Raw genomic sequence first — 57671 nt, forward strand, 5'->3', positions numbered from 1 at the left:
TTAAGCTTTTTAGAGAAGCACGACTTAGAGCCTAAAATTTTTCAGATTCAAACAACAGCGAGATCAACAACCTTGAAAAATTTAGAAATCAAACATATTTTAGAAACGGAAGACATTGACAGCTTATTCTGTACGGATGATCTAACGGCTATACTGGCATATAATCAGTGCCAGCAGTTGAAGATAAACGTACCTGAACAAATCAAGATCATTGGGTATGATGGGACAAAATTCGTTCAGAATTATTTCCCACAGCTTTCAACGATTGCTCAACCAATGGCTGACTATGCAGAAATTTTGGTGGACTTGTTACTACAAAGAATTCAGAATCCAGAAAAAAAACTTGAAAAAAATTATTTATTACCGGTAAAACTAATTCAAGGTCAAACAACATAAGCTTTATAAGGAGTGGAAAATATGATATACGGTGCGATTGAGGCTGGGGGCACAAAATTTGTTTGTGCAGTGGGCAATGAAAACTTGGAAATACTTGAGCGTGTCTCCTTTCCTACAGAAACACCTGAAAAAACGATGCGTTCGGTCGTTGATTTTTTCAAAAAATTTGATGCACTCACGACAATCGGAGTCGGATCATTTGGTCCGATCGATGTTAAACGAGAGTCTGAAACGTATGGTTATATTACCTCTACCCCCAAGCTTGCGTGGAAGAATTTTGATTTTGTCGGATATTTAAAAGAACAATTAGCCAACATTTCTGTTGCTTGGACAACAGACGTAAATGCGGCTTGTTATGGGGAATATATTGCGGGATGTGGTAAAGGGTTATCAAGTGTAGTGTATTACACTATCGGAACAGGCGTTGGTGGTGGAGCTTTGTTAGATGGGCAATTCGTTGAAGGATTTAGTCATCCCGAAATGGGCCATGCTATAGTTCGACGCCATCCTGAAGATACATTTGCCGGTAATTGTCCATACCACAATGACTGCTTGGAAGGGTTAGCTGCAGGACCTGCCATCGAGAATAGAACGGGGATCAAAGGGCAGGATTTACCTCCAGATGATGCATCCTGGGATATCGTAGCTTACTACATTGCACAATGTGCGTACAATACGACCTTGCTTTTTTCTCCACAAATCATTATTTTTGGCGGCGGTGTGATGAAGCAAGAACAATTAAGAAAAAAAGTCCAAGAACAATTTGCCAAGCTAATCAATGAGTATGTGAAATATCCGGATTTAGCGACATACATCGTTACCCCTCAATTAGAGGACAATGCTGGTGTGATTGGTTGTCTAGCTTTAGCCAAGGATTTATATGTGCAAGCTTGATTAAAGGATAGGAACAATAAGCGAGGACAAAATAATACAGATTATTTTTCGAAGACCAGACAATTTAATCGGTGTTTGGTCTTTTTTTAGTGATGAGAGTTCAGAGTAAAAAACAGCTGATCAACCCTACTGATATCTTTAAGAAAATATCAGTAAGGCTGGTTAGAATGCTATCTTAAGAATAGAAAATGAAGAGGAGAAATGTATCTATCATCATGAGATACATTTCCTTTTTTAGGGAATATGATAATTTTCTGGTTATTCAACTGGATTTGTTAGAAACTTATATTGGCGTTTGTAACTATCTCCCATGTAAAACACAGGATTCAGCTGCTGGCTAATTAAGTGCTGATCATGGATTAGCTGTTCTTCCACCAACCGTCTTTTTATAGTGGCAAAAATATGACTGATCCCTTTTGTTTTAACCACTTGATTTACTTGAAACTCTAAGGTGAGACAACATTCTGAAATGACAGGAGCCTCGATTATTTCAGATATTTCAAAAGTGAATGACTCAGAATAGTTAAATTTATCGGTACCGCTGTTAAAGCCGCCAATTATGATTTGTTTCATTTGTTCTTCAGTTGGAATATTTAAAGTAAAATATTCCATTTTTACTACTTTGTTTTGCAGTGTTTGATTGGTTGGAAATGCCAATATTTAATTGATTGCCTAATGTATAAGAGAGTGTAGTTGTACCTCCATTGAGGTAAATAGGCACCTTCTTTTTCCAATCTGCTTTTAAGTTTGAAGAAGGAAAATCGTATATCAGCTTTACTGATAGTTTAAGCGGTAAAAAAAGTATTGAAAAGGACAAATCACAAATGAAGCTAGGAGGAATATGTAGTTTACGGATGTACAGATATGAAGAGCGATGATAAAAATAACGTAAATCAGAAAAAATAATCGCAAAATAAGGAAAATTGAAAAATGAAATTGACAAGGGAATCATTTTAAACTATAATTGAATTGAAAAAAAGTGGATAGAGTGTCACTGATTCGATCAGGCATAACCGAAATCAAGTACTAAGAAGAGTACGTTGTTTTTGGTTATTTTTTTTGAAAGAAAGTGGGTGAGAATATGAGAGTTGTGAAATCTTTAAATAACAATATTATCTTAGCAGAGGACGCTAAGGGAAATGAAGTCGTGCTGTTTGGAACAGGTATTGGTTTTAAAAAAAAGAAAGGGGAAGAAATTCCCAGCCAAGCAATTCAAAAGAAATTCACCATTGAAAAAGAAAATCGATTATCCAAGATACTAAATACTATCTCCTCACAAACAATTGATATTACAGAAGATATTTTGACAATAGCGAATGATAAACTAGATAAAAAAATAAATGACATTGCAATTATTAGTATATCGGATCATATTCGGTATGCGATTGAACGAACAAAGCAAGGGATAGAAATAAAAAATCCTTTACAATGGGAAATTCCACATTTATATCCTAAAGAGCATGAAGTAGGAAAATTAGCTGTAGAATGGATTAGAGAACAATATGGCATCTCTTTGTTTGACTCTGAAGCTTCCTTTATTACCATGCACATTATCAATGCACAATACGAGAATAGTGATATGGATTATACGATGCGCTTAACAGAAACTATTAGTAAAATCATCAATATTGTCAATTATCACTATCATATTTCTATTAATGAGTTAGGGATTAATTATTCTCGATTTGTTACTCATTTACGATATTTTGTCATTCGGCAAAAAGAAAAAATAGATTCTGATGAAATACTAAATCAGGAATTATACCAAACTATCGTTACGAAACATAAAAAAAGCTTTGCCTGTGCTAAAAAAATAGCAGAATATTTATCTGATATATATAGCTGGCATGTTAGTGAAACAGAAATCATCTATTTAGTGTTACATATAGAACGATTAATTCAAGAAAGTAAATAGCTCTCTTTTAACGAGGAGTGTCACTGATTCGATCAGGCACCACCCGAATATTTGGAGGAACAACGGCCGTGTTCCTCCAAATGTTTAGGTGGTTTTTTTGATAAATTTTGAAAGAAGGAGTGAAATGTATGGATCAGAAAAAGGTAGCTTTAGATGTTCTAAAGAACCTTGGCGGGAAAGAAAATATTGTAGAAGCATGGCATTGTATTACACGGTTGCGTTTTCAAGTAAAAGATAAGACTAAGGTGAATGTTTCTGCTATTAAGAAAATTGATGGGGCGATTGATGCTCAATTTGCAGGAGAGCAATTCCAAATTGTTATTGGCAATCAAGTGATTAAAGTTTACGATGCTTTGATGGAAGAAATAGGTGGAGCGGTAAAAGGAAACCCGACAAATAAAATGAAACAAAAGCCTTTAGAAAGCTTAATGGATGCTATCGCAGGTATTTTTACACCGATTTTACCAGCAATTATTGGAGCGGGTTTAATTAAGGGGATCATGGCGGCGTTAACAGCATTTAGCTGGATTGATGTAACTGGAAATGAATATTTTATCTTAAATATGATTTCTGATGCGGCCTTTTATTTTCTGCCATTTTTAGTAGCGAATTCAGCAGCTAAGAAGTTTAAGGTTAATGAATATTTATCCCTGGCGTTAGCTGGTGTCCTACTATATCCAGCATTTATAGAGCTAGTAGGAGAAGTAACATCGCTTTCCTTTTTAGGAATTCCTGTTCAGGTATTAAATTATAGTTCTTCAGTAATACCAATCATTTTAAGTGTTTGGCTGATGAGCTATGTCTACAAATTAGTGGATCGTTTTATCCCTGCTGTTGTAAAAATTATCTTTACACCGTTACTAGTGCTCCTTATTATGGCGCCTATATCATTAATTGCAATAGCTCCACTTGGCAATATGGTGGGTGTTTTATTAGAAAGATTCTTTGCAATGCTATTTGAAACGGTAGGACCATTAGCAGGCGTATTGATGGGAGGGTTGTTATCCGTTATTGTTATCACAGGTATGCAGCATACCTTTACACCTTCTACATTATCAAATTTGGGAAGTGTAGGCTATGATACGGTTCTATTGCCGATGAGCTTAGTGTCTAATTTAGGACAATGTGGTGCCACCCTAGCTGTTGCAATCAAAGCAAAAAATGCTAAAACAAAATCAGTCGCTTATTCTGCTGCTATTTCTGCTGTTTTTGGAATTACAGAGCCAGCCATTTATGGTGTCACCTTACGCTATAAAAAACCGTTTTATGCAGCGCTTGTCGGCGGGGCCGTCGGTGGGGGAATATTTGGGTTGTTTACTGTAAAGGCTTTTGCTTTTGGGATTCCTGGAATCACAGCTATTCCTTCCTATATTGAACAAGGAACAAGTAATTTTATGTGGGCAATCATTGGTATGGTTGCTAGCTTTGTCGTTAGCTTTGTAGGAACAATGTTATTAAAATGGGATGAGGAAGAAGAGGTTGAGGAAGAAATATCAACTGCTGAGTCTGTGTCGAGCGGTGTTGTTATAACTTCGCCTTTAAAAGGCACAGTAATTCCCTTATCAGAAGTAGAAGACGATATATTTGCGAAAGAAGTAGTTGGTAAAGGGGTGGCTATTATTCCTGAAAGCAATCAGGTTATTGCTCCTTTTAATGGGGTCGTAACGATGGTGACACCAACAAATCATGCGATTGGTATTACGTCTAATGAAGGAGTCGAGCTGCTTGTTCATATCGGATTAGAAACAGTGTCTTTGGAAGGTGAAGGCTTCACTTTACATGTAAAAAAAGGACAACAAATCAAATCTGGAGAAATAATATTAACCTTTGACAAAGAAACTATTTTAAAGAAAGGAATTTCAATGATTACACCAATTGTTGTAACAAATGCGGCTAAAGATAATCAAACGCTTGTTACAAAAAAAGAAACGGTTTTAGTTGGTGACTATTTATTTGAAATTGAGTAGGTGAAGTATGAAGGGATCAGTATTTACAAAAGACTTTTTATGGGGTGGAGCGATTGCTGCCAACCAATATGAAGGCGGTTATTTAGAAGGGAAAAAAGGACTTGGCCCAATCGATTATTTACCAACAATTCAGGATGGTAGAATGGATGCGATGTATCATCCCGATATAACGAAAAAATTTCACTATTACCCTAGTCATAAAGCTGTAGAAGGATACTATCGCTATAAAGAAGATATCAAATTATTTGCTGAAATGGGTTTTAAATGTTTACGAATGTCTATTAGCTGGCCGCGTATTTTTCCTACAGGAGAAGAAGAGACACCGAATGAAGAAGGCTTACAATTTTATGATGCGGTTTTTACTGAATGTAAAAAGTACGACATTGAACCAGTGGTTACGTTGAATCATTTTGACACACCGATGGCCTTATATGAAAAATATAATGGGTGGGCTGATCGAAAATTGATTGATTTATTTGTAAAATATGCTGAAACGGTATTTACAAGATATAAGGATGTTGTCCGCTATTGGATGACGTTTAATGAGATAAATATTATGATGGTACTTCCTTTCATGGGAGGGAGTATGAAGATTGATGATGCTGAAAATCCATTACAATTACAATATCAAGCAGCGCACCACCAACTGGTAGCTTCAGCTAAAGCAACGAAAGTCGCACATGAAATCAATTCGAATAATCAGGTGGGGTGTATGTTAGCTGCGGGTGAAGCTTATCCAAATACGTGTAATCCTGAGGATATTTGGGAAGCAAAAATGACGGATAGAGAAGGCTTCTTCTTTATTGATGTTCAAGCACGAGGTAAATACCCCTCTTATAGCAAACGAGTATTTGAAGAGAATAACATCACATTGAATATTACTGCTGAGGATACCGAGATATTAAAGAATACAGTTGATTTTATTGGTTTCAGCTACTATTCTACAAAAGTGGTAACAGGGAATAAGGAATTAGATGCAGATACGACAGATGGGAATATTTTTGCAAGCTTAAGTAACCCATATTTACCTAAAACAGAATGGGGCTGGATTATTGATCCACTTGGCTTGCGCGTGACTATGAATACTATTTATGATCGTTATCAGCTTCCTCTGTTTGTTGTGGAAAACGGTTTGGGAGCTGTCGATCAGGTGGAAGAAGACCAAAGTATTCATGATCTGTATCGAATAGAGTATTTAAAAGAACACATTTTGGCAGTGGAGGAAGCCTTAAAGGATGGCGTAGAAGTTATGGGCTATACACCTTGGGGTTGTATTGATTTAATTAGTGCTGGTACTGGACAGATGAAAAAACGTTATGGATTCATCTATGTAGATTTAGATGATGAAGGAAAAGGAACGAGAAATCGGTTAAAAAAAGATTCTTTTTATTGGTATCAAGAGGTTATTAAATCCAATGGTGTAAGTTTGAAAGAATAAAGTTATACCAGGTAGAGTATAAATGAACGGCTTTATTATGTAATGAAAGTTTAAGGTGCAAAACTTTAAATGAAAAGGGAAATTACTTACTTCAATTATGTTTGATATAAAGAACTAGATAACTCCCTTTTTATTTTTGGGGTATGAGGTACTAGCTATACAATCAACAAAATGATCGACTGGTGCAAAGAAAATAATTCTCCGGAAATCAAGCAGTTAAGTACTGGGTATTTTGACGTACTAAAAAATCTTTTGATTTTGACGAATAAAGATGAGACGAAGAAAATTAAAACGGCTATTGAGGATTATGTGCTAACGGTGGACGAATGGTCAAATCAGATTCCGCTGCTGATTTTTCCAAAACAGGACTATCTTTTGCTAGACTATTTTATGGTTGACCTGAATATCAGTAAGAATACAGTAATGCCTATCCAAATTTTCCTAAGTAACAAGAAAATTGAAAGCACTATATTTTTTAAACTTGACCCCGAAATTCAAATGTGCAATAATGACTGGGAATTGAAAAAATGACAAAAGATTTGTTCGCCGGAACAAACTTATTGAAGTCAGAGAAACTAACCGTAGGCTTTTGTGGTTAGTTTGTCTGGCTTCTTTTGTTTTAGGAGGTAGGCGTATGTTAAACGAACAAGTAGAGAAGGAACAAGGACTCACCAATGAAGAAGTTAAGCTAAGATTAGAGAAGTTTGGGTACAATACAATCGAAAATCCCACTGGGAAAAGCTTTGTTGATTATTTGAAAGAATCCATGAAAGATATAACGGTTCTAATTTTAATTGTTGCAACATTTTTGTCCATTTATGTAGCGGTTCAAACGCACCCAGATGATTTTACCGAGCCGATCGTCATATTTTCCATAGTAGTTCTCAATGTCTATTTATCGATTCGGCAACAAAAAAATGCCGAAAAATCGATGAGTGAATTAAAAAAATTAAGCATACCAATAAGCAAAGTTTTTAGGAATGGAAAACTGCAAGAGATTGAAAGCTCTCAAATCGTTCCGGGAGATAGTATTCAACTGGAATTAGGAGATAGAATCCCAGCAGATGCCAAGCTTTTAACGAGTAGTAATTTTTTTGTCGATGAGTCATTTCTAACAGGTGAAAGTGAGCCAAGTGAAAAAAATCCGGACTATATTTCCACACCCGAAGATTCTTTAGGCGATCGAAAAGAGTTCGTTTTTTCCGGATCCCTGGTGGTTGCAGGAAAAGCAAAAGCTCAAGTCGAAAAAACAGGAAGCCATACAGAAATCGGTAAAATCTCTGCTATGTTAACTAGCGAAGTCCCTCATGTCGCGCCCTTACAAATAAAAATGCAAAAGCTTGGGAAAGTACTCGGGTTTATAGCGATTCTAGCGGGAATATTAGCAATTGTAATAGGTATTGTTAAAGGTTTGTCATTAGAGGTGAGTATTATGACGGCAATCTCAATGGCAGTTGCGGCCATTCCAGAAGTATTGCCAGTTGTAGTAACTATTTCTTTGGCTGTGGGTATGAGTAATATGGCTCTGAAAAAGACAATTGTTAGAACTCCTTCGACGGTTGAGACGGTTGGTAGTGTCTCAATCATTTGTTCGGACAAAACAGGAACGATCACAGAAAATAAAATGACCGTCAAAAAAATCAATGCTGTAAACGACCTATCTGAGACTGTTTTAGGAGTGACAAATGATCAGGAGAAAAATTTGCTATTCTTATTTTATCTTGCAAGTGCTATTGAAGAAGACTCAGTTGTTACAGCGAATCCAACAGAATTAGCAATCAAGAAGGCTATAGATTCTTCTTTTACAAAGGAAGAGCTGGCAGGATATACGGCAGAATTTGAACAAGTATGTGAAATCCCTTTCGATTCAAAAAGAAAAAGAATGACCGTTTTATACAGATTCAAGAATCGATATGTCTCTGTGACGAAAGGGGTATTTGATCGTTTACCTCTGAGCAACTCAAATCCGGAGTATTTAAAAAAGCATGACGAACTGGCTAATCAAGCCTATCGTGTATTAGGTGTCGCTTATAAATTATTTGATGCTGAACCGATTCGTTTTATAGAGGAGATCCTTGAGAATGAATTGGTGTTTGCCGGTTTTATCGGGCTTATTGATCCTGCTCGACCAGAAAGCCATCATGCCGTTTCTGTAGCAAAGCAAGCTGGGATCGAAACAGTCATGATCACAGGCGACCACTTGTTAACAGCCAAAAAAATTGCAGCAGATGTAGGGATTCTTTTCGAGGGGAAGAAAGCGATGACTGGTGCGGAATTAAGCCAATTGAGTGATCAGGACTTAGTGGATATGATCGACGACTATCGAGTATTTGCTCGAACTTCACCTGAAGATAAAATCAGGATTGTAAAAGCTTTCCAAAAAAATGATGAAATTGTCGCTATGACGGGTGATGGAGTGAACGATGCACCAGCTCTTAAAGCAGCAGATGTGGGGATTGCTATGGGTGGAGGAACAGAAGTAGCAAAAGAAGCAGCAGATATGGTTTTGGTGGACGATAACTTTGCGACCATTGTTCAAGCTATTGAAGAAGGACGACGTGTCTATAGTAATATTAGAAAATCATTGTACGCAATGCTGGGTTGTAATATTTCTGCACTGACCATTGTGCTGATTTCTTTAATTATCGGTTGGGGAGCTCCGGTTACCGCTATTCAATTGTTGATCATCAAGGTTGTTGCTGATGGCATACCAGGGATGAGCTTGAGCGTGGAACCTGTTGATAAAGATGTGATGAAACAGGCTCCTATTCATAAACATACGAGTATCTTTTCTCATGGTTTACTATACAAAATAATAGAAATCTCGGTTGTCTTTACGCTGGTTACTTTAGCCGCAATTTTGATTGGACGTATGCAGTCCGTTGAACTATCACGGACAATGACGTTTATAGTGCTGGGATTATCGACAATTATTCACATGTATAATTGTCGAAGTAAGGTCTCCATTTTTAAAATACGTTTCCGAAGTAATCCCCTATTAGTAGCAACAACTTTTATAGGAGCATTGCTGATCATTCTCTTAGTTACCATCCCAGTTACGCAAACTATTTTTGGTTTTGTAAGTATTGGATTCGCTGAGTGGCTGTGGGTGCTAGGACTATCTTTCATCCCATTAGTGTATATTGAGGTAAAAAAATATTTTCACCTGTTTTAAGTAAAAACGTTTATTCTACAGTTGGTATGAGTGTCATTTTTTATTTTTTCTATTGGGATCAATTGGTTAATTTGCTACTATACTAGAGGTTGCTTGAAGCTGCTGATGGAACAACGTTTATCCGGTTTTAAAGGGCTGAGGCATATTAATGTCACAGCCCTCTGTTTTTTCTCTTAGATAAAACGAGCTTTCGGTGGATTTTTTATCAGCTATCATGAAAGCAATACCAAAGAAGCGTTGACACAACATAAATGTCAGTATACAATACTTACATACCAAGAGAATGTAAGTAGGAGGATATGATGGCAAGAAACAAATATCCGGAAGTGACCGTGGATAAGATATTAGAAGTATCTGAACGACTATTTCTTGAGAAAGGGTATGACAACACGACGATCCAAGATATCGTTAATGGGTTGGAGGGGCTAACTAAGGGCGCTGTTTATCATCATTTCAAGTCGAAAGAGGAAATTATCGATGCTTTGGGTGATAAAATGTTCTTTGATAATAATCCTTTTGAACTAGTAAAAAAGCGTACTGACTTGAATGGGTTAGAGAAAATGCAATTGGCTATCAAGTTGAATCAATCCAATGAAAATCAAGTAGAAATAACGAATCAAGCTATCCCGATTTTGAAAAATCCTCATGTCTTAGCAAAAATGATCGATTCAAACCGTCGCATCTTGTATCCGTTCTGGATGGAATTAATTGAAGAGGGACAAAAAGATGGTTCTATTCAAACCAAGTACACAAAGGAATTAGCCGATTTTTTGACGTTTATAGATATGTGGTTTGTTCTGTCTTTGCCAACAGACAGTGCCGAGGATTTTCAGCGTAAATATCAATTTGTAGCAGAGATACTAGAGAAAATGGGCGTACCACTATATGATAAAGAGATGGAAAGCTTAATAAAATCGTTGCCTTATTTTTCTTAAACAGCATCAATTAAATTGTCTTTTACTAGACAATTTTTTATTCACTATATACATTCATTTGGTATGTATGTAAAAAAGAAGCCATTGAACAACAAGTATTTAGAACGAATAAATTAAAGGAGGAATCAACATGTCAAAACTCGATGATGCGATTTTTGTCTCAGGACTAAAGAAAAGCTATAAAAATAAGGAGGTATTGAAAGATGTCAGTTTTACTGTCCTGAGTGGAACGATATACGCTTTATTAGGCTCTAATGGTGCAGGAAAAACGACGATTGTTAAAATTCTTTCGACGTTGTTGAAACCAGACGATGGGAAAGTTGCGGTCAACGGTTTTGATCTCATCAAGCAAGCAGATAAGGTACGTGAGAGTATCAGTTTAACTGGCCAATTTGCGGCAGTTGATGAAGTGTTGACCGGGCGTGAAAATCTCAATCTGATAGGGCAACTAAGATATCTGCCAGACATGAAAAAGAAAACAGAGGAGTGGTTATCTCTTTTTAGCTTAGAGGATGCATCTGATGCCAAAGTATCGACCTATTCAGGAGGTATGCGCCGCAGATTGGATATAGCAATGAGTCTCGTAGGTAATCCCCAGGTCCTTTTCCTTGATGAACCTACCACAGGCCTGGACCCTCAAAATCGTATAGCGATGTGGGATTTAGTTAAAGAACTATCTGAAAGAGGAACGACCATATTTCTCACGACGCAATATCTGGAAGAAGCAGAATACCTTGCCGATACTGTTGCGATTCTTCATAAAGGGGAGATACTTGTAGAGGGCACGCCGCAATATTTGAAAGAAATAATGCCTAGTCGGGGAACGAAACTACATTTTAATAGTGAAGAGCATGCGCTAAAAGCAGTAAAAATTTTAAGTGAGAACGGTATTGATAGCGGAGATGTTGAACAAAACCTGCCTTCATTAGAAGATGTTTTCTTGGCCCTGATCACTGAAACAGAGGAGGAAATTCATGGATAAGTCAAAAAGAAATCTATTGTTCGATTCAATGATTATGTTTAAACGTTGCTTGCTCATCTCTCTGAGAAATCCTGAAACCATTTTAGTAGCAATACTAGTACCATTCATATTAATGCTGTTATTTGGCACTGTGTTCGGGAGCATAGCCAATATAGGGGGCTTTAACTACATCGATTTTATTGTGCCCGGCATTATTCTACAGAGTATTGGTCAATCTTCGCAATATTCCGCAATGAATGTTGCGGCAGATATGACAACAGGGATAAATGACCGCTTTCGTACAATGTCCATTTCAAAATCTGCTGTACTTATAGGGCATACAGGAGCTGGTGTTGTAAGGAATACAATCTCAACGATAATAATCATAGGTACTGCGTTTATTCTGGGCTTTAGACCACAAGCAAATGTTGGCAATTGGGCTGCCGTTATAGGACTTCTCATTTTAGTGAATATTACAGTTTCCTTGATTGGGGTATTATGCGGCTTGCTTTCGAAGTCGGTAGAAGGTGCCAGTAGTTTGATGTTGCCGCTCTTCATTTTACCTTTTATAAGTTCCGGCTTTGCGCCTGTCGATACGTTAAGCAGTAGTATTCGCTGGCTCGCAAAAATTCAACCCATGACACCGATTATTAATAGTATTAGATCTTTAACTTTGGATTTACCCTTAGAGAATAACCTAGTGTTGGCCTTTACTTGGTGTGTCGGTATTATCATCGCTGCATATTTTACTTCATTGCACCTTTATAAAAGCAAGGTGTCGTAGATAACTATAAAAGAATCTTTCCAGCACACCTTTAAAATAACCATATATTCTAAGCACGAAGAGGTTGGGACAGAAGCGGTTAGCTTCAAGCAATAAGACGGAATTCACGAAAATTGTTCCACAAATTTTTGCTGAATTTTGGCTTATTGTCGAAGAAGTTGCTTCTGACCCACCGTTTATTCGGATTTAGGCATGCTAAAAGTCCGGGAATTTATTTATGTTCCGGACTCATTTTTTATGTCATAAGAGGAATAAAAGATATTCAATAGGCTAGAAAGCTTAATTATTCAGGTATTTTATAGTTATCGATCGATTGCACTTGTTTCCGATAAGCGGCTGGAGAGGCATGAAACTCCTTTTTAAATGCGCGGTAAAAGCTAGTATAGTCTGAAAACCCATAGCTAGAAGCAAGTTCAAGCAAAGGAATCTTCGAGGGCAGACCTTCTTTGATTTTTTGCAGTCTCTTTTTAAGGATATATTGATGGACACTGAGCCCCATTTCATCATTGAAATGATGGGCGATATGGTATTTACTGACGTAAAAGACAGAGGCCAAGCGATCCAAAGAGAGGTTTTCCGATAGATGGACATCAATAAAATCACAGATACGCAAATACAAAGGTTTCTCTGTAGGGCTGGTTTCTTTCGAAAAAAGAAGCCGATTGATAAAGCTTAAAAAGTCCGCTATTTTGATTTGACGGGTCGTTTCTGAAAAAGCATGCTGATTATGTATTTCTTCCAATAATCCCAGCAGCTTCCAGTGAATTTCTTGAGAGACGATGTAATCCTCCCTGAAATGGCAGCATTGCTGCCTCGTTGCTAGTTGAAAACAGTAGTCTAAATCGGGATAGATATGAACCAGTTGTTTCATCAGCGGGCTACTAAGCCAAAAGACGATTCGTCGATAAGGGCGGTCAGTGGAGCGAGCAACTGACCAATGTTCGATTCCGGGTGGGATCAAGAGGAAATCCCCACTTTTCAGCAGAATTTTTTCTTCTTCAACCATGTACTCGATATCTCCTTCTAAGAAGAAATAACATTCATAGTAATTATGTTTGTGGGGCGAGACATACTTAAGGTCTGTATCGTTGTAATAGAAAATTTCGTATCGTTCATCCTCCATATATTGTCTGTGGGAAAATTCAGTAGAAAGATCTTTTTTCATGGAATCCCTCCTTGAGGAACTGGTTAGGTCGTATTTGACCGCTCCAATAGCCAATAGTTTCAGTCAGTCTCTATTTGTATGATAAACACAAAGCGCAACTTTTGCAATGTTTGAAACAATATTGGCTATTCGTTTTTGAAAAGGCTTTCTTATAATGAGAGTATAACGAGGTTAAAAAATGAACAGGAGGAGACAGATGGAAGAGATATTCAGCTTTTATGATAGCTCAAGCAAGTCACCGGAGGTACATATTCCTACAGCAGATAAAAAACAGCTCGTCAAAAACACACAGGAAGCACCTGTATGGATCCACTTTGGAGGTGGGAATCTCTATCGGGGCTTTCATGGAAAAATTGCGCAGGATCTGATTGAAGCCGGAGAGCTGACAAGCGGAGTGATCGTCTGTGAAACCTTTGATGAAGGGATCGTTGATGATTGCTATCAGCCTTATAATAATGATTTTGCTCAAGTGATCATGCATGAAAGTGGCGATCTGGATGTCAATCTTATCAATGCGACAGCGGCGAGCTACTATTGCCACCCGAATCGTTCGGAAAGCTTTGCCAAAGTCCTACAGATTTTTCAACAGCCGAGCGTGCAGTTTGTGACACTGACGATCACGGAGAAAGGCTATAACATCCGAGATAGTGCTGGAAACTATGCGCCGATCGTTCAGCAGGATCTGGCAAATGGTCCGGAGAACCCTCAACATACAGTCAGTATTTTGACAGCTTTGCTGTATGCACGATTCAAACAGGGCAAGCTGCCGATCGCAATGGTTTCTACAGATAATTTTTCTCAAAATGGTCAAAAATTCCAAACGAGTGTTTTGGCGATCGCCGAAGGTTGGCAACAAGCTGGGTGGGTGGAAGCAGGATTTATTGATTATCTATCAAATGATCAGCTCGTTAGCTTTCCTTGGACAATGATCGATCGCATAACTCCGAACCCTTCAGAAGCAGTAAAGGAGAAGCTGGAGGCTATCGGTTTCAGTGAAGTAGACCTTATCCAAACAGCTAAGCATACCAATATTGCCCTGTTTGCCAATACTGAGGCAACCCATTACCTTGTTATTGAGGATGCCTTTCCTAATGGACGTCCTGCGCTTGAAAAAGCTGGGGTGATTCTCACGGATCGAGAAACGGTCGACAAGGTGGATACGATGAAAGTCACAGCCTGTCTAAATCCATTGCACACAGCGCTGGCTATTTTTGGGTGTTTGTTAGGTAAAATGTCGATTGCAGAAGAAATGAGGGATAAAGCGCTAGTTAAGCTGATTGAAGGAATCGGCTACAGAGAAGGACTACCAGTCGTTGCAGACCCAGGTATTATTGATCCAAAGCAGTTCATCGATGAGGTGATTCATACACGGTTGGTCAATCCGATGATTCCCGATACACCGCAACGTATCGCTGCTGACACTTCTCAGAAGATAGGGATTCGCTATGGTGAAACAATCAAGAAATACGTTGCTTTGCCGGATAAGAGTGTCGAAGAACTGCACTATATCCCGTTGACGATTGCAGGCTGGTTGCGCTATTTGCTAGCTGTGGATGATCGAGGAGAGGCATTTACACCAAGTCCGGACCCATTGCTGGACGAATTACAGGAACAGCTAGCCAGAGTTACTATCGGTTTTACCGGAGATGTTAGACCTGCCGTTAGGCCGATTCTTCGCAACACACAAATCTTTGGCAGTGATTTATATGAAATCGGTTTGGGAGAAAAGGTGGAGCAATACTTTAAGGAAATGCTTCAGGGGCCTGGCGCAGTTCGAGCAACAGTAGAAAAATATGTCTGAAGAATGAACAAAAAAAGAAAAGTGGAGGCGGAAATAAATGGAAATGACTTTTAGATGGTATGGTAAAGAGTTTGATAAAATCCCGTTGGAGCATGTGCGTCAAATTCCGGGAATGAAGGGGATCGTAGGGACATTGTTCGATATCCCAGCTGGCGAGGTTTGGCCAAAGGCGCAAATCAAAGCGTTGAAAGAGGAAATCGAAGCGGCTGGTTTGACGTTAAAAGTGATTGAAAGTGTCAATATTCATGACGATATCAAAATCGGATTACCGAGTCGTGACCGTTATATTGAAAATTATAAGGAGACGATTCGCAATTTAGCAGAATATGGGATCGAAGTGATTTGCTATAATTTCATGCCAATATTTGACTGGATCAAAACAGATTTACACTATGTTCTGCCCGATGGGTCGGTCACTATGAGCTTTGAACGAGCAGGAATCGATAAGGCCCCGCAGGAAATCGTGAAAGAGGTCGAAGAAAGCAGCAGCGGATATGTTCTGCCGGGCTGGGAACCGGAACGTTTAGCCCAAGTAAAGGAATTATTCGAAGCGTATAAGGATGTCGATGATGAGAAGCTGAGAGAAAATCTGGCTTATTTCTTAAAGGCAATCATTCCAGTATGCGAAGAAGTGGGGATAAAAATGGCGATCCATCCCGATGATCCTCCGTATTCCATTTTTAATTTGCCGAGAATCGTTAAGAATCGAGATGATTTAGATTGGATCTGTACGGTGGCAGACAGCCCTTCTAACGGAATCACGCTGTGTACAGGAAGTATTGCAGAGGACCCAGAAAATAATGTCTATGATATTTTGGCAGAATTCACGAAGCGAGGTCGGATTCCTTTTGCTCATATCCGCAACATCAAATATATCAAAGATAAGGATTTTTACGAGTCGCCACATCTATCTTCCGAGGGTTCTCTTGATATGCATAAAGTATTGAAGGCGATGCATGATAATGGGTTTGACGGGTACATTCGTCCGGATCATGGACGGATGATTTGGGGTGAAACTGGGCGTCCCGGCTATGGGCTGTATGATCGAGCAATCGGTGCTTCCTACTTGCTTGGATTATGGGAGGCGCTAGAGAAAGAGTGAATAGGAACAGGATAGGGAATGAAGAGAAGAACATAGCAAGTTGAGAGGAGCAAGACTAGAGATGTTTTTAGACAAAAATTTCTTGGTTCCCGGAAAATGGGGGCAAAAACTATTTCATACCTATGCGAAGCAACAGCCAATCGTTGATTATCACTGCCATCTCGAAGCACAAACAATCTATGAGAACAAGCAGTATGAGAATTTGACTCAGCTATGGCTGAATGATCAAGGTGTAGGAGACCACTACAAATGGCGATTGATGCGAACCAATGGCGTTGTGGAAGAGCTGGTCAGTGGTAAGGGTGATGATTATCAGAAGTATCTTGCTTTTGTAGGAACGATGGAAAAAGCGATTGGTAACCCGATTTACGAATGGTCTCATTTAGAGTTGCGTCGCTATTTTGATATTGAGCTGACTATTAATCAGGAAAATGCACCTATGATTTGGGCGTTGGCAAATAAAAAAATTCGAACGAACGACTATCGTCCTCAGGAACTGATCAGGCTGATGAAGGTAAAAGCAATCTGTACGACAGATGATCCAGCTGATTCCTTAGAATATCATCGTAAATTAGCGAGTGAAGTCACTGATTTTAAAGTCTTACCGACGTTTCGACCGGACAAGATTTGGTCGATCGATCAGGTGGACTATCAGGAGTATCTTAAAAAGTTGGAACAGCTGACGGGGAGCCGATTGCATGATTTTGATTCGTTGAAGCGACTTTTGACGGAGCGCATCGATTATTTTGCGCAAGCAGGTTGTAGGTTAGCGGATCATGGGTTGAATCATTTTGTTTATGAAGCGGCCACCACTGAGGAGTTAGATGATATCCTACAGAAAGCACAACAAGGTTTTTGTGCATTTTCTCAGTTGGAAAAAAATCAATTTATTACAGCAATTCAGCTTCACTTGATGCGAGTCTATCTGGAACAAGGTTGGACGATGCAGATGCATTTGAACGCCTTTCGTGATGACTCAAGAAGACTAAAAGCTGAAATTGGTGCAAATGTTGGCGGAGACTCAATGGGCGATCAGCCGGCTTTAACAGCGAATGTGGTCAAACTGCTGGCAGTTGCGGAAGAAGGAAGCGGTGTGCCTAAGTTGATTTTGTATTCCCTAAATCCCAATGACTGGCTACCGCTGATTACTGCCGCACAAAGCTTTCAAGGAGGCGGTATGCAGCAGCGCATCCAGTTGGGGTGCGCGTGGTGGTTCAATGATACGTGTGAAGGAATGCGGGAACAATTGACAACAGTAGCGCAGCAAAGCTTGCTGGCGAACTTTACGGGAATGCTGACAGATTCCCGCAGCTTTTTAAGCTATCCAAGGCATGAGTACTTCAGAAGAGTTCTTTGTCAGTTGGTGGGAGAATGGGTGGAACAGGGCCGTTTACCAGAAGATGAGGCTTATCTCGGACAGATCATTGAAGATATTTGCTACAACAATGCAAAAAACTATTTTGGATTTTTCGACGAGTAGCATAAATAGGTGGAATAGTAACGACGAGCGTAGGATGTAACTTAAGTCCTACGCTCTATCTATGCAGAAACCTGCATAAACATTTCTGTTCCAACCTATTGCTTAAATGAAATCGGAAAGCAATTCGGCTTTTGCAGTTCTATTGTTACGAAATCTTTGAAGTATACGAAAAAGAACCACTGTTTGGTCGTGTTTAGCGTGTGACCAAATGTTCATTTGGCTATTGTCACATACTGTGCTTATTCACTGGATTTTAGAACCTTGAGTGAAAAAATCAGGAAACGTCTGAATAATTTTATCCTGCTCTTCGATGATCATATGGAGATGCATTGAGCTCAGAAAGCTGACCTCATTCAGCTTCTGTTTCATGATTGCCTGTAGCAGCTGCTCATGCTCTTCGATAATCCGCTCCCAACGAAGCTCGCTGACGTTCAAACGCAACCAGCGAAAACGATCCAGATGTGTAGAGAAGCTTTCCAACCACTCCCAAACTTCTGCTTTTCCGGCAATATCAAAGCAAGTTTTATGAAAGACATTATCTAAATGAAAGAATTTTCGTAAGTCCCTATTTTCAGCAGCAATCCGTGTGTCCTCGATGACATTCTCTAAAACCTGCCCCGCTTTTTCTGTCATACGAGCACTACATTCTACCAATACGGCTTTTTCTAATAACTTTCGACTGAAAGAAGCATGGGAAGCTGTTTCGATGTCTATTTTTGAGACGTAGGTCCCTGATTGCGGAACGGTATAGACTAGCTCTTGATTCCTTAATTGGATCAGCGCTTCACGAATAGGCGTTCGTCCAATATGAAGAGCATCCTCCAAGGCTTTTTCAGATATCTTACTTCCGGGCTCGATTTCAGCATAGATGATCTGTTTTCGAATGGCCTGAAAAGCTTGTTGCTGTAAATTACTGCTCATCTTACTGAATCCCCCTTTGATTGGTTAATAATGAAAAGTGCTATATCAATTCTTTATTTTATCCGATGAAACCCAAAAAATCAAAAGCATGTTTTATTGAAAAGTTGATAAAACAAGTATCTGAGCATTTCATTTTTTTATGCATAAACTGGTATATCAAAATAACAGTACTAATATATCATTGAATATGCTTTATTAGCAATGAAATCGGTAATTTTAAAAGAATATGAAGAACAAAAAACAGAATGTAGTAGATAAAAAATTGTTTAAAAGAATCTAATTCTACCTTTTCTTCTGAATTAAAAAGTTACTTGTCTATTTTTTTAGTAGAAAACCAGGTGGTTTTGGTCCAACTGATATGTAAGATTTCTTAATTAGTTTTTTCGATTTTATGGGAATTATTTCTCATTTGGAAATAAATAAAAGGGAATGAAAACCTTAATTATATTGGGTTATTTAAGAATGTTGATTTGTAGAGGGGGTATAAATTTTTTCATTAAAAACAAAAAAATAGGTTGAAAGTTATGATTGTAAGCGCTATAATTGACGAAACTAGTATATTAGTATATCAAAAAAGAGGCATTCTTCTGTTTCTAGGAGGTGAAAACTAGAAGAGGTATCATCATTATATTCTGGGAGGAAAAATCATGAGTGAAATTATTATTGGCTTTTTGTTGATTGCTTCATTCTTTTTTATGGTCTGGTATTGTGTTAAGGGATTCAATCTGATGATTGGCTTTATTATTATGGCAACATTGTGGACAGCCTTAGGTATTATAGGAAATTCTATTTCACCGAATCCCGCAATGGAGGGGATGCAGTTGGTAGACATCTTGACCTATGTCTTTGCGACGGGTCCGGCAGAATATGCGAAATCGATTTTAGTCAATGTATTCTTCGGAGCGTTCTTCGGACGGGTATTAGTGGAAACTGGTATTGCAGCTACGTTGATTCGGAAAGTAGTAGAGCTAGGTGGGGATAAACCAAGAATAACGATGGGGCTTTTATGTGTTGTTACGGCAATTATTTTTATGACAATGACTGGCATTGGTCCGGTTATCTCCATCGCGGTGATCGTTTTACCGATCATGCTTTCTCTGGGTATTCCTGCACCGGTAGCAATGTTCAGCTTTATGGGATCGATCATGGCGGGGATTTTCGCTAACATTGTCAATTTTCAACAGTACCAAACGATTTATGCGGGTTTCAATGAAGCCGCTGCTAGCTACACCTATAATGATTATTTCCAAATCGGAATCATTGGAATGGTCGTATCTCTAGTCGTTGTATTGGTGATTGCTAATCTTTCAATGAACAAGAAAAAAGCCTATTCCTGGGCTGCACAAAACAGTAATGAAGCAAAAGAAGATGCACCAGCTATTTCATGGCTGGCAGTAGTTTTGCCGGTTGTCGGCGTAGTTGCACTCCAACTGCCGATCATTCTAGGGTTTATTCTTTCAGCAATTTATGCAATGCTGACGACTGGTCAGCTGCGAGGCGGTTATTCAGAAATCTGTCGTAAATTTGCAAAATTGTTCACGGATGGTGCTATTGACGTAGCACCAATGGTTGGGTTCTTACTTTCATTAGCAATGTTCAATAATGCGGCAACTTTTGCTGCACCGTACTTTACAGCAATCATTGGAAATCTGATTCCGACTTCTGCTATAGTGCTGGCGCTGGCATTTGGTCTTTTAACGCCACTTGGATTTTTCCGTGGTCCGATGAATTTGGTTGGTTCCGGATCAGCGATTCTGGCCGTTGTTTTGGCTGCGAATCCAACGATGCCTGTTGCATTCCTGTATCCTTTGTTTGCGATTACTACAGTTGCACCACAGCATTTGGATATTACCCAATCTTGGGTAGCGTGGGGATTTGGTTATACAAAAGTTTCTTCAGGAGATTTTATGAAAAAATCAATTCCTGCAGGGTGGATTATCGGAATCATTATGTGTGCAATTGTCTATATACTTTATGGAAGCTTCGTTTAAACCAAAAAAGAAAACAAAGGGGATTTTTGTATGACACGTTCAGTAAGAATGGGCATCGACGTTGGCGGTACCCACACAAAAGCAGTTGCAATCGACAATGCAACCCATGAGATCATTGGAAAGTCATCTGTAAAGACAACCCATGATGACCAACGTGGGGTTGCAAAAGGTGTTGTCCAATCGTTTCAAAATTGCTTAACTGAAAATAATATCAGTCCGGATGATGTCGTTTTCGTTGCTCATTCCACCACTCAGGCGACCAATGCTTTGATCGAAGGCGATGTAGCCAAAGTAGGGGTGATCGGTATGTCTAAAGGAGGTCTGGAAGGTTTTCTGGCAAAACGACAAACGAAGCTGGACGATATTGATCTAGGTAATAACAAAAAAATAAAGATCGTAAACTCTTATATTCCTTTGAAACAATTGAGCGTTCCTAAAGTGGAGGAGACGATTCTGCAGTTGGAAAGCGATGGTGCTAAGGTGCTGGTTTCTTCAATGGCTTTTGGCGTAGACAATGGGGAGCCGGAAAAAATCGTTCACGAAGCAGCGGAAGAAAAAAAGATTCCGACTACGATGGCTTCGGACATTACCAAGCTTTATGGTCTGACTCGGCGAACAAGGACCGCAGCAATCAATGCATCGATCCTACCTAAGATGCTGGACACAGCAACCTCTACAGAAGGTTCGGTTAGAGAAGCAGGAGTCAATGTTCCGCTGATGATCATGCGGGGCGATGGTGGTGTAATGGAAATTACCGAAATGAAGAAGCGACCTGTGTTGACGATGCTTTCCGGACCAGCGGCTTCTGTCATGGGTTCCCTGATGTATTTACGAGCATCCAATGGTGTGTATTTTGAAGTAGGAGGAACAACAACCAATATTGGGGTTATCAAAAATGGCCGTCCGGCTATCGATTACTCAATAGTTGGTGGTCATCCTACCTATATTTCTTCTTTGGATGTGCGTGTTTTAGGGTGTGCTGGTGGCTCGATGGTTCGTGCAGACAAAAGCGGTGTAATTGACGTAGGTCCTCGTTCTGCCCATATTGCTGGATTGGACTATGCAGTCTTTACGGATGAAGAAAAAATGAAGAGCCCTCGAGTGGAATTCTTCTCACCGAAAGAAGGCGATCCGGCAGATTATGTGAAGGTCATCATGGAAGATGGTAGTGAAGTGACAATTACCAACTCATGTGCGGCGAATGTTCTTGGATTAGTCCAAGAAGAACATTTCTCTTATGGAAATGTTGAATCTGCCCGCAAAGCGTTACAGGCATTAGGTGATTATTGCGGAACAACGGCAGAGGAGATTGCTAAGCAGATTATGGAGCGGGCTTATGCAAAAATTGAACCGGTCATTCTAGAATTGGCTGAAAAATACAAGCTGGAAAAAGACCAGATCTCTTTGGTAGGAGTTGGTGGCGGTGCTGCATCGCTGATTATCTACTTTTCAGAAAAAATGGGCGTAAAGTATTCGATTCCGGAAAATGCCGAAGTTATTTCTTCTATCGGCGTTGCACTGGCAATGGTTCGAGATGTAGTAGAACGGATCATTCCCTCCCCAAGCACAGAAGACATTCGTTCCATTAAAAATGAAGCAATGAATAAAGCCGTAGAATCTGGGGCTACACCTGAATCAGTAGAAATCCACATAGAGATCGATCCGCAGACGTCCAAGGTTACGGCGATCGCTACTGGCTCAACGGAAGTTAAGGCGACGGATTTGACCAAAGAAGCAACAGCGGAAGAAGCGCTTGAACTAGCGGCAGAGGATATGCGTCTTGCGCTTGATCAAGTAGAGCTGCTGGCGAAAAATAAGTATTTTTATGTTATTGGCGAGAAGGGCTGCCAAAATACGTCCGGAGCAGTTCGGATCGTTGATAAAAAAGGTTTCATCAAAGTTCAACGAGGTCGGGGAATGTCTTCTGTTGTTCGGGCCGGGGAGTATCTGGAGGCGATGGCCGGTCTTTGGGATAGTATGGCGGTGTATCAGACAGAATTGATTGCCAGACCGGATTTCTACATGTGTGTGGGCGCTAGAGTCATCGACTTTTCCGCGACGGACTTTGACCAGTTGCAGCTTCTAACTGATTTAGAAGTTGGCACTCTTGATCCGGATGAAGAGGTGATCGTTGTTGCCGCCAATATCAAGCAAACCTAAATTATCAGAAATGATAGAAATATTGCGGGAGATTCCTGAAACGGTTTGGGGGAAGTTGCTGTTTCAACGGGATATTTTGTATCACAAGCTTTCGGAAGCGGAACAACTGGAAATGATTGTAGACTCTATCGCATGTGGGCGGCAGACAGCGGTCAAGCTTCGAAAGAAATATGGGCTGATTTCTCTTGAGGAAATTTTTATCAATGAGCAAGTGCAGTTGGTCTATCAGAAAGAAGAGCAAATTGGTAGCAGGGTTCTATTGGCTCTTTATCAAAGCCCTGGTGAGGTTACATTGATGCAGGATTCTATTCAAAAGATACAGGCTCAGACAGAAATCCCAAAGGAAATCCGTCGTTGCATTACGGAACTGATTTTGGCTCATGAGCTTTTCCATCATATTGAAAGCCATGATCCAAACATTTATACACAAAAGAAGCAAATCGTTTTATGGACATTTCTTTCTTATAAGTATCGCTCTGCTATTCGAACGACAAGTGAAATCGCTGCAATGTGTTTCAGTAAAGAATTGAATGGTGTGGATTTTCCGCCATTTCTGCTGGATATCTTGTTGGTTTATGCGTATGATGAACAACAAGCAATACAGATGTACGAAGAAATCGTCGAACTGAATTCGCAGCGTGAGTTCAAAAATAACTAAGCGTATCTAATCATTGAACCTGTGCCCCTAGCTTGAGTATAAACGTAAAGGATAGACCGTTTTATCGCAATCAAAGAAAGTCTGTTGAATATTATTTTAGCAGGCTTTTTTACTGTGGAGGAACCATAAACTATTGGAGGATGGAAATCAAATAGGACAAACTCTAAGCAAAATTTTAACTGGTTGTTCAAATTTAACAGGAACCAAATGAAACACTCATTCGTGAGAAGAAGCATTGGTATACCAGTTATACTTAGAAATATAACAGTAGATGGGCTTAAAGTGAGAAAAACCGTTCGAACGAAATGCGTCTTTTAAAAAAGAGGGAACGAATTTCTCGAACACGAAACGAGCTTTTCTTAATTCTGACTTTAAAATATGCTATTATTGAGGTATTGATTTAGTCACAGAGACAGTGAAGGAAAAGAGGTGAAATGAATATGTCAACAGAGAATCTCAAATCGCAAAGCTTTCAACAAATCCGGCGACAAATCATTTTTTGTGAACTAGAGCCGGGAGTCAAAATTTCAGAGAAAGAACTGGAAAAACAGACAGGCATCGGCCGAACACCGATTCGAGAAGCGCTCATCCAACTGAGAAATGAAAAACTGGTGTACACGATTCCGCAAAGCGGTACGTATGTTTCATTGGTCGATATGTGCTCCGCTGCCAATGCGCTATTTGCTCGGGAAACAATTGAAAAGGAAGTTATGCAGGAATGTGGGGTCAAACTAACCGCTATGGGAGAGAAACAGTTGGAGATCATTCTGGCTGAATTGAATCGAGCTTTGCAGATGGGCAACATGAAAAAATATTTTGAGATGGACAATGCGTTTTATAAAACGTGCTATGAAATAGCCGGGAGAGCAGAAATCTGGCATTGGCTAGATGCCAGCAACACCCATTTTGAACGTTATCGCTGGTTGCGTCTGCAGGTTCCTAAGCTAAAATGGCGGAAAATTACTGAAGATTATGATGACCTATTCAACGCACTGACCAGTCGCAATTTGTCGGAGGTCTCCTTCTTGACCACTATGCATTTACACCTGACAATAGAAGAGAAATCGTTGGTTCTTCAGAAATTTTCAGATTACTTTACAGCGGATTCTTTTTTTGATTAAAAGAGTTCGCTCTTTTTTGATTGAACTAAGGGTAATGACCTGGTATGAGGTATTGCCGAGATTCTTCGAGTAAAGCTGGGGGAATGCTAGAAAGAAACCACAGCTTATGTGGTGCATAAGCGAGGCTTTATGGCAATAAGGTCCATCAAAACGCATTAACTAATCGAAAAAGGCCCACCATTCTTTTTTAGGAAAAGAAATGGCGAGCCTTTATTTTGTTTTTGTATTATGAGAGATAACTAATTGAAATAAGATAGCTCGAAAAGAACTATTAGTAGCTCTCTTCAACTGAAAATGGCTGAAGTTTACAGGTCTTCATATCTATAAAAGAATAGAACTCACGAGCAGCGGGGTTCTTTCCGCCGGCCGTTTCCCCATTTTTTGCATCTTCGGCCGTTTCCCATTCCACTAAATCGACCCAATTATCACCGTCACGAAGCACTTTCCATGAAATAAATCCTTTTTGTTTTGACAATACCTCATCATTGCATCTTTTGGAAGCAAGTAAAAATTCTTCTATCGACACATTTTCTTTAAGCTTATACGTGATAAACCAAATAGCCTTAGACATTGTACAATCTCCTTTTCTATAATTTATTTTTCTTTGTAATTTGAGTATAGCAATCATAATGTGACAACAGTGTGTCGCATTATAAATATTTTTTTGAAATAGTTTGTGCTTCATTTTTTATGATATTTCGAATATGTTCCGGCTCTAGCACTTCAGCGTATTTTCCAAACGATAAAATGAACCCATATAGCCAATTGTTCTCCGGCCAAGAGACGGTCACGATAAAGCTGCCATCTGATTGTTTTTCTATCATACTCTCATGAAAGTCATCAAATACTCGGAAGGCTCTTTCCGGTTCCACACGAAGCTTGATGTTAACGACATTTGGTTCCTCGGGGGTGCATATTTCAGGTTTTGTCAATATGGGCAGTGGCTCGCGTTCCGCAAAGCTTTCATTCGTTACAACAAGGTTCTTGATTCGTGCTATTTTGAATGTTCTCATGTCCTGTTTAGCTAAGGAAAAGCCTTTTAGGTACCAGGCCTTGGATTTGAACCAAACCTGTATAGGTTCCACACGGCGAAAGGATTTATCGCCTGCTTGATTGTAGTAATCAAATTCAATGATCCGTCGTTCTAATATAGCGGTCTTGAAGTCATTAAAAAAATCATTTTCATGACTCCAGTCCGAAAAATCTACATCCATCCAGTTGGTCATAGTTTTGTTGAATCGTGTGGACAATTTTTGCAACACTTGGTCAGTATCGTTTGTTTTAATACTGGATAACCCATAGAGTGCAGATAAAATCTCTGTTTGTTCCCTTTCGTTCAGCAGCGATTTATTCAAGATAAAATTAGGTAAAAGACTGATACCACCGCCCTTTCCTCTTTTCGTATAGACAGGAATCCCTGCTGAGCTTAAGGCATCTATATCACGGCAAATGGTTCGTCTTGAAACACCGAAGTGTTCAGTCAATTCTTTGGCAGTCACACTTTTCTTGTCCAAGAGGATATAAACTATTTCAAATAGCCTGTTTATCTGCATGTTCATCACCTGTCATCACTTTTTTATTCTTTAAATATACTATATCACAATCACAGGATAGCTAGATATCGCATAAAGGTATTCGTTGGAAGTAGAAAACGAGAAGGGAGATCAACGGTAAGATTAGAAGCTATGTATGATTTTGGTTCCTTTCAATCGTAGATTCCTCTTTTTGGGGCACAAAAGGGTGCTGGCGCAGAACCAAGAAAAGAGAACAACTAAGCTTTGTAGCTCGGCCGTTCTCTTTTTCTTGTTCATGCAACAATTTACGCCCACGAGTTTCTTTTGTTGCAGTTCTCGAAGTACACGGAAATTGTTCCGCTGTTTATCTGGATTTAAGGAGGATAGTATACGATTGTCTCACTCCGTCTATAAAATTATTAAAGTATGTCACTGCTATGTTGATTGGGGAAGAGATGCAGTTGAATGTCAACATACTAGTTTCTTTCTATAAATATTTGGGGTAAATAGTGATTATCTAGATATGTGAACTGAGATTAGAGTTTGGGACAGAAGTTACTTCTGTTCTCCGTTCATTTCTTGATCTAAAGAACAATGTTTAGCTTGCTAAAACGATTCGGTTCATTGTATCGGTAATACAGGTTTGAAGCGAAATGCGTTCTCCGCCCGCTTCAATAACTCTTGACCAAGTATTGTCGTTAGGGTCATGGGCATTGATGCCATCATCGTAGACATCGATCACTTCATAGACGGAATAGGTACGAGTATTCCCTTGTCCATCGACTACGGTAATCGGTGTCCCCACTGTGATGTTCATTACTGCTGCGAAGTCGCCTGGATTATGTCCGATAAAGTGGGTAGGTGCGCCATCATTGACCGCCCCTGTACCTGTCCAAGTTCCAGCACCGCTAGCAGGTGCAGCACTGGCACCATTATAATTGATAAAAGGAATCGTTACTCCTAAGAAGCTGATCGTAGCATTTTGTTGTGGAACGACTGGTTCAGGTTCTGGTTGTGGAATGGTCAAAGGTGCTTCTTCAACCAATACAGGTTCACTTTCTACAGGTGTACTGTCCAATGTTGGTTCTGCGTATTCGACTGTGTCTTGAATCTCTTCAGTGACTGGAACTTCTGTTTCAACAGGTTCTGGCTCAACGACAGTAGGCGCTACGCTTGAGGTGGTTTCTTTGTCTGGAGCAATAGTGACTGTTCTTGTTTTAGACGTTTTGTTACCGCTGCTGTCTGTGACAGAGTAAATCAATTCATATTTTCCAGCCGTATCTTTCTTTAAATTACTGTTCAGTGTTATTTTTTCTGTCAGATTCCCATCTATGTTATCAAAAGCTTGAACCTTTTCTAAGGGATCAAAATCTTTTGCTTCTTTCAGTGTCAAGGTGCAGTCTGCAACATGCTCGATTTTAGGGGGAATTGTATCTTTTACTGCTGCACTGGAATGGTCATCTTGGGTTATAAATCCTAAAAAAGTCAGTGAGGACAACAAACCAACAGAAAAAAGTATCGTTTTTTTTAGCGTATTCATCGTAAACACTCCCTTTAATAAAATGTATTTATTTATTTTTCGAAAGTAGTATACAATGCTTTTTCTGTAAAATTTTCTTTGTTATTTCATGCGTTTTCAGAAAAAATGAAAAAATATAGAAAACAGCAAGACCCTAAATGCCGAAACGACTTTGTAGGGTATAGCTGTTTTCTATTGAGCGATTTATTCAGTTTTCCAGTTATAAACATAGGCTAATATATTTTTAGTATCCTCTAAAATCGAATTCCGCGAGATAGGGAAAAAGGTGATTGAATCAGGAATTGTAGTATCGTGTTTCAGGGAACGTTCGCAAATAATGATGCTCGGCCATTCTTCGACATAAATCGGTAGCTCGTCTAAGGAATAATACATCGTACTATCCATAATATTATAGTCCAAATTCAACCAGCGTTTTAAATTTTCTCGGTAAATTGTATGGGATAGTTCATCTTCCGCAATAAAGAAGAAAACAAATTTAGGGCTTCTTTTTTGTAGCAAGCTCGCTGTTACTTGAGAGCAAAATTTTTCAAGTGCGGTCTGATTGAAAGTGACTTCTGCTTCTAAATCGAATTGCTTCTGCCAAGCCTCTAAGACATGTTTGATTCTTTCTGTTAATCGTAATTGCTGATTGCTTAGGTAAAAATGCTTTTCAGCAGAAAAAGCTTGAGTATCCTGCCATAAGGAATAGATAAAATTCATAAATGGCTTTTCAAATAAAATATGATTGAATAAATCGACCCCAAACTCATTTTCAAAATGTTGAATCAACTGTCGAATCATACCATTTTTTTCAATCATCAATTCTCTTTCTCTTTGATAGTTCATTTCCACAATTAGGTAATTGCTTGTGTTTAGTGGGATCGTTTTATAAATCGACGCCAAATACTGAATTTCTGTTTCCGGCAATTTTTCTTTTGTCAAAACCAGTTTATTGACATCCATCAGTTGGTGAAAGGTCGGCATATTTTTCAAATAGGTCATTGCTTCTTCCCCATAGGTCAAAGAAAAATCTTTAGATCGACGGATCGATAAATAGGTATTGAGTAGTAAAAATTGATATTCTCTTTTATTCTTTTCATACCCGTTCGCGAACTTAAATAGCACTTGATCTACAAAAACAGTAGCGGTTTTATACTCGTTTGGAACAAGTAGCTTATCAAGGATGTCACAACGCATCCAGACAGAAATAACGACTAACCGATAACGGATTTCATTAGGAATAAATTCACTGTTTTCGTCCATAATTCCTGCTGCTTTAAAATAGGTTTCTACTTGCTTTCTTATTGTAAAAGCTTTGGCGACCGAAATAAATTCTGCTTCTACAAGGGTTAAGTAGTCGGATTCACCCAGCAGATAATAGGCACATGTTTTTAAAAAATACGAATCTTGGTAGATTTTTTTTATTAAATCATATCGTGTAAAGGAGCTGTTGAAAATAAGGGCAATCGTTGTACTGGTGATTTCTGACCACTCGATTTGCGTCTCTAAAACTAAGAGGACTTTGGCAAAGTCTCGTTTCACTGTATTCGTCGTTACTTGTAACCGCTTGGCAACCTCTCGCAAGGTCAGTTTTTCCAACTCATAAAGGTATTCGACCAATTTGACTTGTCGAAGTATATCCTTTTCAATAAATGATTCAATCACCGTACTACCTCCGCTCCTCGTAATTATGTTCATTATAGTCTGGTCACTCACAAAAAGCACGAAAAAGCCGAATTTTTGTCGTTTTAAAAAGCGGTACGACATCAAATGATAGAGGGATGAGTCAGCTACTTAGCAAAATCTGCAACGAGGCCTACAATGAAAGAGCGAGGTACTGATGTCTACAGTTCTCACTGCACTTTCGAGTGCACCAACGGGGGACGATTACGGTCTGAAGTATCTTCGGGTGTTCCCCTAAGCACGTCGAAATATCTCCATCAATGTTCAGCTTCTTTACTACGAAAATAAAAAGGAGTATAATTCCTAAGGTTAGGAGGTGGTTGAGATGAGAACATCATCTTTAGTACATATCGAGGGTTCATCCAATCGATGATACTTTGATATAAACGATTATTTTTCTTCGAAGTATCATTTATTTAGTAAAAGAAAGAAGGAAAATAACATGTTACAACCCTATCAATATAACGAAGTTAAACAAGAAATTACGAATTTAATCAATATATATAAGACTGTCAATGATAAACAAGTTGTCAAAACATCTCAGGCGATGGTCACTTTAAAGATCGAACCGATTTTAGGGAAAGCTCTTCATGAGTCAATTTATGACGAGTACATGGATGTAAAGCTGACGAATGCCAGAGCGGTCAAGATTTATGAAAAACTGAGAGAGCATATCGTACCTTTTCCAACTGTTTCTGCTAAGCAAATCGAGAAGTCGTTTAAAAAGGTAAAGAAACTGAAATACCCTAAACTAGAGGAGTATGATTTAAAAGAAACGAGTTATCTGGCTTGGGATGATATCGGCACGCAAAGAAAGTACATCACACTTTTTTATGAAGAAAAATTAGTTGGGATTTATGGGGTCATGTCTCCGCAGGTCATCAAAAATGTATGTTCTATCTGCAATCACATTGGGAATGTAGCGATGTTTCTGTCTACGACAAAGAGCTCGGGAGATGGAACCTATACCAAAAAGGGTAACTACGTGTGTACGGACAGTCAGGCGTGCAACCAACAGCTGACGAGCTTAGATGCTCTTTATGATTTTTATCATACGTTATCTAAATAACTACAAATGGAGAGCCTGAGAATTCGTTAAAAAACTAAGCGCCTGTCTGTAGTATTAGTAAGCCAGTATTCCAAACGGCTGATGATTTTAAGTACGATCCAAAGAGGTTGTGACAAAAGCGCTCAGCTTCAAGCAATAAGCCGGAAATTCCGAAAATTGTTCCACAAATTTTTGTGAATTTTCGACTTATTGTCGAAGAAGCTGCTTTGGGAACACCGTTTATTCGGATTCTTGGAGTTGGGGCATACTAATGTCACAGCCCCTTTTTTTATATCGTCAGTTTCAGTACAGGAAGGAGAGAACTAAATTGATTCTATGGATAAACGGTGCTTTTGGCTCCGGTAAAACAACTGTAGCAGAAATTTTACATACTAAGATTGCCCATTCTTATATTTACGACCCGGAGAACATTGGACTTTTTCTACAGCATAATTTACCAGAACAGTTACGAAAAAGTGATTTTCAAGAGCATAAGGAATGGCGAGAATGGAACATACATATGTTAAAGAAAATCTATCAAGAGTATGAGGGAGATATCATCGTTCCCATGACGGTTTATAAACAACTGAGGTATGATGAAATCTTCAAGGGTCTAAAGGAATCGAATATGACGATGCATCATTTTCAATTGGAAGTGAGCAAGGCTGCGATTCTTAAGCGATTGAAGGAACGATCTCTGGCGGAGTTTACTTGGGGAGCAGAAAAAGTAGATGAGATTCTTGAAGCCTTCCAAGCGATACCTATAGATGAAAAAATCAACAACGAAACGATATTGCCGGAGGAAACGGCTCAGATAATAATGGATAAGGTATATACCTAAGTTTTTTAGAGAATGATTTATCGAAAATGAATGGAATAAGCAAACTTTTATTTTACGGGCTTCTATTGTAAGTGGAATAGGGGCTATTCTAAGTATTTGTTGTTTACAATCACCTCATTTGGACTGGCAGGAAAAACTGTTAGGCTAAAGCTAACCAGTTGCTCAGCAGTCCAAATGAAGAACCTATAGCCCAAAGAGAGTCGAACAATAAATTAACTGCCTTATATAGTCGCTCAGCAACTGGCTACAAACAAGCAATAGATAAACAAATGACCAAGCTAAATAGCTACTGTGAAGAAAATAGTATTCAAAACTTCAAGCATTATATAGATAATAATCAAAGTGAGGCAAACTTAGATCGTCCGGCATTCAAGGAACTTATAGACGACCTAAAAACTGGCAAAATAGACAAAATCATTGTTACGAATATTTATCGAATCAGCCGAAACTTTTTAGAAGTAACACAAATAATTCATAGTCAGATTGAACTAAACCAAGCAAAACTAATCACGCTAGACAGTGGTGAGTATCGTTTAGGTGACTACAACCCAGAAAATGGATTTTTACGGTTTTAGTAAATAGACTATGATAAAATCGGACAGTTAAATGCTGAAACATAAAGTAGAAAATTACAAATAATAAAAAGAACACGCCCCTATTCAATCTTAGAAAAAGCCCAATAGAACAACCTACAACAAAAAACTTTGGAATATATGTACTCCAAAGTTTTTTGTTGTATGCATCTTAAGATCAATTAGCTTTCAAAATAAAAAAGATTACTTGATTATTTTTCTATTACATCAATCTCTAACTCTTTTTCTAAAAACTCGCCTAGATTTTCTTCTTCTCCAGTGGCTTCATTTTTGATTTCCCAAGTTTTTCCAATTTCATTTTCTTCTGTAGGCACTTCTTCAATTGGTTGTTTTTCATCTTCTAACAACAAGGCTCCATACTCAAAGCCTGTTAAAAAGTAGGCTTGTCGTTCTTCGTCATAAGTTGCAAAAAACAGGTATGTTTCTCCAGCATTAAGCTCAATATCGCCTTCTTCTCTTACTTCAATCCATTCTTCACTTTTATCAATAGGACTCTTTCCGGCTTGAGCTCTCAATTTATTGTGTTTCTGTTTTTCGTCTTCTGGGGCATTCTTATATCTTTCTTTCTCTTTAATAATACCTCCTGATCGGATAAACTGAACTTCCCCTGTAGCATTGCCTTCTAAGCTTTTTAGAATTTCTAACTTGCCGTAGGTGTCAGGAATAAGATTGTCGCTTTCGACGCTAGCAATATTTGCATCCACATCGGCCTTGTCGATAGATATAACTTTCGCTATAAAAACATCACTACTCATTTCTTGTAGCTTTTTAGGGTCTGTTTTATCATACATCGTAAATGACTCAATAACGGATTTTTGAACAGTAGAACGATCAATCTCATCTAAATAAGAATAATATTTAGTGTCCTCTTTAACTTCTTCTGTTGAGTCTATTGTTTCCGAGGAACTGCTTGAATCAGTTTTATTGGTACTACTCTCTTTTGAGGTTTGATTATTGCACCCAGCTAACATGAGGGCAGAAAACAAACTAATAATTACCATCTTCTTCATTTTTTCACCATCCATAAATATCTGTAATTTTATTACTAGCATCTCTGTCTACTTTACGTGGACCACCTTCAACAGTTGGGTACATAATACTGCTTTTATCATTAACATGAGCTAGTCCTAGTGCATGTCCCATTTCATGGCGTGGAATCCTATCTCTCATATATGAATTATTTTTATAGTGTTGGTTTAATCTCAAAATAGAATAATAATAATTTCTATTCGGTGCAGCCCCTCCTGTTGCTATCGGTCGGTCGCTACCGTCAAAGAATTCTACATATCCACCGACACCACTTCTAGAGTCTGTATAACCATAACAATCAATATTTGTACCGTAGTTGCTTCCTTGTTTATACATATATATTGGATTATCCCAACCAGTATACATCCAATTATGTTTCGCATTGTCAATATCACCAGTAAAATTGCTAGCACTTGGTGAAATATAATAACGAACGTTTCTAACACCTTGTGACAGCACTCCTCCAAATTTAGGTGGCTTTGTTGCTTCTACTTTTGAAACAAACAATACTGCTGATAACAAAAGTACGATAGTTAATACATATTTTTTCATTCTCATCGCTCCCAATATTTTTTCATCCAAACTTCTTTTTTCTTTCCTTTCGACTTATTCATAAAATGCAAAACCGATAATTAAAATGCAAAACACGCTTTAATGTACTTTTATATTAACATTTAGTCATACTAAAGTATATTTTATTTTTGTATAAATTTTCAAAAAAAATAGAGTTTTTGTCTATGATGATAGGGCTATTGAATGAATATAAAAATTATCGATAAAAAAACATGGAAAGTATAATTGTTCAGATACCTCTAAGGTCTCGTGTTGGTTTTCTATTTATTCCCCATACATGAGGCTTATGTAAAGGTGAAGGAGAAAAAAGGTATTAGTAAAATCATATCTAAAAAACTATGTAGTACATTACAGTACTATAATGGAGATCTTTTTTTTCTTTTTCCTATTTCCATATAACATATATATGTAAGGCAAAATAATATATACGGAGGCAAACAACATGGAAAAACAGCTAAGAAAGAAAATAAAGGAACTGAAGAAATTAGACAAGGTCAAAATCGGGTATGCTCGAGTGAGTACCCTAGATCAAAATTTAGGGTTTTCAGTCCAGCTAGACAGCTTAAAAGATTGTGATATTATCTTTTCAGAAAAACAAAGTGGAGATAATGATAATCGTCCAGAACTGACAAATGCCATATCACTAGCCAAACAACTATCAGGACAGAACAAACTTGTAACATTACAGATTTACAAACTAGACCGCTTAGCCAGAATAATGTTAACGTTGGCAAACATTATCGACGAACTAAACCAGCACAATATAAAGCTCATTTCCTTGCAAGAAAACATTGAAACCGATTCACTAACAGGACGCTTACTATGCTTGGTTCTTGGCTATGTGGCAGAAATTGAGCTAGATAATAATATACGCTTTAGGACTAAAGAAGAGCTAAGAAAAGCTAATGAAAACGTTGCTATACTAGGTAAGTCCGCCCTTCCAGATAAAAAGAAACGACAAATATTGGAGCTATACCAATTGAACTCAATACCAGTAAGAACTATAGCTAAGCGCCTTAAGGTTAGTGAAAGCTCAATCTACAAAACCGTCAAAGACAGCGGTATAAAGCGCCGAAAGCTTGTAAAATGGCCCTTTAAAACACTAGTTATATATGGTAAAATTTTTATTGAAGCCATTTACCATTACTTTTTATATCGAACGTCTAAAAAAGATAACTAATTTTGCAATTATACATATTTTTTTGACTGTAAAACGCTGATTTAATAAGGTTTATACCTTGTTGGACTGGCGTTTTTTGTTGTCTTCTTATTTTGTTCGTTATAACGAGATGGATAACGGAGGTGAAATTAGAATAGTTGATGAATGATATCGAAGAAATGTAGAGAGTGTGATCGTACGTTTAAAGAAGGCATGTAATTGCTATTTAGATTATTGAAATTTTTACGCTTTATTGTTATATAAACGTCAAACTGAAAAGAAATCAGATATAATAATAACAAAGGACGACATGACATCTTATGGAGGCGGTGGAAACGAATGGGAAACACTACTAGTGATAGAGCTGCTGCATCAACATGGTATGATCGCTATAAAAAACGATTCAATAAACGCTATATTTGTGCATGGATTTATTTAATTATAGGAATGTCACTTTCATTATTACTATTTTTAGTGGCATTGGTAGGGGTATCGAATTACATTGATTCAAAAGAAGAGGTAGCTGAGCTAGAAAAAGAGCGTTCGTTACTTAGAGAAAAACGCCAGCCTTCAATGACGGATGATTTTCTGAAAAAATTTGAGGAAAGTCAAGAAGAATTCACACACGACTGGCAAACTTCAAAAGATAGTTACACTGTAACGATCAGTGGCCAAGAATTATTGATCGATCGAAAGAATATTTTCGTTTCAGATAATGCGAAGGTGTTAAAAAATGAAACGAAGCGTAAAGTTTATCAGATGAACAAAGAGTTTTCACAATTTAAAGATGGGCAGCAATTAATGGTCGTAACGATTCAATCGTTACCTAAGTCTGCAACGATTGAATCGTTTGCTACAGAGTTATTTAATCAATTAGGTATTGGTCAAGCTGATAAAAATAACGGAGTTTTATTTATGATGTCAATTGATGATCGTAAGACAAGGATCGAGGTAGGCTATGGTTTAGAAGCAACAATGACGGATGCACAAGCAGGTTCTATCCTCGAAAATGAAGAGACAGTGTCTGACTTTAGAGATGAAGAATATGATACGGGAATCAACCGGATTCTGGATCAATTATATAGTCGACTTGGTTCCATTACTCCTGAATATGATTTGAAGATAAAGAATGCAGAGGAGGAATTGAACAGCACAACAGAAGTCATTATTTTCTTAGTTGTCTGTAGTTTGCTCTTTTTAGTAAGCAGTGTTTTAATTTTTATAAAAACCAAGAAGTTAAGAAAGCAAATGAATCAACTGTCAGAGGATGATATTTATTTCTTATATCTTACGGGGACTCCTTTCATTTTCTCAGTTCGCAAACTTAAAGCAAGGATCGATACTGGAAGAATCATGTCAAAACATACCGGTGCTGTACGTAAAGGAAAAAACATTTTAGTAGGCAATTATCTCTATGATTCGACGGGCGCCATAATTACGCGTGATTATACTTCCTATAATTCATCTAGTGATAGTAACTCATCTGGTGATTCGTTTGGAGGTGGCTCATCCGGAGGGGGAGGTGCTTCTGGAGGTTGGTAACAGTGATTATGCTCAAGCAACCGATTGGACGAATGATGGTGAGATCAATAGTATCAACCCTCGAGATTCTTTAGGGATCAGGACTATTATTCAAGCAAATATGTAATTCAAATCATACGACACTTCACAACAAAAAAAGCGCAGTGGATCTTTCCCACTGCGTTTCATAGTCTAACCAACCAATTCATTCAACTCGCTGATCACACTACCCTTACTTTCATAATAGCGCAACATCTCGTCCAGTTTTCTTTTATCATAGCTCGTGATGCAATCACGTAGGACAGTGACGCCATACCCTGCTTTTCGCATGTTGTAACAGGTAGATTTAACACAAGCCACGGCATCTGCTCCGGTTATGATGAAGTCAGTGATTTCATTGTCACTAATAAAGCGTGAGAATTCTTCGCTGGTTAGTGCATTTCCTTTATATTTGGTGAAAACATTCTCTGATACGACCTTCAAATCAGAAGCTAGTTCAGCACCATGAGTACCTGTTTTAAATGTACGTGTACCGGCAGATAAATTTTCATGCCTGATATAGACAATGGGCATATCCTTAGCGACTGCCCAATCAATGGCAGTATTGATAGTATCAATAATTTCCTTGTAATTTTTTGTGATATCGTTTTGAATGTCAATGATTACTAAAGCTTCTTTTTTCATACTGTCTCCTCCTAATTTATGAACACGAGTAAAATGACTTCTTTCGTACGATTCGTCTCGTTTGATTTATTTATACTCTTAGTATACCTGGCAATTGTTGACATCAGTATGGCAACAATCATATAATAAAACAAATAAATTTTTGGAAGGCGGCTATCCGATGAAAATTGAACGGCTGGTTAGCATTATCATGATCCTTCTTGATAAAGAGCGTGTAGGCGCACAGGAGTTGGCGGATAAGTTTGAAGTTTCACCACGCACGATTTATCGCGACATAGATTCTATCAACTTAGCTGGTATCCCTGTTCGTTCAGTGCCGGGGGTTGGCGGCGGTTTTGAGGTCATGCAACAATACAAGGTCGATAAAAAAGTATTCTCGACGACGGATCTTTCGGCTCTTTTGATGGGACTTTCCAGTCTTTCGAACATGGTGCAAGGCGATGAGCTGGTACATGCACTTGCAAAGGTAAAGAGCTTTGTCCCGGCGGACAAAGCGAAAGATATTGAGGTGAAAGCGAACCAACTACAGATTGATTTAAGTCCATGGCTGGGGAATGGAGATACACGTCCCTATTTAGAAATGATCAAAGAAGCGTTAGAGAAAAGCCGATTGCTTTCGTTCGACTATGCAGACCGTCATAGGAATAAAACGACACGCACAGCGGAGCCTTATCAGCTTGTATTGAAAAATAGTCGCTGGTATTTTCATGGGTATTGCTATGAGAGAGAGGATTTTCGTTTGTTCCGGCTATCACGTATGTCAAACCTGCAGCTGCAAAAAGAGGTTTTTATACCGAGAGAGTATCAAAAACCGCAGCTGGAATTTGCGGATAGGCTGGCGGCCATGCAAACAGAAATCAAGATTCGCGTTCATGAGTCCGTCGTAGATAGGGTGCTTGATTATTGCGCCTATGAAAATTTTACGCCAGATGATGAGGAGCATTACATTGTTCGGTTCCCTTTTATAGAGAATGATTATTACTATAATATTTTGTTCAGCTTCGGGGATAAATGTGAGTGCTTGGAGCCGGCATCGATCCGTACAGAAATGATACGCAGAATCCATGATATAGCGACTCTCTATGAAGAGTGATACATGGAATGAGAGGAAAAGACAAAGTATAGTCTGCGTGTCTTTTTTTGTTTACGGCTAAGCAATGTATGAGAGGTTAGCGTCTGTTTACTAAATCAGAGGGGATAGTCAACAGAGTTTTATCTTTGACAGGATTTTATCCCTGTGTTAACCTTTACAACAATATAAGAGCCAAAAAACTTGGAGGGAATTGACATGACATTCAGCAATTATTTTGTAATTGAATCTTGCTGTTGTTGTATGGTGCTAAAAAGCAGCATACCGTTTTGTCATGCCTGTTAACTGCCCAATTTTTCGCTTATTTTGATGCCCGGAGTAGGAGTGTTCCGTCTTCTGGTGTCAACCGAGTAGAAATGCAAGGTGCTGATTAATAGTCAGCGCCTTTTTTGTTTTCCAAAAATTTGTTAAAGGAGTTTGTCATGATTATTGATTCTATTCAAGCAGCGATCGGCCAGACACCGATTATTCGTTTTACACATCGTGAGTTTCTTGAAATTCCTGAAGGGTCCGCTGTTTATGCTAAGCTGGAATATTTAAATCCCGGTGGCAGCATCAAGGATCGGCTAGGGGTCTATCTGGTCAACGAAGGTCTGGCTAGTGGCAAAATAACACAAGAAACGACGATTATTGAACCTACTGCCGGCAATACGGGCATAGGTATCGCCATTGCCGCTTTAGCTTTTGGCTTATCAACAATCTTTGTTGTGCCGGAAAAGTTCAGCTTAGAAAAGCAAGCGCTGATGCGGGCTCTTGGAGCTGAAATCGTTCATACACCCACAGAGGAAGGGATTATTGGCGCCATTGCTGAGGCTAAAAGACTTAAAGAAAAATACCCAAACAGCTATTTGCCGTTGCAGTTTGACAATCTTGCTAATCCAGCAGCGTATTATCAATTGCTTGCCCCTGAGTTGACGGCTGATCTTGGCGATGATATTACCAGCTTTGTGGCAGGGATCGGTAGCGGCGGGACCTTTAGTGGAGTGGCCCGCTATCTTTTAGAAAGAACCCCGGCGATTCGTTTGATCGGTGTCGAACCGGAAGGCTCGATTTTAAGTGGCGGTGTTAGTCACAGCCATGAAATCGAAGGCATCGGGGTGGAGTTTTTACCAACATTTCTTGAGGACTTGCCTATTACTGGCTATGCCACAATCAGTGATTTTGAGGGGTTTGCCCTGACGAGAAAGCTGGCGAAAGAACATGGTCTGTTAGTGGGAAGCTCGTCAGGTGCTGCGATGGCTGCGGCATTGACAGAAGTTGCGCAATTACCAGTCGGCAGTCAGGTCGTAACGATTTTTCCTGATACCGGCGATCGTTATCTATCAAAAAATATTTATTCACGGGAGGATTATTAATATGCATATCAATACGAAACTCATTCATGGTGGTATTTCAGAAGATCAAACAACAGGTGCTGTTAGCGTGCCTATCTATCAAACATCGACTTACAAGCAAAATGGGGTCGGGCAACCAAAAGAGTATGAATATTCTCGTTCGGGCAATCCGACCCGTCACGCATTAGAGGAATTGATCGCAGATTTAGAAGGCGGTGTACAGGGCTTCGCCTTCGGTTCGGGATTAGCAGGAATTCATGCCGTTTTATCCTTGTTTGAGCCAGGGGATCATCTGTTGATGGGGGATGATGTGTATGGTGGCACTTTCCGTATCTTCGAAAAGGTGTTCGTTAAAAACGGATTGGAGTATACGATTATCGACACAAGCGACTTAACGACTATTGAAAAAAATATACGACCGAATACCAAAGGTCTCTATATAGAATCGCCTAGCAATCCATTGCTTAAGATTACAGATATCAAGTCTGCAGCGACACTTGCCAAAAAGAATAATTTAATCGTAATGGTGGACAATACCTTTGCTACACCCTACTTTCAGCAGCCATTGGCATTAGGTGCCGATATCGTGATTCACAGTGGGACCAAGTATCTCGGTGGACATAGCGATGTTGTTTCTGGTTTGGTGACAACAAATAATAGTCAACTTGCGCAAGAGCTGGCTTTCTTGCAAAATGCGATCGGTGCCGTTTTAGGTCCGCAGGATAGCTGGTTGATGCAACGAGGAATCAAAACACTGGGGGTTCGGATGGAGGAACATCAACGCAATGCACTGGCTATTGCGGAATTTTTAGAGAACCAAACAGCGGTTGCCAGTGTTTATTATCCTGGGCTGGTCAGTAATAAAGGGTATAAGCTGGCGAAAGAACAAATGAGTGGATTCAGCGGGATGGTTTCTTTTGAATTAAAGGATGAGTCTGCAGCAATTGCTTTTGTCGAAGCGCTGCAACTATTTACTTTAGCAGAAAGCTTAGGCGGTGTGGAAAGTTTGGTAGAAGTGCCGGCAGTCATGACGCATGCTTCTATTCCAAAGGACAAAAGAGAAGCGGCAGGAATCAAGGACGGGCTGATTCGTTTGTCTGTGGGACTCGAATATGTAGAGGATCTCTTAGCAGATATTAAACAGGCATTTGAAAAGGCGGGTGTCTAGGTATGGGACTAGAATTTATGCCGATTTTTGAAAAATGGGCAGCAGTATACGATAATGAGGTCAATGGCGGGAATCCGGAATATCAGGAAGTATTTGCGAATTACTGGGAGATACTTGATGAAATCACCAAAGCCTCGGGAGAAGTTGTATTAGAGTTTGGGAGCGGGACAGGCAATTTGACAGAAAAGTTGGTTGCTGCGGGAAAAACGGTTTATCCGGTAGAACCGTCACCTGAAATGCGAAAACTCGCTCAGGGTAAAAAAGCGCTGAAGGATATTACTTTTTTTGACGGAGATATGGAGAATTTTCCTGAATTACCGGAAGCGATAGACACGATTGTATCAAACTTGGTATTTCATCACTTGACGGATGCTGAAAAAAAGCGTGCTATCAAACGCTATAGTCAGTTGTTACCAGAGGGTGGGAAGATCATATTCGGGGATACTATGTTTCTATCTCAAGATACTTATGTTAAACTTTTGACAGAGAAGAAATCCTTGGGAGAAGAAAATCTTGCAGCAGATTTAGAGCGGGAATATTATCCGCTGATTGCAGACTTGGAAGAGCATTTTACCGAGAATAGATTTCAGACAATGTACCGTCAAATGAACCGTTTTGTTTGGCTGGTCATTGCAAAAAATATGAGTGGAGGAAATTTACTATGAAAATGAATGTTGAAAGTTTTAACTTGGACCATACGAAGGTAAAAGCGCCATATATCCGCGTAGCGGATAAAAAAACGGGAGCTAATGGCGATTTGATCGTGAAATATGATGTTCGTCTGAAGCAACCGAACAAAGAGCACATGGAAATGGCAGCATTGCATTCCTTGGAACATTTGACAGCAGAACTGATTCGTAATCATGCAGATTATATTGTAGATTGGTCACCAATGGGCTGCCAAACAGGTTTTTACTTAACTGTACTGAATCATGACAATATCGATGAGGTTATGGACGTTTTAGAAGCGACGATGAAAGATGTATTGGTAGCAACAGAAGTACCGGCGAGCAATCCTGTTCAGTGCGGCTGGGCAGCGAGCCATACGCTAGAAGGCGCTCAAGCGTTGGCAAAAGAATTTCTGGATCAGCGTGAAGAATGGGGCAATGTGTTCGCCGATTAGTTTTGGTAGAAGCGCTAGTAGGTTTGATAGCGAAGAGAGTGAGCGTGCTTCTAAGGTAGTTTTATAGAAATGCGCGCATTCTTTGAACGGAAGGACGAACGTTATGGCATTTTGGAACCCATGGAACGGCTGCACACGAGTGAGTGAAGGCTGCCGCTATTGTTTTATTCATGAGGGAGCGAAAAAAAGACAGCGTGACAGTCACACGATTGTCAAAGCTGTTGGCTTTGATGCGCCCATCAAAAAGCGTAATGGGAGCTATATAATCGGTTCAGGTTCAACGATTTTCACTTGTTTTAAAAGTGATTTTCTAATTGAAGGTGCTGATGCTTGGCGGGCTGATTGCTGGTCCATGATTCGGGAGCGTTCGGATTGTCAGTTCGTTTTTCTAACGAAAAGAATCGAGCGCTTAAAAGAGTGTCTGCCGAATGATTGGGGCTCAGGGTATGACAATGTAACGATAGGCGTCTCTGTTGAAAATCAGCAGATAGCGGATGAGCGCTTGCCTATTTTACATTCTCTTCCTATTCGTCATAAAAATATTATTTGTCAGCCGTTGTTGGCACCGATCGATCTCTCAAGTTATTTGTCAGATGTTGAATTAGTGATGGCCGGTGGCGAGTATCATAAACAGGGACGTCCGATGGATTATCAATGGGTTCTGGATATTCGGCAACAGTGTATAGCGCAGAATGTCCCCTTCGAGTTTCGTCAATGCAGTACTCACTTTATTAAAGAGGGGATCACGTATCAATTGACTTATCGCCAACTATTTTCTCAAGCGAAAAAAGCGGCGATCAATTGGAAGCCGAAGTAAGGATAGACACAACAGATAAAAAAGAAACCTGATTTTGGGGGTGTGAGATAGTAGTCATTTCGATTATTGTCTTGCACCCTATTTTTTTCGGAATTGTCAATCACTGGAAAGCTCTAAGACATTATTGAGTATTTTATCCTCAAAATTTATTCTTAAAAAAGCTTTCGTACAGGAGCAAGAGACAAGAACAGCGTCTAAGGAAGAGGTTATGACAGAAGTGGTCAGCTTCAAGCACCAGGTAGGTAACATCGTCAACTTAAAGAATAGAGAAAAAAGAAAGCGTAGCTATCTGTTAGTAAAGAGAGTATAAAATCACGTATTGCGTACTTGACTAGATAATTGAAGGAGTAACTAAGAAAAAAAGCAAAAAAAAGCTTCTCTCTGAATAAAATGAAGACTGCTTTTTTAAAAACTAGGTTTTTGATTTTGTTTATATTTATTGTGGTGTTTGTATTTTCGTTTGTTCCTTTGGAGATCTCGAGGAAGATAAACCGCTCGTAGTATGTCTTCTTCCAACTTTTTGAACCGAAGTAGCTTTTCCTTATCGTCCTTTTCAAGGACAATATCAATCAACTGGTCTTTCCACAAGCCAATTGCTATATTCTCATTGATCTTTTTCTTTGTTTCTTTCTGATTTAAATGACTCATCACATCTTGAACCATGTTATAAACAAGACTTTGAGCTAAAAAATCTTGATAGACACAAACTGGACTTTTACCTGAAACCTGTTCAATTTTCAATTTGTTTTTTACTGTCTGCCAGAGTTTTTCGATTGCCCAACGTTTTTTATAAAGTTCAAGAATTTCTTCTCTCGTAATTGTTGCTGGGAGATTCGTCATAAATACATTCATTTGACCATTTTCCAATGGTAGTTGAATCATACGGGTCATTATCCCCTTATTCGCCTCAAAGTCTTTTGCGAGTTCAGGCTCTACTCGTTTCATTGTTCTTAAACGTGAATACGTACAGGACAAAAAAACGGATGAATCAAGAGAGGTCAGTTGTGCCCGTTCCTTTTGATAAATCGTCGAAGGGATTCGAATCAAGTAGCTAAGTTTCTGTTTCTCAATAAAATGAATGAGATCCAGTGAGGGGTATCCGCGATCAAAAAGTACGAGCCGCGGAGCTTGAAAAGGAATTGACTCTGAGGAAAGAAGATTCTTTTTCGCTAAATTTTTTTCACCGACATGAAGCGAATCAATCTGGAGATCAATCAGGAAGGCATTGAACACATCCATTAAGCCACTCGTTTGTGCTCGTACAGATGTTTCACCAAATCGATTGCCATTTTGACTGAAAAACAGGCGATTTTCTTTCGAATTTGGCACTTCCATTCGACTACCGTCAATGGCAAAAACAAGATAATTATGCCAAGTTTTTGGTGTATCTTGTGTGTAAAAATGAGAAAGATACTGTAAGTTTAAAAATCGAAACGCTTCAGGGTTTACTTTCTTTCGTTGTGAAAGAAATGCTTGTTTGGATAATGTCATTACAGAGGACCCCTTTCGCTTTAAGTAGTGATAGACTTCCATGGTGGCCGTAAGGCCACGTTTGAAAAGAAACGAATAAATGACTTCATTTAAGGGGAATTTACGAGTACGAGTAAAACTGTTAGGAGAATCTGGGAATCGAGCAATTGAATGGAAATGAGAAGAAGTGAGTGAGTTAGAAATCAGATCGAATCGTTTGTGATAAGGAGCAGCCATTCGAATCACCTCTTTTCTTTTACTATAAAAGGTTCTGAGGAAAAAGAAAAGAGAAACTCTGCTATTTTTCAGAGTTTCTCTTAAGTTGACGATGTTACCAGGTAGGTACTTTTCATCATCTGTTCTGCTCAAAAGAGCAATCACAGTGATTCTAAGCAATAAGGCGGAAATTCCGAAAATTGTCCCATAAATTTTTGCGAATTTTCGACTTATTGTCGAAAAGCCTTGAAACACAGTGGTTTACCACTGATGTTGAGCGGACATCGACGCAGCTCGCTGCTAGTAGCTGCTTCTGGAACACTGTTTATTCGGTTTAAAAGGTCTGAGACATTAGTATGCCTCAGACCTTTTGAAACAATGCAACTATCTGTAAATGGATGGCTTAAATAATTTTACAGTGCTTGTTTAAGCAGTAATTAGTTGGGTTTATCAATGTTATAAATGAAAGTAATAGGTCTCATAATAAAGAGTAAGCGCTTTTTTTGTAAGAGCAATTGTTTTTTCATAAGAATCACGATATTGTGTTTTTATCACATAGAAACAGTTCTGATTGACGATCAGAAGTAAGGAGAGAACTGGATAAAATAGGGATTAAGCAGGTGGTTTTGATTGGCAGAATGATCTTGTTGGAATGAGGAAAAGGCTGACATGTTAAAAAATTCACAGTTTGATGTGGGCAAATGATCAGAATGGGATGCTTAGAAAATTTAAATTTAGGGAGGAATTAGTGTGGACTTTGAATGGAGTAATGAACAAATCATGATGAGACAATTATTTCGCGAATTCGCTGAAAGAGAAGTGAAACCGCTTGCTCATGAAATTGATGAAAATGAACGGTTCCCGGCTGAGACCGTCGCAAAGATGGCAAAGGCCGGGTTTATGGGAATCCCAATCGCGAAAGAGTTTGGTGGTGAAGGCGCAGACACACTGGCTTATGCCATCTGTGTGGAAGAATTGAGCCGTGCTTGTGCAACAACAGGTGTGATCGTTTCTGCGCATACCTCATTATGTGCAGAACCAATCAATAAGTATGGGAATGCCGCTCAGAAAGAAAAATACTTGATTCCTCTTGCTAAAGGGGAAAAGCTAGGGGCTTTTGGGTTAACTGAGCCCGGAGCAGGGACGGATTCTGCCGGGCAGCAAACGAAAGCTGTCTTAGCCGGAGATCATTATATTTTGAATGGGACAAAAATTTTTATTACAAATGGCGGTGTAGCAGATATCTACATTGTCTTTGCTATGACAGATAAATCGAAAGGGAATAGAGGAATCTCAGCATTTATCATTGAGAAGGATTTTCCAGGTTTCTCCATAGGGAAAAAAGAACAAAAAATGGGGATTCGTGGTTCTTCCACGACCGAACTGGTTTTTGAAAACTGTCTTGTTCCCAAAGAAAATCGTTTAAGACCGGAAGGAAAGGGCTTTGGTGTGGCAATGGGGACGTTAGACGGCGGTCGTATTGGAATTGCTGCACAAGCGTTGGGTATTGCTCAAGGTGCGTTGGATGAAACGGTGGCTTATGTGAAGGAACGGAAACAGTTTGGGAGGAATATCTCTGCCTTCCAGAACACGCAGTTCCAACTGGCAGATATGAAGGCACAGATCGAAGCTGCACGCCTATTGGTTTATAAAGCGGCTTACGCGAAGGAGCATCAAAAAGTATTTTCTGAAGAGGCAGCGATTGCTAAATTAGTTGCTTCAGAAACGGCAATGTCTGTAACGACGAAATGTGTGCAGCTCCATGGCGGATATGGCTATATTCGTGACTATCCGGTAGAGCGGATGATGCGAGATGCGAAGATCACCGAAATCTACGAAGGGACGAGCGAGGTGCAGCGAATGGTTATTGCCGGCGCACTGTTGCGATAAGACAGGAGGGAATGATTCGATGAATATTTTTGTATGTATAAAACAAGTACCAGATACAACCGAAGTAAAATTTGATCCTGAGACGGGTACGCTTATTAGAAAAGGTGTGCCGACAATTATTAATCCTGATGACAAAGCTGGTTTAGAAGCGGCGCTGCAAATCAAAGACCAGTGTGGTGGAACGGTGACTGCAATCTGTATGGGCCCTTTACAAGCAGATGTCGCACTGAGAGAAGCTATGGCAATGGGAGCTGATGAAGCCTATTTGATTTCGGATCGTTCTTTTGGTGGAGCAGATACGTATGCGACCAGTTGGACGATTGCTGCGGCTATTAAAAAAATTGGCAACTATGACCTGATCATCACAGGTCGCCAAGCGATCGATGGAGATACTGCGCAAGTTGGTCCGCAAATTGCGGAGCATCTAGGGCTAGTGAATATCAGTTATGCAGAAGATATTCAATTGGAGGAAGAGTCGATCATTGTGAAGCGTCAATACGAGGACCGCTATCATTTGATAAAAGCGAAATTACCTTGTCTGGTTACAGCACTCTCTGAGCTTAATGCGCCAAGATATATGACCCCAGGAGGGATTCTCGCTGCCTACGAAAAAGAAATTCAGATTTTGACAAAGGCAGATCTTGCGTTGCCGGATGAAGAAATCGGATTGAAAGGGTCAAAAACGCGTGTCTTCAAATCGTATGATAAAGAGGCAAAAGGTGCAGGGAAAGTGGTCGATCTTGATGTTCAGGAATCGGTTGATTGGCTGATCGATAAACTAGAAGCTAAATATATTATTTAAATCATCTGGAGGTGAAAAAATGGATAGCAAAGAGTACAAAGGTGTTCTAGTGTTTGTTGAACAAGTGGATGGAGAAATCGCCCGTGTCAGCTATGAGCTGCTTGGAGAAGCAAAAAAGCTGGCTACCACTTTAAATACAGAAGTGACGGCTGCCGTGTTGGGGGATCATTTAGAGGATGTAGTAAATAAGCTGGTGGATCATGGAGCAGATAAAGTCATCGTATTAGAAGATCCCGCCTTGGAAATTTACATGACAGAACCGTATACACAGGCCATGGCTGAAGTGGTAAATGAGTATACACCGGAGATTGTTTTGTATGGTGCTACGGCCATCGGGCGAGACTTGGCACCTAGAGTTGCGGCTAGAACTCATACGGGCTTAACAGCTGACTGTACGAGATTGGAGGTACAGGAAAAGACGAATAACTTGTTGATGACACGTCCGGCATTTGGCGGGAATGTCATGGCGACGATTCTTTGTCCACACCATCGTCCACAGATGGCAACAGTACGACCTGGGGTGATGCAGCAAGCAGAAAAGGCGACGAATCCAGACTGTCAGATAGTAAAATACACTGTTTCGAACTTGGAAAATCATAAAAATGTCGAAATTCTTGAAGTGATCAAGAAAGAAAATGAGCGGGTCGATATTATGGATGTCGATGTATTGGTTTCCGGAGGTCGTGGGATGGGCAGTGTTGATAACTTTAAAATGCTGGAAGAGTTGGCGGATGTTTTAGGGGGAACTGTTTCAGCCTCACGGGCGGCAGTTGATGCCGGTTGGGAAGAAAAGGATCGTCAGGTTGGTCAAACGGGGAAAACGGTACGTCCCAATCTGTATATTGCCAGCGGCATTTCCGGAGCGATCCAACACGTAGCCGGGATGGAAGAAAGTGATATCATTATCGCTATCAATAAGGATGAAACAGCACCTATTTTCGATGTGGCAGATTTCGGTGTCATAGGAGATGCGACAAAGCTCATCCCTATGCTGACAAAAAAAATCAAGACGAAGCGAGAAGAAAAGGATTAAGCAATAATTGAAAAGCAAACAATGAGGTTGGGACAGAAGTGCTAAGCTTCAAGCAATAAGATGGAATTCACGAAAATTGCTTCACAAATTTTTGTTGAATTTCAGCTTATTGTCGAAGGAGCTGCTTCTGTCTCACCGTTTATTCGTATTTAGGCATGCTAAAAGTCCGGGAATTTATTTATGTCTCGGACTCACTGTTTTTCCAAAAGTACTAACTGTAGATAAAGTGAGTTATGCAATGGAGCACCCATATACCAAGAAAATAACTATAATTATTTGCTGCTTTTTTGTTATAATTGACTAGAAGTTTTGTTGAGTCGTTGCAATGGTCGATTCTTTACATACGGAGAAGGGGTGCAATATGGTAAATGGTTTTTTGTGTACGAATATTTTCACTGCTAATGCGAAAGAGCTAATAACGTTTTATTCTGAAATACTTGAGATTCCTGTGTTGAGAACGGATGATGACGCATATAATGGTGTCTATCTTGGCTTTATAAAGGATGCGCCATCCATTTGTATTTGGGATGCAACCAAGTGGAACATCCCTGTTAGCGGAACCATGTCCTTCGTGTTTGAAAGCGACGATCTTGACACGACCTGTTTGGAATTAAAGGAGAAAGGACTTGTTTTTTCACCACCGGAGAAATTCGATTGGGGAACCTACGAACTCCGTCTAAAAGACCCGGATAATAACGAAGTAGTAATTGCAGAATATCTAAACAAGCCGACGAAGTAAATAGAAATAATTAAAATGAGTCGTGACTATCCATATAGGGGTCACGGCTCATTATATATTTATTTTGTTTACACATAAGCTGAAAGATACCATGGCATAGTTTTGTTTTTGCAGTTTATGCCTCTTTATTAACAGCGGTTGTTTTCTTTCTTGCCATAAACCAAAGAATAAGCAGTGCACCAATCAAAGCCATGACCATTGAGATGATTAGAGCTAGTGAATAAGAACCGCTGGCTTCTCGAATCTTGGAAGCGATTGATGGTCCCATAATGGAGGCGATACCGTAAGCGGTAAACATCCAACCGTAATTTGCAGCCGCTTTTGATGCGCCCCAGTTTTCCGCAGTGATTCCCGGGAAGGAGCCTAAAAAACCACCGAAGGATGAAGGAATGAAAATTAATCCGATGATCCCTGCAGCTGTTCCGAGACTTTCGTTAAAATTTAATAATAATAGCCCTGTTGCTGATACGATGAACATTAGCAACACTGTGACATACCGTCCCAATCTATCCGAAACAGCGCCCCAAATAATTCTTCCCAGTGTGTTCGATAATCCAACAATCATGACGATAACGGTCCCTGTTCCCAAAGAATAGTATTCAGCTAGACTGGCTGCATGACCAATAATCATCATACCGCTTGTTGCTGCAAAGGTATAAACAACCCAAAGCAGCCAAAAATTTGGTTCCTTCAACATTTGCTTATAGTTTTTATCATTTTCATTGGTAGTGACTGTTGCTGTACTGGCAGTTACAGGTGGCTTAGACATCCAGAATGAAGCGGTACATATGACAACTAATAAAATTCCCCCAAGTATTTTGAACGTTGTCTGAATGCCGATAGAATTGATCATGTTTGTTGCAATGGGTGCTAGAATGATCGCACCTGAACCAAATCCAGCTGCTGTCAGACCTCCGGCAAGCCCCTTTTTATCAGGAAACCATTTGACCGTCAAGGAAGTTGCTGTACCGTAGCCTGCGCCAATACCTAATCCTAAAATGAGACCATAAGTGAGATAAAGCATAGGAATACTGGTTGCAAAGCCTGTTGCGAACATGCCGAGACCAAAGAGCAAACCAGAGAGTAAAACGATTTTTTTCCCACCATGTTTATCAATAATTGGCCCACAGATAATCATGCCTACAGGAACCATTGCAAAGGAGATACTAAAAGCCAATGATGTTTGGCTCAAAACCCAGTTTGGATTGGCCTTTAGTAATGCGGCTTGAAAAACAGACCAGGCATATCCTGCCCCTAGTGACATATTGATGACGATTGCAGCAACCAAAATCGCCCATCTATTCTTACTTTTTTCCATTTTTTTCCCTCCAATCGTTTGTTGTGAAACGCTTTCAATAACAGTGTAGAAAGGAATGATTCCTATGTCCAACAACATAAATTAACAAAGGCTATAAATAAAAATTATATGGAACAGTTGAAACAGGAGTCAAAAGTCCGCTGTGCTTATGATTTGAGCATGCCTGAAACACGGATTTTTTTTGTGAAAGCTATTAAAACAATTAATACTATAAAGAAAGAAAGGCTCTTGTATGGGCCATTTGGTAGAAGGAATAATCAGGAATCGACGTTTCAACAGCTTGCCTTTTAGCTTGGAAAAGTGATACAGTCAAAGCGACATTATTAAGGGAGAGCACTGTCAGGAGCTTTTAGAAAATACCATGTATGGGAGGAAATGATCACAATGGACAAACTGCATTTTCATGATATGATGATTTATTGGCTAGATGGTGGCAATACGGCAATGGATGGAGGCGCGATGTTTGGCGTCGTACCGAAACCTCTTTGGACTAAAAAGTATCCTGCCAATGCAAACAATCAAATTGAATTACCCACAGATCCAATCCTGATTCAGTATCAAGGAAGGAATATCTTGATCGACAGCAGCGTGGGTACTGGAAAATTAACAGAGAAACAAAAGCGTAATTTTGGTGTTTGGTCTGAGCCTAGAATAAAGGAGAGCTTAGCGGAATTATCCTTAGTTCCAGAAGACATCGATACAATCTTGATGACTCATATGCATTTTGATCATGCTGGTGGGCTGACTAGCTATAATGAAAGTGGCGTACTGGTTTCGAGTTTCCCTCAAGCCCAAATTATTATCAACGATATCGAGTGGGAAGAAGCTAGAAATCCGACTATCCGATCAAAGAATACGTATTGGAAAGAAAATTGGGAAGCGGTGGAAAAACAGGTTGTGCCCTTTAAGGATCATTACGTTGCTCTTTCGGGGATTGAGCTGATTCATACTGGGGGTCATAGTAAGGGACACTGTATTGTACAATTGACACAAAAGGATGAACGAATTCTTCATATGGCTGACTTGATGCCTACACAGGCGCATCAAAATCCTTTGTGGGTACTAGCCTACGATGATTACCCAATGGATTCTATTTTTGCAAAAGAGCGATTGTTATTGGAAGCCTACGGAAAAGAAGTGAAATTTATTTTTTATCATGATGCCTATTATCGAATGATTCAATGGTCTTCGAATGGAAAAGATGTATTGGACTATCAGTTGCGAAGTAAGGAACCCTTTATTTCTAACCCGTTTTTACCGGTAGAATTAGAGCGTAAAGCAAGTGACAACTGAAGGGAAACACATGAGAATAGATGTGGGTATAAACATTTCGAATAAAAAAAATAAAACAATTGTGTGCTGTTTGGCTGTTTGGGCCAAAGAATAGTGCACAATTTTTTTAATCAAGGAAGTTAGCTTATCTGTTTACTCAGTTAGTTGATTATTAATTAACGAAGAACGAGCAGCTTCTTAGATGGACTTGTTTAAGAAATAAGAGAAAGGAATGACACGAAAGTAATCGCTAATTGAGAAAACAGTTATATTTTTTCGAAGTAAAAAATAATTTACCATCTATTAGCTGAACTAATAGATGGGATAAAATTACGTTAGTTTTCAAATCAATAAAAACGCTATATTATAATATTAGAAAGCGGTTACAAGATGATTGTTTTTAATTATGGATAAGTGGATCTAAGTGTCACAACAAAAAATAAAAAAATAGTCATTATGGAGGTGTGCATAAATTTTAACTTGTTGAGATGTCTATCAATAGAGGGATGCATCAATTGTTGCCGGGAGAGCGATACAAAAATACATGAAACAAGTATAGCCTCACAACGTGTGTGGAAGGGAACTATTCTGAAAAAAATAGATTAGTTTCAAAATTAAATAGATTTCTCTATTCTGATTCATTTATTGATATAATTATTAGTAATGAACAGCGGTTTTAGCCGCAAAGAAAGGCTATTGATTATTTGTAGAAACACCAAAGGTCACTCAGTCGCTCAGGATTGATCAGCTTCATTTGACTGTAACATACAGTTTACCGATCTGTTTATCTATAGGAAAAGACGAGGCATTAAGCTTAATAACAGTCAACTGAACTGAAAAAGCGAATGCATCGGCAATTCAAATAGGAGGTAAAAGAAGTTCTATCAATGGATATAGGATAGAGAATGTTGCAGTGTTGAATGTTGATGATCCAATACGCCACTATGGAGTCAAAGGCAACGATGATTCGAAAGGAGTCTTTTGATGGATATCACTCAGCTTAGTTACTTTATTAAAATAGTCGAAAGCGGATTTAATTTATCTTTGGCCGCTCGAAAAATTCATATTACTCAATCAGCTTTAAGTCAAATGATCACCAATTTTGAAGCAGAAGAAGAGCTGCTGTTGTTTGAAAGAAGAAATGGTCGCTTTGAACAGTTGACACCTAGCGGAAAATTATTATATGAGTATGCGTTGGAGATCGTATCGAAACATGAAGAAATGAAAACGATGATTCGTAGGGAATCTTTAAAGCAAAAGGGGACCATTCGAATTGGTATGCCCTCCGCAATTCTCAGGATGTATTTCTTGTCATTTTTACCTCAGTTTATTATGGAGCATCCAGAGCTTCAAATCGAAATCGTCGAAGGTGGTGCCAAGGAGCTAAAGAAAAAATTATTGGCTAATGATTTAGATTTGGCTGTTTTAGTTGACCCTGCTCGATTGGATCATAAATTGTTTGAAGAGCAAATCATTCAAATCGATGAATATGTCGCTTATGTAAAAAAAGGTCATCCTTTAGAAGCGAAAAAGCAGCTTGATTGGAAAGACCTGAAACCATTCTCGATAGGAACATTTCATGAAACGTATACGACGTATGATTTAGTAAAAGATAGATTGAGTGAACACATCAAAAATGCCAAAATCCAATTTACCGGTCAATCGTTGGAATACTTGTTGGATCTGACCGGACATTCCGATACAGTCATTATATTACAGCATGCGATGTGTCGCTTCGCGGACAAAGAAATGATCAGTAAAAGAGCGTTCAAAGATCCCTTGCAGTTTGTCTTGTTATTATGTCGGCCAGTCAAAAGCTTTTATAGTCACGAAGAGAATTTCCTGTATAACTCAATTCTAGAATTTTTTTATCAGCCTGTAGAGTAGAATTCTCATCTTTTATGAGACTAAAAAAGGAGATAAGCTTGTGGAAAATTCGTTGATGGAATATATCTGTTTTCTAAAGAAGAATGGGTTGGATGCGCAAGCCTCTGCATTTGATCAGTCAAAAGAAACACCGTTTGATTTGATCGAAGATTTAAGTGAAAGAGGCTTTATTGGTGTGGGGTTTCCGACAGCGATTGGGGGAGCCGGCGGAAATTTTGAGGATCATTTAGCCCTGATTCAAGAGCTATCAACTAGTTTTCCGGCACTTTCCAGCATTTTCTTAACGCAATCCAGCTTTGCCGTATGGCCTTTGTATCGGTTTGGGACGGAGAGTCAAAAGAAGACATACCTTGACCAGCTCATCAAAGGAGAAATCTGGGGATCATTTGCGCTAAATGAAGTGGGCTCAGGAAGTCAACTGTCTGAAATCAGAACAACGGCGATAGAACATGAAAACTATTGGTTGATCAATGGTGCCAAGGCGACAATCTCAAATGCGCCAATTTCAGAATTGTTCCTCGTCGCATCTAAAGTAGAACTGCTCAATGGCGAGAAAGGCTATGGGATTTTTCTCATTGAAAAAGAGACACCAGGATTGACGATCAGTCCTGCTCCAGAAGAGGTCGGGTTGCACGCGTTACCTGTTGCAGATATTCAGTTTAAAGAAATAAGAGTTCCTAAAGATAATATTCTTAGTGGCGATGTGGTAAGTGAAAAGCAAGTAGAGATGGTTTTTAATCGGATTCGGTTAGCGATCGCCGCACAGTCGATCGGGATTGCGCAAGGTGCTTTCACGAAGGGTTTGGAGTATGTTACAAAAGAACGAAAATTTGGGCTGCGTCTCATCAATTTACTGGAATGTCAGCGGGTTCTCTCTGAGACGGCAACAGACATCGAGGCGGCAGAATCCTATTTGAAAAATACAGATACGAATGAGTATACAGATACGATCCAAGTTGCGAAGATCAAGCTTTTTTGCACAGAGGCCTCGATCAAAACAACGGAGGCGCTGATGGCTATGACAGGTGGTTACGGCTATACGCGTAATAATCATATTGAACGGTTCTCAAGAGATGCACAGGTCACTGCCCTTTATGGAGGATCGGCTGATGCACAAAAATTTATTATTTCAAGAACTTGGCTGCAAAGTATCGAAAAAAATGGAAACGGGTGAATAGGCATGTCACTAACAAAACTATTAGGAATCAAATATCCTCTTTTTCAAGGAGCGATGGCTCAAATTTCACGCTATGAACTTGTCTCAGCTGTTTCGAATGCCGGTGGGCTTGGCATCATTGCTTCAGGTGCAATGGACAAGGAGACGCTGCGGTATCAGATACAAGCCTGTAAAGAATTGACCGATAAACCGTTCGGAGTCAATTTAATGATGATGATGGACAATATCGCTGAGCTTGTAGAAGTGGTTATAGACGAGCAGGTACCTGTTGTCACCACTGGAGCGGGGACACCAAAGGAACATGTGCCTAAATTGAAAGCGGCTGGGATAAAAGTCTTCCCCGTTATTGCGACGGTTGAACAAGCAAAAAAAATGGAAGCAATCGGAGTAGATGGTGTTGTTGCTGAAGGAACAGAAGCGGGCGGACACATTGGAGAAAGCGGCACTATGGCTCTCGTTTTACAGGTTGCTGAGGCAGTATCGATCCCTGTTATCGCAGCTGGCGGCATCGTAAATGGTCGCGGAATCGTTGCAAGCTTTGCTTTAGGAGCCCAAGGAGTTCAAGTAGGAACGAGATTTTTAGCCTCAGAAGAGGCACCTATTTCATTGAACTATAAGCAAGCAATCGTGGCAGCTCAAGATGATTCGACAATTGTAACAGGAAGGACGTCTAGAGCGCCAGTGCGAGTGATAAAAAATGACATGTCTAAGATGTATTTAGAGATGGAATACCACAAGGTTGCTCGTGATGCTTTAGAAAAGTTAACGATGGGTTCCTTACGGAAAGCAGTTGTGGACGGAGACATGGTGAATGGTTCTATCATGGCAGGACAAATTTCCGGAGCCGTCGACAGCATCAAGCCTGTGAAAGAAATCGTTGATCAAATGTTTTCAGAGGCTGAGGAAGTCATGAAAGAAATGCCAAAAATATTTTACTAAAATAAACGATTGAGGAAAGTCGAAATGGTCGTCTGTGGATGCTGGGATTATTTGAAGTTGCTTTCTATGAAAGCGCTTACATTTAGTGTGCGCTAAAATGAAGCCTTTGAATACTCGAGCTGAAGTAAAAAATGCCATTCTGAAAAGCTTGTTAATTAGAGAACGACTACCTAGGTGTATCACAAACAACTACAAACTGAACAGCTGTACCAAAGCGCTGATTCAGTTGTAAATAAAAAGTTTTAATGGAGGTTATCATATGCGTTTTAAGACATCTGAACAACACGAAACCTTTAGAGCGAAAGTCCGGGAGTTTGCAGAAACAGAAATTAAACCAATTGCAGCTACTTTGGATCTTGAAAATCAATTTCCTGACGAAATCGTCAAGAAAATGGGTAAGCTCGGCATCATGGGAGTTCCTTTTCCCGAAAAATATGGCGGTAGCGGCTTAGATACGATCTCGTATGCCATTGCTGTAGAAGAGCTCTCGCGCGTCGATGGTGGGGTCGGTGTAATCCTATCCGCCCATGTTTCATTAGGCTGTTACCCTATTTATGCGCATGGTACGGAAGCACAAAAGCGCAAATATTTGATTCCATTAGCTAAAGGAGAAAAAATTGGTGCTTTTGGTTTGACGGAAAGTGAGGCAGGAAGTGACGCTGGCGGAACGGAAACTACAGCTGAGCTGAATGGTGACCACTATATTTTGAACGGGAATAAGATTTTCATCACGAACGCTCCTAAAGCAGATGTATACATCGTATTTGCCGTTACAACACCAGATATCGGTGTACGAGGCATCAGTGCTTTTATCGTTGAAAAAGGCTGGGAAGGGTTTGAATTCGGTGAAAAATACGACAAGATGGGTATCCGTTCTTCTAGCACAGCTGAGCTGATTTTTAATAACGTGAAAGTGCCGAAAGAGAACCTGTTGGGTGTTGAAGGAAAAGGTTTCAATATAGCGATGGCAACCTTAGATGGTGGACGTATTGGAATCGCAGCTCAAGCATTGGGGATTGGACAGGGCGCTTTTGAAAGTGCGCTGGAATATGCCAAAGAGCGGGAACAATTTGGAAAAGCGATTGCTCATCAACAAGTGATCTCATTCAAACTGGCTGATATGGCCACGAAATTACGTGCAAGTCGGATGATGGTTTACAGCTCAGCTGATCTAAAAGACAGCGGAGAACCGTTCGGACTTGAATCGGCAATGGCGAAACAGTACACCTCAGACAATGTATTGGAAGTAGTAAATGATGCCCTTCAAATCTATGGTGGTGCGGGCTATATCAAAGGCAGCGACGTGGAACGCTTCTATCGTGATGCGAAGATTTGTACTATCTATGAAGGAACAAATGAAATCCAACGTGTTGTTATTGCTTCGCATCTGGTCGGCAGAGAGCCGAAAGCTCAGGCTGTGGGAGCGAAAAAAGGTCCTGCAACCGGCGATCGTAAGAAGATGATTTTGAAAGATGCAGATCCTGCTAAAAATGTAGAAACGTTGGTAGAACAGTTAAAAAAAGATGGGTACGATTTCTCGGTAGGAATCCCGATTGATACGCCAATCGTGCAAGCAGAGCGGGTAGTCAGTGCTGGACGAGGCATCGGAGCCGAATCGAACATGAAGTTAATAGAAGAGCTGGCGAAACAAGCCGGCGCAGCAATAGGCTGTTCACGTCCGGTAGCGGAAAACCTGAAATATCTGCCAATGGTTCGCTATGTGGGAATGTCCGGTCAAAAATTCAAAGGGAATTTATATATTGCATGTGGTATTTCCGGAGCGGGTCAGCATTTGAAAGGGATCAAAGATGCCTCCACTATTGTTGCAATCAATAACAATCCAAATGCAAGAATATTTAAAAATGCGGATTATGGCATCGTGGGTGATGTAGAGGTTATTCTGCCGTTACTGGCAAAAGCTCTTGATACCGGAGAACCGAAGAAGGAGGCACCGCCAATGACAAAAATCAAACGTGCGAAAGCCAAAAAAGTTGCACCGTCATACAAGCTCTATCTGTGTGGAGGGTGTGGGTACGAGTATAACGCAGGTAAAGGAGATCCGGAAGGCGAAGTAGCTCCAGGAACAAAATTCAAAGACTTACCGGAAGAATGGGTTTGTCCTGAATGTGGGGAAGAAAAAGACGTCTTCATCGAAGGGTTCTAGTCTACTTGGAGTTCGCTGAAAGTCAGATCGAATAGGAGGAACTAATATATGTATACAGTTAGAAAAGTAACAGAAGATTTATACTGGGTCGGCGGTGATGACCTTCGCCTGGAATTATTTGAAAATATGCACCCGATTCCCCGCGGTGTTTCCTACAATTCTTATTTATTACTAGATGAAAAGACTGTTCTATTTGATGCTGTT

General features: G+C 39.5%; 51 protein-coding genes and 1 pseudogene (2 of these 52 cut by a window edge). 40 read left to right on the plus strand and 12 right to left on the minus strand.

The window, feature by feature from the left end; all coding sequences use genetic code 11:
* Together A5888_RS14875 and A5888_RS14880 are read left to right on the plus strand one after the other, a co-directional pair.
* Nucleotides 1-396 carry the 3' portion of a LacI family DNA-binding transcriptional regulator gene (locus tag A5888_RS14875; RefSeq protein WP_086348806.1) on the plus strand. It extends 588 nt beyond the left edge of the window, so only the last 396 of its 984 coding nucleotides appear in the window; its start codon lies off the left edge, out of view; its stop codon occupies nucleotides 394-396.
* A gap of 21 nt (nucleotides 397-417) precedes the next feature.
* On the plus strand, nucleotides 418-1290 hold the full coding sequence (locus A5888_RS14880) for an ROK family protein (protein WP_086348807.1): 873 nt from the start codon (nucleotides 418-420) through the stop codon (nucleotides 1288-1290).
* A 258-nt stretch (nucleotides 1291-1548) separates the two neighbouring features.
* Here the strand turns inward: A5888_RS14880 and A5888_RS14885 are convergent, their stop codons facing one another.
* Nucleotides 1549-1947, minus strand: a complete 399-nt coding sequence (locus A5888_RS14885; protein ID WP_086348808.1) for a hypothetical protein — start codon at nucleotides 1945-1947, stop codon at nucleotides 1549-1551.
* A gap of 424 nt (nucleotides 1948-2371) precedes the next feature.
* On the opposite strand from A5888_RS14885, the gene A5888_RS14890 reads away from it, so the two are divergent.
* The 8 genes from A5888_RS14890 (at nucleotide 2372) to A5888_RS14925 (ending at nucleotide 12465) form a co-directional block, all read left to right on the plus strand.
* Nucleotides 2372-3205 carry a PRD domain-containing protein gene (locus A5888_RS14890; protein ID WP_086348809.1) on the plus strand — a complete coding sequence of 278 codons (834 nt, stop codon included), beginning with the start codon at nucleotides 2372-2374 and terminating at the stop codon, nucleotides 3203-3205.
* 128 nt (nucleotides 3206-3333) lie between these two features.
* Nucleotides 3334-5172 (plus strand): beta-glucoside-specific PTS transporter subunit IIABC, encoded by a 1839-nt coding sequence (locus tag A5888_RS14895; protein WP_086348810.1) that lies wholly within the window; start codon nucleotides 3334-3336, stop codon nucleotides 5170-5172.
* A 7-nt stretch (nucleotides 5173-5179) separates the two neighbouring features.
* Nucleotides 5180-6610, plus strand: coding sequence for a 6-phospho-beta-glucosidase (gene ascB / locus A5888_RS14900; protein ID WP_086348811.1), 1431 nt, complete (start codon nucleotides 5180-5182; stop codon nucleotides 6608-6610).
* Nucleotides 6611-6781: 171 nt separating this feature from the next.
* A complete protein-coding gene (locus tag A5888_RS14905; protein ID WP_086348812.1) occupies nucleotides 6782-7141 on the plus strand; it encodes a hypothetical protein in 360 nt (119 codons plus the stop codon).
* Between the two features lie 103 nt (nucleotides 7142-7244).
* A complete protein-coding gene (locus tag A5888_RS14910; RefSeq protein ID WP_339101667.1) occupies nucleotides 7245-9785 on the plus strand; it encodes a cation-translocating P-type ATPase in 2541 nt (846 codons plus the stop codon).
* A gap of 302 nt (nucleotides 9786-10087) precedes the next feature.
* Nucleotides 10088-10720: a TetR/AcrR family transcriptional regulator gene (locus tag A5888_RS14915; protein WP_086348816.1), complete on the plus strand. Its 633-nt coding sequence runs from the start codon at nucleotides 10088-10090 to the stop codon at nucleotides 10718-10720.
* Between the two features lie 130 nt (nucleotides 10721-10850).
* Nucleotides 10851-11702 carry an ATP-binding cassette domain-containing protein gene (locus A5888_RS14920; RefSeq protein ID WP_086348814.1) on the plus strand — a complete coding sequence of 284 codons (852 nt, stop codon included), beginning with the start codon at nucleotides 10851-10853 and terminating at the stop codon, nucleotides 11700-11702.
* Entirely contained in the window at nucleotides 11695-12465 is a 771-nt protein-coding gene (locus tag A5888_RS14925) for an ABC transporter permease (RefSeq protein ID WP_086348815.1), read from the plus strand. Before A5888_RS14920 ends, A5888_RS14925 begins: the two co-directional genes overlap by 8 nt.
* Nucleotides 12466-12748: 283 nt before the next feature.
* Here the strand turns inward: A5888_RS14925 and A5888_RS14930 are convergent, their stop codons facing one another.
* Nucleotides 12749-13630 (minus strand): AraC family transcriptional regulator, encoded by an 882-nt coding sequence (locus tag A5888_RS14930; RefSeq protein WP_086348817.1) that lies wholly within the window; start codon nucleotides 13628-13630, stop codon nucleotides 12749-12751.
* Between the two features lie 196 nt (nucleotides 13631-13826).
* Here A5888_RS14930 and A5888_RS14935 point away from each other — a divergent pair, with 196 nt between their 5' ends.
* From A5888_RS14935 to uxaC, 3 genes are all read left to right on the plus strand, one after another.
* Nucleotides 13827-15431 (plus strand): mannitol dehydrogenase family protein, encoded by a 1605-nt coding sequence (locus A5888_RS14935; RefSeq protein ID WP_086348818.1) that lies wholly within the window; start codon nucleotides 13827-13829, stop codon nucleotides 15429-15431.
* Between the two features lie 37 nt (nucleotides 15432-15468).
* Entirely contained in the window at nucleotides 15469-16533 is a 1065-nt protein-coding gene (gene uxuA, locus A5888_RS14940) for a mannonate dehydratase (RefSeq protein WP_086348819.1), read from the plus strand.
* Nucleotides 16534-16594: 61 nt separating this feature from the next.
* Nucleotides 16595-18013, plus strand: a complete 1419-nt coding sequence (uxaC, locus tag A5888_RS14945; RefSeq protein ID WP_086348820.1) for a glucuronate isomerase — start codon at nucleotides 16595-16597, stop codon at nucleotides 18011-18013.
* A gap of 243 nt (nucleotides 18014-18256) precedes the next feature.
* Here the strand turns inward: uxaC and A5888_RS14950 are convergent, their stop codons facing one another.
* A complete protein-coding gene (locus A5888_RS14950) occupies nucleotides 18257-18934 on the minus strand; it encodes a GntR family transcriptional regulator (RefSeq protein ID WP_086348821.1) in 678 nt (225 codons plus the stop codon).
* A gap of 647 nt (nucleotides 18935-19581) precedes the next feature.
* On the opposite strand from A5888_RS14950, the gene A5888_RS14955 reads away from it, so the two are divergent.
* From A5888_RS14955 to A5888_RS14970, 4 genes are all read left to right on the plus strand, one after another.
* Complete coding sequence (locus tag A5888_RS14955) at nucleotides 19582-20925, plus strand: citrate transporter (protein ID WP_086348822.1); 1344 nt, start codon at nucleotides 19582-19584, stop codon at nucleotides 20923-20925.
* Between the two features lie 30 nt (nucleotides 20926-20955).
* Nucleotides 20956-23085 carry a hydantoinase/oxoprolinase family protein gene (locus tag A5888_RS14960; protein WP_086348823.1) on the plus strand — a complete coding sequence of 710 codons (2130 nt, stop codon included), beginning with the start codon at nucleotides 20956-20958 and terminating at the stop codon, nucleotides 23083-23085.
* Complete coding sequence (locus tag A5888_RS14965) at nucleotides 23060-23743, plus strand: hypothetical protein (protein WP_139843844.1); 684 nt, start codon at nucleotides 23060-23062, stop codon at nucleotides 23741-23743. The genes A5888_RS14960 and A5888_RS14965 overlap by 26 nt, the downstream gene beginning before the upstream one ends.
* 440 nt (nucleotides 23744-24183) lie before the next feature.
* Nucleotides 24184-24864, plus strand: a complete 681-nt coding sequence (locus A5888_RS14970) for a GntR family transcriptional regulator (RefSeq protein ID WP_086348825.1) — start codon at nucleotides 24184-24186, stop codon at nucleotides 24862-24864.
* Nucleotides 24865-25135: 271 nt separating this feature from the next.
* Here the strand turns inward: A5888_RS14970 and A5888_RS14975 are convergent, their stop codons facing one another.
* The 4 genes from A5888_RS14975 to A5888_RS14990 all read right to left on the minus strand — a co-directional run bounded on the left by A5888_RS14975 (nucleotide 25136) and on the right by A5888_RS14990 (nucleotide 29562).
* The gene (locus A5888_RS14975) at nucleotides 25136-25435 is read right to left on the minus strand and encodes a hypothetical protein (RefSeq protein ID WP_086348826.1); all 300 of its coding nucleotides are present in this window, start codon (nucleotides 25433-25435) and stop codon (nucleotides 25136-25138) included.
* A gap of 79 nt (nucleotides 25436-25514) precedes the next feature.
* On the minus strand, nucleotides 25515-26417 hold the full coding sequence (locus A5888_RS14980) for a helix-turn-helix transcriptional regulator (protein WP_086348827.1): 903 nt from the start codon (nucleotides 26415-26417) through the stop codon (nucleotides 25515-25517).
* Between the two features lie 559 nt (nucleotides 26418-26976).
* Nucleotides 26977-27918 carry an immunoglobulin-like domain-containing protein gene (locus A5888_RS14985; protein WP_086348828.1) on the minus strand — a complete coding sequence of 314 codons (942 nt, stop codon included), beginning with the start codon at nucleotides 27916-27918 and terminating at the stop codon, nucleotides 26977-26979.
* Nucleotides 27919-28101: 183 nt separating this feature from the next.
* Entirely contained in the window at nucleotides 28102-29562 is a 1461-nt protein-coding gene (locus tag A5888_RS14990; RefSeq protein ID WP_086348829.1) for a helix-turn-helix domain-containing protein, read from the minus strand.
* Nucleotides 29563-30022: 460 nt separating this feature from the next.
* Here A5888_RS14990 and A5888_RS14995 point away from each other — a divergent pair, with 460 nt between their 5' ends.
* From A5888_RS14995 to A5888_RS15005, 3 genes are all read left to right on the plus strand, one after another.
* Nucleotides 30023-30649: a FusB/FusC family EF-G-binding protein gene (locus A5888_RS14995; protein WP_086348830.1), complete on the plus strand. Its 627-nt coding sequence runs from the start codon at nucleotides 30023-30025 to the stop codon at nucleotides 30647-30649.
* Between the two features lie 307 nt (nucleotides 30650-30956).
* Nucleotides 30957-31469 carry an AAA family ATPase gene (locus tag A5888_RS15000; protein WP_086348831.1) on the plus strand — a complete coding sequence of 171 codons (513 nt, stop codon included), beginning with the start codon at nucleotides 30957-30959 and terminating at the stop codon, nucleotides 31467-31469.
* A 269-nt stretch (nucleotides 31470-31738) separates the two neighbouring features.
* Nucleotides 31739-32044: a recombinase family protein gene (locus A5888_RS15005; protein WP_249274461.1), complete on the plus strand. Its 306-nt coding sequence runs from the start codon at nucleotides 31739-31741 to the stop codon at nucleotides 32042-32044.
* 209 nt (nucleotides 32045-32253) lie between these two features.
* On the opposite strand, the gene A5888_RS15010 is transcribed toward A5888_RS15005, so the two are convergent.
* Nucleotides 32254-33072 carry a hypothetical protein gene (locus tag A5888_RS15010; RefSeq protein WP_339101668.1) on the minus strand — a complete coding sequence of 273 codons (819 nt, stop codon included), beginning with the start codon at nucleotides 33070-33072 and terminating at the stop codon, nucleotides 32254-32256.
* A 4-nt stretch (nucleotides 33073-33076) separates the two neighbouring features.
* Nucleotides 33077-33643, minus strand: coding sequence for a matrixin family metalloprotease (locus A5888_RS15015; protein WP_339101669.1), 567 nt, complete (start codon nucleotides 33641-33643; stop codon nucleotides 33077-33079).
* Nucleotides 33644-34106: 463 nt separating this feature from the next.
* On the opposite strand from A5888_RS15015, the gene A5888_RS15020 reads away from it, so the two are divergent.
* From A5888_RS15020 to A5888_RS15030, 3 genes are all read left to right on the plus strand, one after another.
* Entirely contained in the window at nucleotides 34107-34844 is a 738-nt protein-coding gene (locus A5888_RS15020) for a recombinase family protein (RefSeq protein WP_339101670.1), read from the plus strand.
* A gap of 318 nt (nucleotides 34845-35162) precedes the next feature.
* A complete protein-coding gene (locus A5888_RS15025) occupies nucleotides 35163-36365 on the plus strand; it encodes a TPM domain-containing protein (protein ID WP_339101671.1) in 1203 nt (400 codons plus the stop codon).
* Nucleotides 36346-36471, plus strand: coding sequence for a hypothetical protein (locus A5888_RS15030; protein WP_283160588.1), 126 nt, complete (start codon nucleotides 36346-36348; stop codon nucleotides 36469-36471). The genes A5888_RS15025 and A5888_RS15030 overlap by 20 nt, the downstream gene beginning before the upstream one ends.
* A gap of 65 nt (nucleotides 36472-36536) precedes the next feature.
* On the opposite strand, the gene A5888_RS15035 is transcribed toward A5888_RS15030, so the two are convergent.
* The gene (locus A5888_RS15035; protein WP_086348836.1) at nucleotides 36537-37028 is read right to left on the minus strand and encodes a cysteine hydrolase family protein; all 492 of its coding nucleotides are present in this window, start codon (nucleotides 37026-37028) and stop codon (nucleotides 36537-36539) included.
* Between the two features lie 160 nt (nucleotides 37029-37188).
* Here A5888_RS15035 and A5888_RS15040 point away from each other — a divergent pair, with 160 nt between their 5' ends.
* From A5888_RS15040 to A5888_RS15065, 6 genes are all read left to right on the plus strand, one after another.
* A complete protein-coding gene (locus A5888_RS15040; RefSeq protein WP_086348837.1) occupies nucleotides 37189-38121 on the plus strand; it encodes a helix-turn-helix transcriptional regulator in 933 nt (310 codons plus the stop codon).
* Between the two features lie 419 nt (nucleotides 38122-38540).
* Nucleotides 38541-39473 (plus strand): PLP-dependent cysteine synthase family protein, encoded by a 933-nt coding sequence (locus A5888_RS15045; protein ID WP_086348838.1) that lies wholly within the window; start codon nucleotides 38541-38543, stop codon nucleotides 39471-39473.
* Between the two features lies 1 nt (nucleotide 39474).
* Nucleotides 39475-40620: a cystathionine gamma-synthase gene (locus A5888_RS15050; protein WP_086348839.1), complete on the plus strand. Its 1146-nt coding sequence runs from the start codon at nucleotides 39475-39477 to the stop codon at nucleotides 40618-40620.
* 2 nt (nucleotides 40621-40622) lie between these two features.
* A complete protein-coding gene (locus A5888_RS15055) occupies nucleotides 40623-41285 on the plus strand; it encodes a class I SAM-dependent methyltransferase (protein WP_086348840.1) in 663 nt (220 codons plus the stop codon).
* Nucleotides 41282-41743 carry an S-ribosylhomocysteine lyase gene (locus tag A5888_RS15060; protein WP_086348841.1) on the plus strand — a complete coding sequence of 154 codons (462 nt, stop codon included), beginning with the start codon at nucleotides 41282-41284 and terminating at the stop codon, nucleotides 41741-41743. The genes A5888_RS15055 and A5888_RS15060 overlap by 4 nt, the downstream gene beginning before the upstream one ends.
* Before the next feature lie 103 nt (nucleotides 41744-41846).
* Nucleotides 41847-42560, plus strand: coding sequence for a DUF5131 family protein (locus A5888_RS15065; protein WP_086348842.1), 714 nt, complete (start codon nucleotides 41847-41849; stop codon nucleotides 42558-42560).
* A 405-nt stretch (nucleotides 42561-42965) separates the two neighbouring features.
* Here A5888_RS15065 and A5888_RS15070 read toward each other — a convergent pair whose 3' ends face one another.
* On the minus strand, nucleotides 42966-44267 hold the full coding sequence (locus tag A5888_RS15070; RefSeq protein WP_086348706.1) for an IS4 family transposase: 1302 nt from the start codon (nucleotides 44265-44267) through the stop codon (nucleotides 42966-42968).
* Nucleotides 44268-44996: 729 nt separating this feature from the next.
* Here A5888_RS15070 and A5888_RS15075 point away from each other — a divergent pair.
* The 4 genes from A5888_RS15075 (at nucleotide 44997) to A5888_RS15090 (ending at nucleotide 48710) form a co-directional block, all read left to right on the plus strand.
* Nucleotides 44997-46136: an acyl-CoA dehydrogenase gene (locus tag A5888_RS15075; RefSeq protein WP_086348844.1), complete on the plus strand. Its 1140-nt coding sequence runs from the start codon at nucleotides 44997-44999 to the stop codon at nucleotides 46134-46136.
* Between the two features lie 19 nt (nucleotides 46137-46155).
* A complete protein-coding gene (locus tag A5888_RS15080; RefSeq protein WP_086348845.1) occupies nucleotides 46156-46938 on the plus strand; it encodes an electron transfer flavoprotein subunit beta/FixA family protein in 783 nt (260 codons plus the stop codon).
* Between the two features lie 19 nt (nucleotides 46939-46957).
* Nucleotides 46958-47971 (plus strand): electron transfer flavoprotein subunit alpha/FixB family protein, encoded by a 1014-nt coding sequence (locus tag A5888_RS15085; RefSeq protein ID WP_086348846.1) that lies wholly within the window; start codon nucleotides 46958-46960, stop codon nucleotides 47969-47971.
* 361 nt (nucleotides 47972-48332) lie between these two features.
* Complete coding sequence (locus tag A5888_RS15090; RefSeq protein ID WP_086348847.1) at nucleotides 48333-48710, plus strand: VOC family protein; 378 nt, start codon at nucleotides 48333-48335, stop codon at nucleotides 48708-48710.
* Between the two features lie 115 nt (nucleotides 48711-48825).
* Here A5888_RS15090 and A5888_RS15095 read toward each other — a convergent pair whose 3' ends face one another.
* Entirely contained in the window at nucleotides 48826-50028 is a 1203-nt protein-coding gene (locus A5888_RS15095; RefSeq protein ID WP_086348848.1) for an L-lactate MFS transporter, read from the minus strand.
* 384 nt (nucleotides 50029-50412) lie between these two features.
* Between A5888_RS15095 and A5888_RS15100 the strand changes: the two genes are divergently transcribed.
* From A5888_RS15100 to A5888_RS15125, 7 genes and pseudogenes are all read left to right on the plus strand, one after another.
* Nucleotides 50413-51321, plus strand: coding sequence for a YtnP family quorum-quenching lactonase (locus A5888_RS15100; protein ID WP_086348849.1), 909 nt, complete (start codon nucleotides 50413-50415; stop codon nucleotides 51319-51321).
* Nucleotides 51322-52284: 963 nt separating this feature from the next.
* A complete protein-coding gene (locus tag A5888_RS15105; protein ID WP_086351128.1) occupies nucleotides 52285-53187 on the plus strand; it encodes a LysR family transcriptional regulator in 903 nt (300 codons plus the stop codon).
* A 40-nt stretch (nucleotides 53188-53227) separates the two neighbouring features.
* Nucleotides 53228-54361 (plus strand): acyl-CoA dehydrogenase family protein, encoded by a 1134-nt coding sequence (locus tag A5888_RS15110; RefSeq protein WP_086351127.1) that lies wholly within the window; start codon nucleotides 53228-53230, stop codon nucleotides 54359-54361.
* Between the two features lie 6 nt (nucleotides 54362-54367).
* Nucleotides 54368-55303 (plus strand): NAD(P)H-dependent flavin oxidoreductase, encoded by a 936-nt coding sequence (locus A5888_RS15115; RefSeq protein ID WP_086351126.1) that lies wholly within the window; start codon nucleotides 54368-54370, stop codon nucleotides 55301-55303.
* A 259-nt stretch (nucleotides 55304-55562) separates the two neighbouring features.
* Nucleotides 55563-56693 (plus strand): annotated as a pseudogene (locus tag A5888_RS21510) (acyl-CoA dehydrogenase); the annotation flags it as partial.
* A 231-nt stretch (nucleotides 56694-56924) separates the two neighbouring features.
* Entirely contained in the window at nucleotides 56925-57467 is a 543-nt protein-coding gene (locus A5888_RS21515; RefSeq protein WP_249274575.1) for an FAD-binding protein, read from the plus strand.
* Between the two features lie 48 nt (nucleotides 57468-57515).
* On the plus strand, nucleotides 57516-57671 hold the 5' portion of the coding sequence (locus A5888_RS15125; protein ID WP_086348850.1) for an FprA family A-type flavoprotein. The gene runs 1050 nt beyond the window's last position; 156 of the gene's 1206 nt are visible here — the first part of the coding sequence; the start codon lies at nucleotides 57516-57518; the stop codon falls past the right edge of the window.

This window comes from Enterococcus sp. 9E7_DIV0242, assembly GCF_002140975.2.
GTDB classification, from domain to species: domain Bacteria; phylum Bacillota; class Bacilli; order Lactobacillales; family Enterococcaceae; genus Enterococcus_L; species Enterococcus_L clewellii.

Bases quoted from the DNA above. Each gene is read 5' to 3' on its own strand.
- A5888_RS14880 (WP_086348807.1), top strand. From the start codon at position 418: ATGATATACGGTGCGATTGAGGCTGGGGGCACAAAATTTGTTTGTGCA.
- A5888_RS14890 (WP_086348809.1), top strand. From the start codon at position 2,372: ATGAGAGTTGTGAAATCTTTAAATAACAATATTATCTTAGCAGAGGAC.
- A5888_RS14895 (WP_086348810.1), top strand. From the start codon at position 3,334: ATGGATCAGAAAAAGGTAGCTTTAGATGTTCTAAAGAACCTTGGCGGG.
- ascB (WP_086348811.1), top strand. From the start codon at position 5,180: ATGAAGGGATCAGTATTTACAAAAGACTTTTTATGGGGTGGAGCGATT.
- A5888_RS14905 (WP_086348812.1), top strand. From the start codon at position 6,782: ATGATCGACTGGTGCAAAGAAAATAATTCTCCGGAAATCAAGCAGTTA.
- A5888_RS14910 (WP_339101667.1), top strand. From the start codon at position 7,245: ATGTTAAACGAACAAGTAGAGAAGGAACAAGGACTCACCAATGAAGAA.
- A5888_RS14915 (WP_086348816.1), top strand. From the start codon at position 10,088: ATGGCAAGAAACAAATATCCGGAAGTGACCGTGGATAAGATATTAGAA.
- A5888_RS14920 (WP_086348814.1), top strand. From the start codon at position 10,851: ATGTCAAAACTCGATGATGCGATTTTTGTCTCAGGACTAAAGAAAAGC.
- A5888_RS14925 (WP_086348815.1), top strand. From the start codon at position 11,695: ATGGATAAGTCAAAAAGAAATCTATTGTTCGATTCAATGATTATGTTT.
- A5888_RS14930 (WP_086348817.1), bottom strand. From the start codon at position 13,630: ATGAAAAAAGATCTTTCTACTGAATTTTCCCACAGACAATATATGGAG.
- A5888_RS14935 (WP_086348818.1), top strand. From the start codon at position 13,827: ATGGAAGAGATATTCAGCTTTTATGATAGCTCAAGCAAGTCACCGGAG.
- uxuA (WP_086348819.1), top strand. From the start codon at position 15,469: ATGGAAATGACTTTTAGATGGTATGGTAAAGAGTTTGATAAAATCCCG.
- uxaC (WP_086348820.1), top strand. From the start codon at position 16,595: ATGTTTTTAGACAAAAATTTCTTGGTTCCCGGAAAATGGGGGCAAAAA.
- A5888_RS14950 (WP_086348821.1), bottom strand. From the start codon at position 18,934: ATGAGCAGTAATTTACAGCAACAAGCTTTTCAGGCCATTCGAAAACAG.
- A5888_RS14955 (WP_086348822.1), top strand. From the start codon at position 19,582: ATGAGTGAAATTATTATTGGCTTTTTGTTGATTGCTTCATTCTTTTTT.
- A5888_RS14960 (WP_086348823.1), top strand. From the start codon at position 20,956: ATGACACGTTCAGTAAGAATGGGCATCGACGTTGGCGGTACCCACACA.
- A5888_RS14970 (WP_086348825.1), top strand. From the start codon at position 24,184: ATGTCAACAGAGAATCTCAAATCGCAAAGCTTTCAACAAATCCGGCGA.
- A5888_RS14975 (WP_086348826.1), bottom strand. From the start codon at position 25,435: ATGTCTAAGGCTATTTGGTTTATCACGTATAAGCTTAAAGAAAATGTG.
- A5888_RS14980 (WP_086348827.1), bottom strand. From the start codon at position 26,417: ATGCAGATAAACAGGCTATTTGAAATAGTTTATATCCTCTTGGACAAG.
- A5888_RS14985 (WP_086348828.1), bottom strand. From the start codon at position 27,918: ATGAATACGCTAAAAAAAACGATACTTTTTTCTGTTGGTTTGTTGTCC.
- A5888_RS14995 (WP_086348830.1), top strand. From the start codon at position 30,023: ATGTTACAACCCTATCAATATAACGAAGTTAAACAAGAAATTACGAAT.
- A5888_RS15005 (WP_249274461.1), top strand. From the start codon at position 31,739: ATGACCAAGCTAAATAGCTACTGTGAAGAAAATAGTATTCAAAACTTC.
- A5888_RS15010 (WP_339101668.1), bottom strand. From the start codon at position 33,072: ATGAAGAAGATGGTAATTATTAGTTTGTTTTCTGCCCTCATGTTAGCT.
- A5888_RS15015 (WP_339101669.1), bottom strand. From the start codon at position 33,643: ATGAAAAAATATGTATTAACTATCGTACTTTTGTTATCAGCAGTATTG.
- A5888_RS15020 (WP_339101670.1), top strand. From the start codon at position 34,107: ATGGAAAAACAGCTAAGAAAGAAAATAAAGGAACTGAAGAAATTAGAC.
- A5888_RS15025 (WP_339101671.1), top strand. From the start codon at position 35,163: ATGGGAAACACTACTAGTGATAGAGCTGCTGCATCAACATGGTATGAT.
- A5888_RS15035 (WP_086348836.1), bottom strand. From the start codon at position 37,028: ATGAAAAAAGAAGCTTTAGTAATCATTGACATTCAAAACGATATCACA.
- A5888_RS15040 (WP_086348837.1), top strand. From the start codon at position 37,189: ATGAAAATTGAACGGCTGGTTAGCATTATCATGATCCTTCTTGATAAA.
- A5888_RS15045 (WP_086348838.1), top strand. From the start codon at position 38,541: ATGATTATTGATTCTATTCAAGCAGCGATCGGCCAGACACCGATTATT.
- A5888_RS15050 (WP_086348839.1), top strand. From the start codon at position 39,475: ATGCATATCAATACGAAACTCATTCATGGTGGTATTTCAGAAGATCAA.
- A5888_RS15055 (WP_086348840.1), top strand. From the start codon at position 40,623: ATGGGACTAGAATTTATGCCGATTTTTGAAAAATGGGCAGCAGTATAC.
- A5888_RS15060 (WP_086348841.1), top strand. From the start codon at position 41,282: ATGAAAATGAATGTTGAAAGTTTTAACTTGGACCATACGAAGGTAAAA.
- A5888_RS15065 (WP_086348842.1), top strand. From the start codon at position 41,847: ATGGCATTTTGGAACCCATGGAACGGCTGCACACGAGTGAGTGAAGGC.
- A5888_RS15070 (WP_086348706.1), bottom strand. From the start codon at position 44,267: ATGGCTGCTCCTTATCACAAACGATTCGATCTGATTTCTAACTCACTC.
- A5888_RS15080 (WP_086348845.1), top strand. From the start codon at position 46,156: ATGAATATTTTTGTATGTATAAAACAAGTACCAGATACAACCGAAGTA.
- A5888_RS15085 (WP_086348846.1), top strand. From the start codon at position 46,958: ATGGATAGCAAAGAGTACAAAGGTGTTCTAGTGTTTGTTGAACAAGTG.
- A5888_RS15090 (WP_086348847.1), top strand. From the start codon at position 48,333: ATGGTAAATGGTTTTTTGTGTACGAATATTTTCACTGCTAATGCGAAA.
- A5888_RS15095 (WP_086348848.1), bottom strand. From the start codon at position 50,028: ATGGAAAAAAGTAAGAATAGATGGGCGATTTTGGTTGCTGCAATCGTC.
- A5888_RS15100 (WP_086348849.1), top strand. From the start codon at position 50,413: ATGGACAAACTGCATTTTCATGATATGATGATTTATTGGCTAGATGGT.
- A5888_RS15105 (WP_086351128.1), top strand. From the start codon at position 52,285: ATGGATATCACTCAGCTTAGTTACTTTATTAAAATAGTCGAAAGCGGA.
- A5888_RS15115 (WP_086351126.1), top strand. From the start codon at position 54,368: ATGTCACTAACAAAACTATTAGGAATCAAATATCCTCTTTTTCAAGGA.
- A5888_RS21515 (WP_249274575.1), top strand. From the start codon at position 56,925: ATGAAGTTAATAGAAGAGCTGGCGAAACAAGCCGGCGCAGCAATAGGC.